Origin of the sequence: Curtobacterium sp. A7_M15, from assembly GCF_030705415.1 — a bacterium.
In the GTDB taxonomy this organism is placed as follows: Bacteria; Actinomycetota; Actinomycetes; order Actinomycetales; family Microbacteriaceae; genus Curtobacterium.
Window position 1 is genome coordinate 1 of record NZ_JAUZED010000018.1, and the last position, 42,383, is coordinate 42,383.

The following is a 42,383-nucleotide window of genomic DNA, read 5'->3' on the forward strand; positions in this document are numbered from 1 at the left end:
GCGGCGGGCAGCCGCCGCGGGGTCAGTCGGCGTCGGGGGCGAGCCAGATCGCGGACGCGGCCGCCGCGGGCAGGTCCACGAGGGACTCCGAACCGTCGGGCGCGCGCCGGGACACCGCGATCACGCCCGCGTAGTCCCGCACCCGCTCGACGCGCAGGTGCGTCCCGAGCCCGACGCCGAGCTCGTCGAAGTACCGCAGGAGCGAGGGGTCGTCGTCGGAGACCCGGTCGACGGTGCCGCACGCCCCGGGGTCGACCGCACCGAGCAGGGTCCCGGGGGAGTCCGGCACCGTGCCGTCCGCGCGCGGGATGGGGTCGCCGTGCGGGTCGTGCGTCGGGTGCCCGAGGTCGGCGTCGACCCGGTCGAGGAAGGTCTCCGACACGGCGTGCTCGAGGGCCTCGGCCTCGGTGTGGACCTCGTCCCAGGAGTACCCCAGCCGCTGCACGAGGAACGTCTCGATCAGCCGGTGCCGCCGGACCATCGCCACGGCGACCTGCTGGCCGAGGGGCGTGAGCACGACGCCGTAGTAGGGGGTGTGCTCGATGAGGCCGTCGCGGTCGAGCTTCCGGAGGTTGCCCGACACCGTCGACGCGGACACCTTGAGCGCCGCGGCGATGTCGCGGGTGGCCAGACCCGCCCCGCCGCGCTCACTCGCCTTCCAGACGAGCTTCACGTAGTCCTCCGCCATCGTGGACAGGGAGGGCAAGCGCATGCGCCAATGGTACAAACGGCAGGTGACCGCCGCTGCCCCCTCCCGTCGTCGCTGGCCCGTGCCGCCGTCGCTGCTCGTCGGCCTGGCGCCGCTCGTGGTGTTCGCGGCCGTCAGTGCCTGGCGGGCCCGGCCGAGCGACGACTACCCGACGCTCGGGCAGACGGTGGACAGCGTCGTCCGGTCGCTCGTCGTCCCGGAGGGCATCGCCGCCGTCGCCCTCTGCCTGGTCGTCACGGGGCTCGGCTGGTGGCGCATCGCCACCGTCGACCCGACCCGCACGCGGCTGCGCTGGACGATGGTGGCGCCGATCCTGATCGCGGTCGTGTGCGTCGCGCGGCTCCCGCTCATGGACTGGTCGGCGCTGCCGGTCCGCTACTTCCTGCTGCTCGCCGTGGGGGTGCTGTTCGTCGGGGTCTTCGAGGAGCTGCTGACCCGCGGCGTCCTGCTCGTCGGCCTGCGACGCCGCCTGCCGGAGTTCGGCGTGTGGATCGCCTCGTGCGTGCTGTTCGGGGCGCTGCACCTGCTCAACGCGCTCGCGGGTGCAGGCCTCGGTGCGACGCTCGTGCAGGTGGTGTTCGCGGCGTCGTTCGGTTCGACGCTCTACGTCGCGCGTCGGCTGACCGGGAACCTGCTCGTGCCGGTGCTCCTGCACGCGTTCTGGGACTTCGGGTCGATCGGTCTCTCGGCGACGACGGACGTGCAGGACCCGACGACGCTCGTCGTCGTCGGCGCCCTCGGTCTGGTGTCGTTCGGGGTCCTCGCGTTCGGCGTCGTGGCCGGTGGGGTGATCGCGTGGCGGGACGACCGGCCGCGCCGCCTGCGGCGCCGGTGGCGGGCGGTGCCGCCCGTGGGCGCGTACGCGGTGCTGGGGGATGAACCGCGCCTCCCGTCCGCCGTGCGGTGACGTCGGTGCACCGGTCTCGTTCCCCGAACCCGGCTCCCACGAACCAGAACGGTCACGGCGCGGACGGAGCCTCGTTCCCACTGTCCGATCGACCGGGGGCGACCGGCCGATCGAGCGTCTGACCGACCGGCGGATCAGGGCTTCCGGCCGACGGCGAAGACCCGGCGGAACGGGTACACCGTGCCGTGGGCTCCGGTCGGGTAGGCCGACCGCAGCGCGGCCGCGTACTCGGCCTCGTACGCCGCGGTCGACGCGCCGGAGGGGTCGGCGGCGTCGAGCGCCTGCAGCGCCGGACGGAGCCCGGTCCCGCGCACCCAGTCCAGCACCGGGTCGTCGCCCCGCAGCACCTGGGCGTAGGTGGTCTCCCACGCACGGGCCTCGAACCCGGCGTCGAGCAGGATGCCGAGGTAGCCGGCCGGATCGAGGACCGGATCCTCGCGGAGGACGCCCGCCAGCGCCGGTGCCCACGGTCCCGATGCCGCGATCGACCGCATGAGCGCGTGCGACGGCGACCCGAAGTTGCCCGGCACCTGCATCGCGAACCACGAGCCGGAGGGCATCGCGTCGAGCCACCGCGGCAGCAGGGACACGTGCGACGGGACCCACTGCAGTGCGGCGTTCGTCACGACGACGTCGTCGGTCGGGCCGGGGGTCCAGTCCTCGATCGACCCCAGCTCGAACGACAACCCGGGGCCGGTCGGCGCCGACGCCAGCATCTGCTCCGAGCTGTCGATGCCGACCACCGATGCGGAAGGCCACCGCGCTGCCAACGTGGCGGTGAGGGTCCCGGGGCCGCAGCCGAGGTCGACGACGCGACGTGGCGCCTCCTGGCCTGCACTTCCCGACCACCTGATCTGCGCGACCAGGTCGTGGAACGGCCGCGCGCGGTCGTCCGCGAAGGCGGCGTAGCGCGACGGGTCCCAGCGCATCGCTACAGCTCGACCTCGAAGGGTTCGGTGCGGACGAGTTCGTGCACGCCGGAGATGACCTCGCTCGGGCGGAAGGGGTAGCGGTCGATCTCGGCCTGGTCGCTGATGCCGGTCATCACGAGCACGGTGTGGAGGCCCGCCTCGATGCCGGCCTGCACGTCGGTGTCCATGCGGTCGCCGATCATGCCGGTGTTCTCGGAGTGTGCGCCGATCCGGTTCATCGCGGATCGGAACATCATCGGGTTCGGCTTGCCCACGACGTAGGGCTGCTTGCCGGTGGCCTTCTCGATCATCGCGGCGATGGCGCCGGTGGCGGGGAGGACCCCCTCGGCCGACGGTCCGGTCGCGTCGGGGTTCGTCACGATGAACCGGGCGCCGTCGCGGATGAGCCGGACCGCCTTGGTGATCGCCTCGAACGAGTAGTTGCGGGTCTCGCCGACGACGACGTAGTCGGGAGCGGTCTCGGTCATGATGAAGCCGGCCTCGTGCAGCGCGGTGGTCATGCCGGCCTCGCCGATCACGAACGCGGAGCCGCCGGGCATCTGGGACTTGCAGAAGTCCGCCGTGGCGAGGGCGCTCGTCCAGATGCGCTCCTCGGGGACGTGGATGCCGGACCAGCGGAGCCGGGCGCTGAGGTCGCGTGGGGTGAAGATCGAGTTGTTCGTGAGGACGAGGAACTCCGTGCCCTCGTCGAGCCACTGCTGGATGAGTTCCGGTGCTCCGGGGAGTGCCTGGTTCTCGTGCACGAGCACGCCGTCCATGTCGGTCAGCCAGCACTCGACCTCGTCGCGGGTTGCCATGCCCCTCACCCTAGTGCGCGCCCGTGACGGCCCGGCTCGACGTCGGCTCCGAGGAGGCCGGGAGGCGCGGATCGGCTCTTGCGCGCTGGTCGCGGAACCGAGATGGTCGAGACACCGAACGCCGGTCGGCTTTGCCCTAGGCTTTTCGGGACACGTACCGAAAGAAGGAGACCCGTCGTGCTCGTCGAACCCGGAACCCCGACCGTCACGCCCCGGCCCGTCCCGGCGCCGGAGCAGGCCGAGGCGACACCGCGACGACGCCGGGGTCGCCCCAACGTCCTCAGCCGCGAGCAGGTCATCGACGCCGCGACCGCCATCGCGAACGAGGACGGTCTCGACCGCCTGTCGTTCCGCGCGCTGGGCGTCCGGCTCGGCGTCGCACCGATGACCGTCCACCGCACGATCGGCGGGCTGGGCGACCTGCACGCCGAACTCGTCCGCCGCACGGTCGACGAGTTCACCGCGACGTTCGTCTGGCCGGACGAGTGGCACGCGGTCGTCCGGACGTTCGCCACGACCTTCCGCGACCTGATGCGGACCCACCCGCTCGTGCTCGAGTCGCACAGTCGCCGCGGCGCCCTGGTCTCGACGGAGTCCGACGCGGTGGTGGCCAGGGTCGTCGGTGCGCTCCGGGCAGCCGGTCTGTCCGACGCCGAGGCGATGTACGCGTTCTTCGTCGTGTACGACTTCGTGGTCGGCCACACGGGCGTGCAGGTCGGCCGCGGTGCGTCGGAGGCCGGGCGCCCGGAGCGACACGCGCTGGTCGGGGAACTCCTCGGGTCGCACTCGTACGACGCACGCTTCGACCTCGGGCTCGACGTGCTCATCGCGGGCATCGAGGCCCGGATCCGCTGACCTGCGCGACCGCCGTACGCTGGGGGCGTGACCGCTGTCCCCGAACCGTCCCACGAGCGGACGACGAACGGGGTCGGGCCGCACCCCGAGCCCTGGCCGGACGACCCGCGGCTCGACCCGGAGCTCCTGGCCACCGGGGACACCCGCAACGTCGTCGACCGCTACCGGTACTGGTCGATGGAGGCCATCGTCGCGGACCTCGACACCCGGCGCCACGCGTTCGACGTCGCGATCGAGAACTGGCAGCACGACCTCAACATCGGGTCGATCGTGCGGAGCGCCAACGCCTTCCTCGCCGGGACGGTGCACATCGTCGGGCGCCGGCGCTGGAACAAGCGCGGCGCGATGGTCACCGACCGGTACCAGCACGTCCGGTACCACCCCGACGTCGCGGCCTTCCTCGAGGCCATGCACGACGAGGGTCGCCCGGTGATCGCGATCGACAACACCCCGGGAGCGTCCCGCATCGAGACGGCGCCGATCCCGGAGCGGTGCGTGTTCCTGTTCGGGCAGGAGGGGCCCGGGCTGACCGACGAGGCCGTCGCCGGCGCGGACGGACACCTCGAGATCACGCAGTTCGGGTCGACGCGGAGCATCAACGCCTCAGCGGCCGCGGCGATCGTCATGCACAGCTGGGTCCTCCAGCACGCTTCCACCGAGCGCGGCGGCGGGACCGACGGCATCGCGCCCTGAACCGCGGGAGCCGTCCGCCGCGACCGGCGGGGCGGGGCCGAGCCGCGCCTCCCGTCCGTCAGCGCGTGCGCTGCGTCAGCGGGACGCCGTGGTGCGCCGCGCGACCAGCCGGGGCTCGACGAGCACCTCGCTCGCCGTCGCGGTCGGGTCCGCGATCCGCGCGAGGAGCCGCTCGCCGGCACCGCGCCCGATCTCGACACTGCGGTCGTCGATGCTCGTCAGCCCCACGTACCGCGTCGCTGCGAGCGGGGTGTCGTCGTAGCCCATGACGGAGACGTCCTCGGGGACGCGCAGGCCGCGCTCGGCGAGCTCGGACAGCGCACCGAGCGCCATCACGTCGTTCGCGGCGAAGACCGCGGTCACGTCGGGGTGCGTGTCGAGGAGCTGCGCGAGGGCGCGGGACCCGGCCTCCTCGGTGGGGTCGCCCGGGAGCACGACCGTCGCCACCGCGGCGTGACCGTCGACACCGGCGGTGAACCCGGCGCGGCGTTCGTCGGACGCGGCCGACGAGGCGCCGACGAACCCGAGGCGCGTGTGGCCCAGGGCGAGCAGGTGCTCGGCGGCCATCGCCCCGCCCGCGCGGTCGTCGTTCGCGACGGTGTCGGCGCGGGGGATGGCGACGCGGCCGCCCGCGATGACGAGCGGCGTCGAGGCGGGGATCGCCAGGTCGGTGTCGGGCTCGCCCGCGATGACGAGCCCCTCGACACGCATGGACAGGAAGCCCTCGACCGGCGACGCGTCGAGCCCGGTGTTGAGGAACCGATCGGCGACGACGAGCCGGTGGCCCTGGTCCTGCAGTGCTTCGCGCAGCCCGGTCAGCAGGTCTACGAACCACTGGTTCCGGAAGTCGTCGAGCACGACGCCGACCGTCCGGGAGCGCGTGCCGGCGAGCGAGACCGCAGCGGTCGAGGGGCGGTAGTCGAGCTCCTGGATCGCCTTCAGCACGGCGTCGCGCCGCTGCTGGCTCACCTTCGGGGACCGCTGCAAGACGAGCGACACGAGGGACTTCGAGACCCCGGCGCGCGCGGCGACGTCGTAGATGGTCGCGGGTTTGCCGGCTCCCATGATCTGCATCGACCTCCGTGGCTCTCCCGTCGATGGTAGCGGGGCGGGGGTGCGGTGCGCTGCGCGGTCGCCGGGCCGCGCGCGCCGCGCTGCGCGGTCGAGTGAGCAGGAATCGTCGAGTCCGGTCCGCTGACCCGACGATTGCTGCTCAGTGGACGAGGGAGTTCCTCCTCCACACGGGAGGCGCGGCGTGGGTCGTCCACGGATCCGTACGTCGGAGAGCGGGTGACGTCGCGATCCGGGAGGCTGCGGGGATGCGACCGAGACCACTCCCACGGGAACTCCGGGCCCGAGCGTTCGACGTCCGGGCAGCCGATCGCGCCGGGGTGTCGCGCGAGCGGCTCCGCCGACGAGACCTCGTCCGGCCCACACGCTCGCTCCGATGGCACCGGGCCCGACCGCCGATCGGCATCGACCGGATCCGTGCGTTCCGACCGGTGCTGCTGCCGAGGCAGTTCATCAGCCACACGAGCGCGGCGGTGCTCTGGGAACTGCCGGTGCCGATCGCCCACCGGGACGGCCCGGTCCACGTCACGAGTCGTCTCCCGGCGGCCCAGCCCCGGCGCACGGGAGTGGTCGGGCACCGCGTCGAGGCGTCCCGGGCCGCCGTCCGTGACCGCTGGGGCCTGCCGGCGAGCGCACTCGCGACGGCGTGGGTCGAGTGCGGGTCGCTGCTCTCCCTCGACGACCTGGTGGTGCTCGGCGACGCGATCGTCACCGCAGCACGGTGCCGCACGACGATCGATGACCTCCGAGCGGCACTCGAGCAGCGCGGGCGGTGTCGCGGTGCGCGCCGTCTCCGTGCCGCGTTGGCGCTCGTCCGAAGCGGGGCCGCCTCGCCGCAGGAGACGCGAGCGCGCCTGGCCGTCCTCCGTGCGGGACTGCCGGAACCCGAGCTGCAGGTCGAGATCCGTGACGACCGGGGCCGGTTCGTCGCTCGGGTGGACATGGCCTTCCCGCGGCAACGCGTCGTGGTCGAGTACGAGGGCGACCACCACCGAACGGACCAGCACCAGTGGGCGACCGACGTCCGACGGCACCGGGAGGTCGGCCGCCTCGGGTGGGTCGTCCTGCGCTGGACGAAGTCCGACCTCGACGACCACCTCGGCGAGACGCTCGCGCAGCTCCGAGACCTCCTCCGGGAGCGCGCGTAACGTCCGCCGCATGGCGACGCTCCTCATCACCGGTGCTGCAGGACGGATCGGCTCTGCGCTCCGACCCCGACTCCTCGACGCCGGCCACGACCTGGTCCTCCTCGACGAGCACGAGCCGGCCGAGGCGGTGTCCGCCCGCGAGCGGCTCGTCATCGGTTCGGTGAACGATCCCGATGCCCTCGACACCGCGATGGTCGGGGTCGACACGGTCGTGCACCTCGCCGGGATTCCGACCGAGGACGACTGGGACGCGCTCGTCGCCGCGAACCTGACCGGAACCAAGAACGTCCTCGAACGAGCCGCTGCCCTTGGCGTGCTGCGGGTCGTGCAGGCGAGCTCGGTGCACGCGGTCGGTCGGGTCCCTGAGCCCGTCGACGCGCCGGGGAGCGTGCCCGGCGACCGCCTCCCACGCCCCGACACGTACTACGGCGTCACCAAGGCCGGGATGGAGCTGTTGGGCAGCCTGTTCGCGGACCGGTACGGGATGTCGATCGTCTCGGCACGGATCGGGGCGTTCGGCGAGGTGCCGTCCTCGCAACGGGCGCTCCTGCTGTGGTCCTCGCCCGACGACCTCGCACGCCTGGTGATCGCCACGACCGAGCTCACCGAGCCCGGTCACCACGTCGTGTGGGCGCTCTCGAGGAACACCGGGTCACCGGCTGACCTGCGCGCCGGTGCAGCGATCGGCTTCGTGCCGCACGACGATGCGTCCCGCGTGCTCGACCCCGACGACCGCGAAGCGTTCGAACCCGAGGACATGCGGTACCTCGGTGGTGGGTTGGCGGACGTCCCGCTCGGGCGCCGCGAGCGCTGACGGCCGCGTCGAGTGAGCACGAATCGTCGAGAGACGATCGGCGAGCCGACGACTCCTGCTCACTCGACGGAGCGCCCGGGCGGCGGCCGCCCGGGCGGCGGCCCCCGCCCCGCCCCCGCTACCCGATCAGGCTCGGGCGCAGGTCGCGCAGCGTGCGGGAACGGGTCTGCCGCGCCGTGACGACGAACGACACGAGGAGCGCCCCGAGCAGCCAGCACGCGAGCACACCCGCGTCCGACCACGCCGCGCCGAGGTCCCCGCCGTACATCGTCTGCCGGATCGCGTCGACCGAGTACGTCATCGGCAACGCGAAGTGCAGCGCCGCCAACGGCCCCGGCAGCGTCTGCCACGGGAACGTCCCGCCGGCGGTCACGAGCTGCACGAGCATGAGCACGAGGCCGAGGAACTGCCCCACCGACCCGAGCAGCACGTTCAGCGCCATGATGATCGCCGCGAAGGTCGCCGAGGCCAGCACCATGACCCCGATCGTCGCCCCGGCGTGCACGACGTTCAGGTCGAGCGCGAACCGGACGATGAAGAACAGCGCCACCATCTGCACGAGCCCGAGCAACGCCGGCGTCAGCCACCCCCCGAACACCACCGCGAGGGGCTTCCGCACCGCGGTGATCGCCCGTTTCGAGATCGGCTTGAGGATGAGGAACAGCGCGTACATGCCGATCCAGGCCGCGAGGGAGATGAAGAACGGCGCGAGACCCGCCCCGTAGTTGTCCGCCGCCGCGACGTTGTCGTCCCCGACCTTGACCGGGTCCGAGATCACCGAGGCCTGGTCCTCACGCTGCGAGGCGTTCGACGCCGGGATCTTCGTGCGGCCCTCGTCGAGCTTCGAGGCGAGCTCGAAGGAGCCGTCCCGCAGTGACACGAGCCCGGACGCCAGCGACTTCGCACCGTCGTCGGCCGAGGCCGCTCCGGACGCCAGCGACGCCGCACCGGACGACAGCGTGGGCGCTGCCGAGGCGAGCTGCGAGGTGCCCGAGGCCACCTGCGACGACCCCGACGCCAACTGGGACGCACCGTCCGCCGCCGAGGAGATCCCGTCCGCGAGCGTCGGAGCCGCCGTCGCCAGGGCGGAGGTACCGGCCGCGACCTGGGCGGACCCGTCGCGCAGCTGGTCGACGCCCTCGAGCGCGGCCTTGGCCTTCGCGAGGTCGGCCTTCGTCGTGTCGTCGCCGAGCTGCGCCTCGACGGTGGAGGTGATGACCGCCTGCACCTCCGGGGTCAGTTCCACGCCACGATCCGCGGCGGCCTTCGTGATCGCCGCCGTCACGGTGTCAGGGGAGAGGCCGTCCAGGGCGTCGAGCGCCGGATCGGTCTGGTCGGCCAGGGCCTTGTTGCCGGCCGCGACCTTCTGTGCGCCCTCGTTCAGTTGCGCGGTCTGCGCCGGCAGCGACGCGGTCTGCTGCTCCGCGGTCTGCAGCCCCGAGGACAGCGTCGCCGCCCCGGAGGCGACCTGCTGGGCACCCTGGTCGAGCGCAGCGGTCTGCGACGGCAGTGCGGCGGTGCCGTCCGCGAGCGTCGCCGCACCGGAAGCGAGCTTGCCGGTGCCGTCCGCGAGCGTGGCCGCGCCCGACGCAGCGGACTTCGCACCGGAGGCGAGCTGCCCCGCACCGTCGACGGCGTCTCCGAGGCTGTCCCGGACGTCGGCGAGCCCGACGAGCAGGGTCTTCGCCGCCTGCTTGCCGACCCGCTCGGCGACGGCGGTGCGCATGGTCTTGCCCGCCTGCTCCGCGATGGTCGAGGCGAGGTACGAGTTCGTGTCCGCCGTCGTCATCACGAGTTCGGCACGCTTCGGGTCGTCGGACTGCGCCGAGACCAGGGACTCCGAGAAGTCGTGCGGGATCGTCACGACGAAGTCGTACGTGCCGTTGCGGACGCCGGAGCGTGCGTCGGCCGCGGTCGTCTCGGTCCACTTGAAGTCGGCGCCGTCGATCGCCTCCTTCGTGACGTCCTTGCCGTAGTCGACGCGGTCGCCGTCGAGCGTGGCGCCGGCGTCCTGGTCGACGATGGCGGCGGGGACCTGGTCGAGTTTGGCGTACGGGTCGCGGTTGGCCCAGAGGTAGGCGCCGCCGTAGAGCAGCGGCACGACCATGAGCGCGATGAACGCGAGTCGTGCGAGCGGGGTCGCGGTGAGTCGCGCCAGTTCGGCGCGGACGAGCGAGGTGGTGGTCACGCGGTCGCCTCCGTGGGCAGGTGGTCGGTGTCGGACGGGAGGCGCGGGTCGTCTCCGTCAGGTCGGGCCACGTCCTCGGGGTCCTGGGTCTGGATGGTGTCGAGCGGCTCGATCGTGTCGAGCAGCGCCTCGACGGTCGCGGCTGCGGCCTTGGAGGTCACGAGTACGACGGTCACACCGCGTCGGGCGACGTCGCGGACGACCGCGAACCACCCCTCGACGGAACCGCCGTGCCGTTCGGGCGAGGTGATGACGAGTCCGGTCACCCCGTCCCGCAGCAGGGCGAGTTCGACGAGGAGCCGGACCCGCACGTCGGTCGGGACCCGCTGCACGTGCGTGTCGGCGAAGTCGCGCAGCCCGAGTTCGTCGAGCACGGTGTCGACGTGCTCGCGGGACGGCCGCTGCCCGGCGAACGCGAGCTCCTCGCGGACGATACGCCGGAGGCTCATGACCGGGAACGGCTCGGCGACCCCCGGCGTGTCGACGAGGGCGAACGTCCGCCGGACGGCCGCGGCGTCGTCGTGGCCGTCGAGGAGCACCCGGCCGGTCTCAGGACGCATGCGACCGCCGGCGACGAGCGATGCGAGCACGGGTGCCTGCTCGGTCTCGACGGCGACGACACCCGGGCGGCCGGGTGCTGCGACGGCGGAGACGACGGGCAGCGCGGCACCGGGCTCGTCACCGATGCCGACGTGGTCGAGTTCGAGGGTCATGCGCGGTCCTTACTGGGGGAGGCCTCGGGGGTGGACGGCGCGACCGGCTCGGAGAGCATCGCGGTGCGCCAGTCGATGCCGGTGACGCCGAGGGCCGACAGGACGACCATGCGGCGGCCCGCGGCGTCGGACGTGCCCGAACGGGTCGCTTCGTCGAGCACTGCGATGCAGGCGTCCTCGACGAGACGGCCGAGGGCGTCGGGATCGACGTCGTCGCGCATCACGCCGTCGGCGATCCCGAGTGCGCACGCTTCCCGCACCTGGGCGCGGACGGGCGCGAACTCGGTCGCGACGGATTCGATGAACGGTTCGCGGACCGCGACGGCGGCCATCGACCTGACGTGGGAGACCTCGGCCCAGAGCGCCACGGCGATCGAGGCGATGCGCGCCGCCGGCGGCAGTTCGACGAGGTCCGAGGTGGTCGGCATGGCCGCCGCGATCCGGGCGGCCCCGGTCGTCACCAGCTCGCGGACCAGGTCGTCGCGGGAGGGGAAGTGTCCGTAGACCGCACGCCTCGAGAGCCCGGCGGCGGACGCGATCGACTCGAGCGACGCGTCCGGGTCGACCTGCAGCACGGTCTTCGCGGCCTCGATCAGGGCGGCCCGGTTCTCCGTCGCGTCCCGGCGGGGAGCGCGTGCGGGCTGGTCAGGAGTGGTCACGAAACCCATCGTAATAACGTGCACACGGGTGTGCAAGTTATCAGTTCCACGACCCTCGACCGAGGGGGTCCCCCAAAGAGCGGACTGTGCTCCCTGAGAGCAAGCGCATAACTTCACAGCAATTCCATGAAGAACACGGACGGAGCCAGGAGTGCGCCTTTTGAACCGTGCAACACCGAACGACAACCCGAACCCGAACCACCACCGCATCGCACGTGTGCTCACCGCCGGCATCGCCGCCGCGGCCCTCGCGTGCGGTGGTCTCGCGGTCGGCGGCGCAGCCTCCGCCGCTCCGTCGCGGCTCTCGGCGGCCGACCTGAAGATCGCCCAGCCGCTGCGTGACGCGAAGCCCCAGAAGACCATCGCGGCGTTCGTGCGCACGACCGGCCAGGGCGCCCTCGAGGTCGACGCGAAGGCCAAGGGCGGCGACCTGACGAAGTCGAAGACGCAGTCCTCGGCGGCGAAGCAGCGCGTCAAGGCGATCGGTTCGACCGTCGACGCGGTCCGCGCTGCCGTCAAGCAGTCGGACGCTGACGCGACCGAGCTCTACTCGACCGAGTACACCGTCCCGGGCATCGCCGTCGTCGCCGACGTCGAGGCGCTCCGGAAGGTCGCGGCGCGTTCCGACGTCGCGAGCATCATCCCGCTCACGCCGAAGAAGGTCGTCGAGCCGACGGTCAACGCTGACGCCTCGGCGGCTCCGTCCGGCGTCGACCCGAGCCTGACGAAGCCGGGCGCCGACGGGGTCTCCCCGAAGAACGCGGCGAGCGACGTGTACACGCGGGCGCTCAACGCCTGGCAGCAGACCGGGCACACCGGCAAGGGCGTCAACGTCGCCGTGCTGGACACCGGCCTCGACTACACCCAGGCGGACTTCGGCGGCCCCGGCACCACGGCCGCCTACGACGCCGCGCTCGCATCGACGAGTGCACCCGCGCAGGGCTCGTACGACCCGCAGAAGTTCCTCGGTGGCTACGACTTCGCCGGCCCCACCTACAACGCGGACCCGACCGACCCCGACACCTACCAGCCGGTGCCCGCGCCGGACGACAACCCGATCGACGGCAAGGGCGGCGACCACGGCACGCACGTGTCCGGCACGATCGCCGGCTACGGCCTCGACGCCGACAAGAAGACCTTCGACGGCGACTACACCAAGCTCACCACGCAGCAGGTGCAGGACATGTGGATCGGTCCGGGCACCGCGCCCGAGGCCGGCCTCTACGCCCTCAAGGTGTTCGGTGACGACGGCGGCTCGACCGACCTCACCGGTGCCGCGCTCGACTGGGTCGGCCAGGCGCTGACCGAGGGCAAGGACATCAACGTCCTCAACCTGTCGCTCGGCTCCGACTACGGCGCGCCGGACGACCCCGACAACGCGAAGATCGACGCGCTCACCGCCCGCGGTGTCCTCCCCGTCATCGCCTCGGGCAACGCCGACGACTTCACCGACATCGGTGGGTCGCCGGGCAACGCCGAGGGCGCCCTCACCGTCGCCGCCAGCGCCACCGGCCAGTCGCTCTACGACGGCGTCCAGGTGACCGCTCCGTCCGCCGTGGCGAAGACCTACCGTTCGCAGTACTCCCAGAACTTCCAGGGGACGCTGCCGGTCGAGGGTGACGTCGTCGTCCCGACCACGAACGTCGACGGCTGCACGCCCTTCACCGGTGCGGACGCCGCGGCCGTCGCGGGCAAGGTCGTCTGGCTGAAGTGGACGGACGCCGCGCTCGAGTGCGGCTCCGGGACGCGCTTCAACAACGTCCAGGCCGCTGGCGGCATCGGCGTGCTCCTCGCGGGCACGATCAACACGTTCAGCTCGGGCATCGCGGGGAACGCGACCATCCCGGGTGCCGAGCTGACCAAGGACAGCGTGACGAGCCTCCTGGCCTCGGCCGAGGCCGGGACCCTGCACGTGCGGTTCGCCGACGAGCTCAAGGGCTTCGAACTCGCCACCGACCCCGAGGCCGTGAACACGCTCGCCTCGTTCACCAGCCGCGGTGTCCACGGTTCGTTCGGCGACATCGTCAAGCCGGACATCGCCGGCCCCGGGGTCAACGTGATCTCGGCGGCCAACGGCACCGGTGACGACCGCATGTCGATGAGCGGCACGTCGATGGCGACGCCGGACGTGGCGGGCATCGCCGCGCTGACGTTCGAGTCGCACCCGACCTGGTCGGCCCCGGACGTCAAGGCCGCGCTCATGAACACGGCCACGCACGACGTGAAGGACGGCTCCGGCACGGCGACCCTGCTGCGCCAGGGCACCGGCCGCGTCGACGCCCTGCAGGCCGTCACCGCCGACACCACCGTGAAGAGCGTCGAGAACGGTCAGCTCGTGACCGCCTCGTTCGGTGTCGTCGAGGTCTCTGGCAAGACCAGCGAGACCCGGTCGCTCCTCATCGAGAACACCGACTCCACGGCTCACACCTACGACGTGGCCTACCAGCCGCAGGTGTCGCAGCCGGGTGTCGCGTTCTCGCTCAGCACCAAGCGCGTCACCGTCGGACCCGGCCGCGGCGCCGTCGTGGACCTCACGTTCACGGTCGCCGACCCCACGAAGCTCCGTCGCGTCATCGACCCCACCCAGGAGTCGGTGCAGCAGGGCTACCAGCGGGAGTTCGTCACCGCCGCGACCGGTCTCGTGACCTTCACCCCGACCGACAAGACGCTCGACCCGCTGCGCCTCGGCACGTACGTCGCGCCGAAGCCGGTCAGCGCCGTGCGCGGCTCGGGTGTGTCGTTCACCGGGTCGCAGAAGACCGCGAACCTCGCGCTGAGCGGCCGTACGGTCGACCAGGGCGGGCTGACCTCGGGCTACCACGCCGCGGTCGCTCCGTTCGTGCTCGGCGGGACGGACGGCGTGGAGTCGTTCCCGGCCGGTTCCGCGTCCCAGTCGCTCAAGGCCGCTGACGTCCGTGCCTACGGTGTCAGCTACGACAAGGCGTCGGACACCCTCGCGTTCGGTGTGCAGACGGCCGGTCCCGACGCCAACCCCGGTGCCGTGACCAACGTCGAGGTGTTCATCGACACGAACGGCGACGGCAAGGACGACTACCTCGTGTACGACGCGAAGTCCTCGGTGGTGGACGCGACGCTCGTCACGACGATCGACCTCGCCAAGGCTGCATCGGACGACCCGGACGTCGACCCGGTCGTCGACGCCTTCCCGCTCAACGGCGGAGCTCCCGGCCAGGACGTCAACACGTTCGACAGCGCCGTGAAGGTCCTGCCGGTGACGGCCTCGGCCATCGGCGCCGCGGGCAAGACCATCTCGTACCGGGTGGAGACCGAGTCGGCGTACGCGCCGGGTGCGGCCACCAGCGGGTCCTCGGTGGTCGACGTGACCTCGACGGCGAAGTTCAACCTCGCCAAGCCGACGCTCACGTTCGCCCAGGGTGGCCAGGGCGGCACGCTGTTCGCCGACAAGGGGTCGCTCCAGGTCACCCGCGGTGCCGGCGTCGCCAGCGCCCGGATCCTGCTGCTGCACCTCGGCAACGCGGTCGGCAGCCAGGCTCAGAGCGCCGCGGCGACCTGGGTCGCCCCGACCCTCACGCTCGCCAAGGGCAGCGGGGTGTCGATCGCCGGCAAGCCGACGGTCGGGACGAAGCTCAAGGCCGGCCACGGCACGTGGAACGGCACCGGTGTGACGTACTCGTACCAGTGGCTCCGTGACGGCAAGGCGGTGAAGAACGCGACGAGCTCGTCCTACAAGCTCGGGACCTCCGACGTCGGCCACACGTTCTCGGTGAAGGTCGTCGCGAAGGCGAAGGGCTACCAGGACGGCACGGCCACGTCGAAGTCGACCGCGAAGGTCACGCGCCGCTAGGAACGGTCACCGCCACTCGGGCCCCGTCGCGTCCCAGCGGCGGGGCCCGCAGTGCGTCTACGGGACATGTAGTTAGACAAACTAGTAATGCGGTGCGAGGCTTGCGACATGCAGACGCAGACCACCCTGAAGCAGCTCCGGGCCAACCCGATGGAGTGGCGTCGCCGTGGGCTCACCCCGCCGGACGTCATCCAGTCGATGATCGAGGAACGCCTCGCCGAGCCGGGCCACTCGGCCCCGGTGGGCGACCCGTCGTACCAGGACTTCTTCCGCAGCTGAGCGCGGTGGGCGCGATCACCTGACGGACGGGAGGCGCGGTGCCAGCCGGCACCGGGGGGGGGGGGGGCCGCCAGCCCGGGGGGGCGGCGGGGCGGGCCCCCCCCCCCCCCCCCCCCTCCAGTCCGCCTCCGGCACCGTCCGACGGCCGTGACATGCGGCATCATGGCGGGCATGGCTCGGATCCTGCTGCGCGCGAGCGTGGTCCTCGTGAGCGCGCTCGCGGCGACCTGGCTGAGCGAGGGCGCGGTCGCGGCCTGCCCTGCCGTGTACCCGGCTCCCGCGTCCTGCTCGGTCGACGCGCGGACCGCTGTCGCTGCCGTCGGGACGTGGACGATCTCGGGACTCTTCGCGCTCGTCGTCGCCGTCGTCGCGCTGCGACCGCCCAGGATCGTCCGCACCTCGGCATCGGCGCTGTTCGTCGCCGCGAGCGCCGTCGTGCCGGTGTGGACGCTGCTCTCCACGGGCTTCGCCGCGGACACCCGGGTGCTCCTCGTCGCGTTGCTGGTGCTCGTCGTCCTCGCGCTCGGGCCGGCGCTCGTCGCCGCCCCGCGCGCGGACGGCCGGCGGGGGACCGGACGGTAGCGGGCAGGTGACCGTCCGATAGACTCGGGTGGACCACCGGCCCGACTGGTCGTGTGAGGTCCTCCGCCAACGTGAGGAGAACCAGATGCCCGCTGCAGTGATCATCGGAGCCCAGTGGGGCGACGAGGGCAAGGGGAAGGCCACCGACCTCCTCGGGTCCCGCATCGACTACGTCGTCAAGTTCAACGGCGGCAACAACGCCGGGCACACGGTCGTCGTCGGCGGCGAGAAGTACGCCCTGCACCTGCTGCCCTCCGGCATCCTCACGCCCGGCGTCACGCCGATCATCGGCAACGGGGTGGTCGTCGACCTCGAGGTCCTCTTCCAGGAGCTCGACGCGCTCAAGGCCCGCGGCGTCGACGTGTCCCGCCTGCTCGTCTCGGCGAACGCCCACGTCATCACGCACTACCACCGCACGATCGACAAGGTGACCGAGCGGTTCCTCGGCAAGCGGCAGATCGGCACCACCGGCCGCGGCATCGGCCCCACCTACGCCGACAAGATCAACCGCGTCGGGATCCGCATCCAGGACATCTTCGACGAGAACATCCTGCGGCAGAAGGTCGAAGCGGCCCTCGACCAGAAGAACCACCTGCTGGTGAAGGTCTTCAACCGTCGCGCCATCGACGCGGACGAGGTCGTCGAGTCGCTGCTGTCCTTCGCGGACCGCCTGCGTCCGATGGTCGCCGACACCGGCCTCGAGATCCACCGTGCACTGGAGCGCGGCGAGACCGTCCTGTTCGAGGCGGGTCAGGCCACCATGCTCGACGTCGACCACGGCACCTACCCGTTCGTGACCTCCTCGTCCGCGACGGCCGGCGGTGCCGCGACCGGTTCGGGCATCGGCCCGGGCAAGCTCGAGCGCATCATCGGCATCGTCAAGGCGTACACGACCCGCGTCGGCGCCGGTCCGTTCCCGACCGAGCTGTTCGACGAGTCGGGGGAGTTCCTGCGCGCGAACGGCTTCGAGTTCGGCACCACCACCGGTCGACCCCGCCGCTGCGGCTGGTACGACGCCCCGATCGCCCGTTACACGGCGCGGGTCAACGGCGTGACGGACTTCGTGCTCACGAAGCTCGACGTCCTCACGGGCCTGGCGACGATCCCCGTGTGCGTGGCGTACGAGGTCGACGGCGTCCGCGTCGACGAGGTCCCCGTGAACCAGTCGGACTTCCACCACGCGAAGCCCGTCTACGAGGAGTTCCCGGGCTGGACCGAGGACATCACGGGCGCCCGCTCCTTCGAGGACCTGCCGAAGAACGCGCAGGACTACGTGCTCGCGGTCGAGGCGATGTCCGGCGCCCGGATCTCCGCGATCGGTGTCGGCCCCGGTCGTGACGCGATCGTCGTGCGGCACGACCTGCTCGGCGCTTCCTGAGCATGCGGGTCCTGTTCGTCTGCAGCGGCAACATCTGCCGTTCGCCGCTCGGCGCACAGGTCCTCACGGCGCGACTCGGCCCGGACGCACCCGCGTTCGTGGTCGAGTCCGCCGGCACCATCGCACAGGACGGCGTCCCGATGGACGACGCCGCGGCTGCACAGTCCGTGCGGCTCGGGGGCACGCCCGACGGGCACCGTTCGCGGTACCTCACCGCGGCGATCGCGGGGGCGGCGGACCTCGTGCTCACCGCCGAGCGATCGCACCGTGCCGCCGTGGTCTCGCTCGCGCCCCGGACGGCGAAGCGGGCGTTCACGCTGAAGCAGTTCGCGCGGGTGCTCGACGGGCTCGAGCCCGGTGACCTCGCAGGTGTGACGTCGCCGTCCGAGCTCGTCGAGCGGGTCGCACGGCTCCGGGGGAGCGTGCCGCCGCCGGCCGATCCTGCGGACGACGACGTCGATGACCCGTACCGCCGGTCGACGGCGACGCACGCGCGGGTGGCGGACGAGATCGCCGCGGCGCTCGTGGTGGTCGCGGACGCGCTGCGCGCCGTGCACTGACGCGCGCTCGCCGCTCACCGCCGCGCCAGCACCTGCCGCTCCCGACTCGCGGCGACACCCGCCACGAGTTGCACCCCCAGCAGCGCCAGCAGGACCACGACCGGCACCGTCCAGCCCCCGGTCGCCGTGTGCAGCAGACCGATCCCGAGCGGCCCGAGCCCCGCGAGCAGGTACCCCGTCCCCTGGGCCATCGTCGAGAGGTGCGCGGTGTGCCGGGCATCGGGCGACCGCCAGACGATGTAGCTCAACGAGAGGCTGATCGCACCACCCTGGCCGAGGCCGAACAGCGTCATCCAGAGCCAGGCCCCGGCGGCCGGCGCCACGAGCAGCCCGACGAACCCGACCGCGCAGAACGCCACCACGACGACGACCGGCACCCACGTCGGTCGGACCCGCCGAGCGATCGCCGGGCCGGTCACACCGGTGACGATCCCGGGCAGGCTCGAGTACGCGAGCATCAGGCCGGCCTCGTGGGCGGTCACCCCGGCGTCCTGCAGGACCGTCGGGACCCAGGTCAGGAACGCGTAGTACGACAGGCTCTGCAACCCCATGAAGCCGGTCACGGCCATCGCCACCGGGTCGCGGAAGAGCCGGGCGAACCGCGGCTCGTCGGGCGCTTCGACCGGAGCGTCGTCCACCGTCCTCGAACGCCCCGCGTGCCCCGGGTTCCGCAGCGCTCGCGGCAGCCACACGAGGAACGCCACGACGGCCGGGACCGCCCAGAACGCCAGTGCCGGTCGCCACGACCCGAAGGCCGCCGCGAGCGGGACCACGGCCGCCGAGGCGACCGCAGCACTGAGGAACAGCGCCGTCGAGTACAGCCCCATCAGGAGCCCGACCCGGTGCGCGAAGTCGCTCTTGATCGCAGCGGGCATGAGGACGTTCGCCACCGCGATCGCGGCGCCGGCCAGTACGGTGCCGCCGTACAGCGCCCAGCCGTGCGGCTCGATCCGCAGCGCGATGCCCACCGCGAGCACGGCCATCGTCAGCCCGAGCAGCCGGTGCAGCCCGATCCGACGCGTCAGCACCGGGGTCAGGAACGCGAACGCCCCGAACGCGAAGACGGGGATGGTGGTGAGGAGACTCGCCGCCGACGGGCTGAGGTGCAGTGATCGTTCGACGTCACCGAGGACCGGACCGACGGACGCGACGCCCATCCGCAGGTTCAGGGCGACGAGCATGAGTCCGGCGCCGACGTACCAGGCGGCCAGGAGTCGCCGCCGGGGGTCCGCGCGGGGCACGGCGAGGGGAGCAGTGGTCATGTCCCGATCCCACCACCCCGATGTCCCGGCCCGGAACACGTAGGCTGCCGATCGATGTCGGTTTCCAGCCAGACGCCCGCCATGATCGTCGATGACCGCTCCGAGGCGGCGATCCACTTCGAGCACGCCGAGACGGTCCCGCCCCACGTGCACACGCGCGGTCACCTCGTCCACGCGGCGACCGGCGTGCTGTCGCTCATCACCGCCGACGGCGCCTGGATCGCGCCGGCCAACCGGGTCGCGTGGGTGCCGGCCGGTGCCGAGCACCGGCACCGGGCCCACGGGGTGACCGACATGCGGATCGTGTACCTGTCCGCAGAAGCCGCCACGCGCCTCCCGTCCGGCCCTGCCGTCCTGTCCGTCTCGCCGCTCGCACGGGAGGCGCTGCTCGCCCTCACCGCGCCGGCGCAGCGCTCCGAGACGGCCAGGTCCCACCTCCGTGCGGTCGTCGTCGACGAGCTCGCGTCCGCACCGGAGCTGCCGCTGCACCTGCCGGAGCCGCGCGACCCCCGGCTGCGCCGGGTGGTGCGCCGCGTGGAGCGCGACCTGTCGACCCCGCTGTCGCTCGCCGAACTCGCGGCCTGGGCCGGGCTCGGGGAACGGACCCTGACCCGGCTGTTCCGACAGGAGACGGGCACGGGGTACCGGCAGTGGCGGCTCCAGCTCCGGGTGCACCGCGCCCTGGTGCTGCTCGCGAGCGGGCGCAGCGTCACCGACGTCGCGGCAGCGTGCGGTTGGGCGACGACGAGCCAGTTCATCGAGCAGTTCACGCCGCTGGCCGGGATGACACCGGGGACGTACCGCCGGGCGGCGGGCCGGACGAGCGCGTGACGGTCCTCCGGCGGAATGGCCGGAGAACGAGTACCCCGATCTGTCCCCTGTACCCCGGAAGTGCGACGTCCGACCCCGGAAACCCGGGCTTCACCGATGGGACGCATTGACGGAACCCGTGAATCGACGGGCATCGCTGGCGTGGGGAGGGCGCGGTCTCGTAGCGTTCTGGTGTCAGCAGATGTACCCCGGATCGCGAAGGAGAGCGACATGAGCACCACCGTCAGCACCGACATCCGAGCTGAGGTCACGCTCGACACCGACACGGTCGACACGATCGCCATCCTCGAGGCCCAGGCCGAACCGCACGCCCGCCCGGCGCGCGCCAAGCTCACCTGGACGCAGGAGGACGACGGCGAGTGGGTCGCGAACTACGGCGGGTACTTCGGCGGATCGGTGGACAAGCGCGAGGGCCGCTACGTCGCCTCGGACACGTTCGGACTCGTCGTCGGCGACTTCGCGTCGCTCGAGCAGGCACAGGCGAAGCTCGCGGACCAGCTGCACGTGATGCTGCCGTCCGTGATCCGCCCGGTCGACTAGGACGTCGACCCGAACCCGACCACGCACCACCGCGTCACCCGTACCACCCGCACCACCGCGTCACCCGCACCACGCACCAGAGGAGCACCACCATGAGCACGCCCGTCGACCACCACCAGGACACCGAGGTGACCGTCGACACCGCCACCATGGTCGCGATCACCGGCATGGACACCCACGTCGACCTCGTCGTCGACGCTGACGTCGAGGAGCCGGCCCACCCGCGCATCCTCTGGTCGCGGCCGGACACGGGGCTCTGGGCGGCGAACTACGGCGGCTACTACGGCGGGACCGTCGACCGTCAGGGCGCGCACTACTTCGTCTCCGACACGTTCGGGCAGTACGTCGGCGACTTCCGGTCGCTCGAGGAAGCCCAGCTGCGGCTCGCCGAGCGACTCCACGTGCTCCTGCCGGACGTGCGTCGCGACGACGCCTGACGACCTGGACTCGAGGCCCGGACCACGTCAGCCGACCGGTTGACGTGATCCGGGCCTCCTGTCTGTCATGCTCTCGTCGTGGGTCGACGCTCGGCCCGGGCCGGGGGACTCATGGAATCGACTGAGCAGACGTCTTCGCGGAAGCGGGTGGCCTCGCCGGCGCGGGCGGTCCTCGCCGTGTGCATCGTCGCGGCGCTCGTCATGCTCGCCGGACTCGCGATCGTCACCGTGTCCGCGACGCCGCTCCGTGCCCTCGGTGCGAACGGCGCGTGCGGCGGATGGTCGGACGACCTGGCTGGTCGTGACGAGACGCGGATCACGGCTGGGTTCGTCCTGCGCAACCCGACCGGTCGACCGGTGACGATCCGGGGTGTCCGTGCGACATGGGACGAGCGTCTCGAGTCCGTGCACATCGTCCTGGCGGAGCAGGTTCGCGGGTCGGGGGACGGCACGCTCATCGGGACCACGCCGTTCGTGCTCGACGGAGCCCGCGTCCTGGACGCGCACGAGACCGTGATCGCGCCCCACGAGAACATCCGTGTCGCGGCCGAGATGCAGGCGAAGAGCCTGGCACACGGCGGGCACCTGACCGGGCTCCGGGTGACGACGGCCGGGCCGCTCGGAACCCTGCGTACCCAGGACCTGACGGACGTGACCGTGGGGATGACCACGCCGGGGTCCGACGCCTGTTGACCGGGGCTAGGCGACCCGCTCGATGAGCTGCGGGCCGTCGTTCTTGACGCTGTTCACGGCGCGCGAGACCTCGTACTGCTCGAGGCCTGCGGCGACCGCGAGGGACTCGTGGTCGAGCAGTGCCAGCAGGTCGTCCTGCCCGAGACCGCCCTGGTCGGTGTCCAACCAGGCGTCGTAGCCGTCAGGGGTGAGGAACGCCGGCATCCGGTCGTGCACCTCGCCCGGGGCCACGTGGGCGTCCCGCGTGATGATCGCCAGGGACAGCCGCCACTTGTCCGGGTCACCGTCGGGCTTCGTGGGGTCGGGCCACGCACTCACGACGCCGGCCATCGCGAGCGCGCCGCCGGGTTCGTGGACGAAGTGCGGTTCCTTGCCGTCCTCGCGCACGACCCACTCGTAGTAACCCTGCGCGGGGACGATGCACCGGTTCGTCGCGAAGGCCCGCTTGAACATGCCGCTCGTCGCGACCGTCTCGATGCGGGCGTTGATCGGCTTCGGGCGCTGCTTCTGGAAGTCCTTCGCCCAGCTGGGCACGAAGCCCCAGCTGATCTGCGGGAGCTCGCGCTGCCCGTGCCGCTGCCGGACCGCGAAGACCGGGTCGGTCGGCGCGACGTTCCAGCTCGGGGCGAGGCCGGTGCCGACGACGCCGGTGTCCTCGTCGACGTGCTCGGTCCGGTCGGCGAGCTCGCCGATCAGTTCCGGCAGCAGATCGGCCGTGGTGTCGGAGACGACGAACCTTCCACACATACGCCCAGTGTGCCCGGTGCCACCGACACGCGTGCGGGCGGTTCCCGCGCGGGTGCGGCGCGCCGCCCGCGCTCGCCGCGTCCGCCGTTGAGTGAGCAGGAATCGTCGGGTCCGCGCCGCGCACTCGACCACTTCTGCTCACTCGACGCGGCGGGCAGGGGGAACGAGACCGTCCTCAGTCGCCGGGGAGCGACAACTTGCTGCCCCTCGGGCTGTCGGGACGTCCTCGGCGCGGTGCGGGCGGGACCGGTGGCAGCGCCTCGGCCTCGATGCGGAGCTGCTCCTGACGCCCGAGGGTCCGGATGCCGATGACCCCGGTACCGGCCGCGAAGACGATGGAGAACAGCCAGACGCCCGGGAACAGGATCACGGTGTCGCCGCCCACCGCGGAAGCCACGTCGAACACCAGGGTCCCGAGGACGATCCCGGCCCAGCCGCCCATGAGGAACAGCGAGCGGTAGGCCGTCCTGACGAGCAGGTCACGGGTCGCTGGCATGCCCTGGAGCACGGCGTCGCGGTGCTCCGGCGTGACCGGCGGCGGGTTGCGCCGGTAGTAGCGGGCGATCGCCTCCTGCGTGCGCCACCCGATGCCGGGCATGGGCGGGAGCGACCATCCTCTGGGGCCGATCGGCGTGAGAGCGGCACCGACGCAGCCGATGCCCGCGGCGACCAGGAGCGCCACGAGGACTCCGGCAGCGACCGGGACGGCTCCGTCGAGGCGCTCGACGAACGCCCCGAGGGCCAGCAGGCCGACCAACGCGATGACCGCGACGACGATCCCGACGCGGACGGCCCGGCGGTGGTGCCGACGGTCGACGAGTTCGGGAAGCCGCCGCCGGTACACCCGCCACCCGGTGCGGAACACGCTCCGGGGAGCCTCGTCGTGCGACTCAGTCATCGGGGAGCCGAACCTTGGAGCCGTCGACCCCGTGCTTCGCCGTGTCGGCGTCCCCGGCCGGTGGGTCGGCCGAGAGCGCTGCGAGCCGCGCCCGTTCCGAACGGCCGAGCCGCACCACGAGTTCGGGCAGCGTGCACACGTACAGTGCCGCCCACAGCAGCCCGATCGGACGGAGGTCGCTCCCCACGAAGGCCGCGACCCCGAGGAGCGCGATCCCGCCGAGGAACGGTGTGAGCCGCGTCAGCCGCCGGATCAGCCCGCGCTGCAGGAGTCGGACGTCGGTGAGCACCGCCTCGCGGTCCTCGGGTGCCACCGGCCGCTGCCGTCGGCCCAGGTAGGGCTGCACCGACCACCGCACGCTCATCTGCCAGTCCGGCCGGACCTGTCGCCCGTTGATGGTCGCTGCCGGGTCGAGCGGGCGGTCGGTCGGGACGCAGGAGAACACGATCGACCCGAGCCCGAGGGACACGAGCACGATGACGACGATCGGTCGGGCCGGCCCCGTACCTGCCCAGCCGAACGCGAGCTGCAGCGCAACGGCGCCGACCAGCACGACCACGGAGCAAGCGACGGCGATCCATGCGGCGCGACGGACACGTGCGGCATCGACCACCGTACCGATGCGCGCCAGCAGCACCCGCCACCCGAGTGTGAACACATGTCATGTCTACGCGCTCGGCGCTCCGCGCGGTGGGGATCGCGACGCTTCGTGAGCAGGAATGGTCGAGTTCTGCTCCGGCACCCGACCGTTTCTGCTCACCGAACCCGGCACGCAGGACACGCCCGACCCCCGGGCGCCGGTGGAGCGGACCCGCGCGCCGTTCCGCGCCGCTCCAGCGGTCACCCAGGAACGCACGGTGCGCTCATCCCATGAGTCTCGACATCGTCTACACCGCCGCAGCCCACGCCACCGGAGGCGGCCGCGACGGGCACGTGCGCAGCGAGGACGACCGCCTCGACCTCGACACCCGTCCCCCGAAGGAGATGGGCGGCAGCGGCGACGGCACGAACCCCGAGCAGCTCTTCGCCGCCGGGTACGCCGCGTGCTTCCTCGGTGCGCTGCACGCCGCCGGCAGGGAGCTCGACGTCGACACCACCGGCGCCGAGGTCTCGGCCGAGGTCGGCATCGGCGGCACCGGCAACGGGGGCTTCGGCCTCGCGGTCGAGCTCGACGTGTACGCACCGGCCGCCCGGCCCGAGCAGCGCCGGCGTCTCGCCGAACGAGCCCACGAGATCTGCCCCTACTCGAACGCCACCCGCGGCAACATCACGGTCGCGCTGTCGATCGTCGACTAACGTGCCGCCCGTGGTCACCGACGCATCGCGCTGCCCCTGCCTGAGCGGCAACCCCTACGGCGAGTGCTGCGGGCCGCTCCACGCGGGGGCTGCGGCCCCGACCGCCGAGCGACTCATGCGGTCGCGGTTCAGCGCCTTCGCGCTCGGCCTGCCCGAGTACCTGCTGCTGACGTGGCACCCGCGCACGCGTCCAGCGACGCTCGAGCTCGACCCGGCGCAGCGTTGGACGCGGTTGGACGTCCTGTCGACGGCGTCCGGCGGCCCGTTCGACACCCGCGGCACCGTCGCCTTCCGCGCGTGGTGGCGCACGGACGACGAGCGGGGCACGCTCGAGGAGACGAGCGAGTTCGTCCGCGAGCGCGGCCGGTGGTACTACGTGGACGGCGTGGTCGCCTGACCAGTGCGCGTCACGCCGCGATGACGGCCGGCAGGCCCACGGAGGCGCGCATCGCCCTCCGCACGTCGGCCTCGTCCGGCAGGAGCTCGTCCTGGTCGCCGCTCAGGAAGAAGCGGATCTGCCCGAGCGCCTGCTCGGCGAGCATGTCCAGCCCGTTCAGCACGCGCCCGCCGGCCTGCTCCCACCGCGTGGCGACGGCGGTCGGCCACGGTTCGTACGCCACGTCGAAGAGGACGGCGTCCGGCCCCGACGGCACGAGGTCGAGCCCGTCCGCCGCACCACCGGGCAGCGTCGAGACGACGAACCCGTGGTGCGTCCCCGGCAGCTCGGTCAGGGGGAGCACCTCGAGCGAGACCCCGAGCCGGACGGCCAGTTCGACGAGGTGTCCGGCCTTCGAGGTGTCGCGGAGGAACACCCGCACGAGCGACGCCCCGAGCCGGACGGCCGCGGTGAGGGCGCTCGCCGCGGTCGCGCCGCCGCCGAGGACGGTGGCCTCTCCGGGCAGGTGTCCGAGCGCCTCGACCGGGCGCACGATCCCCTCGACGTCCGTGTTCGCGCCGAACCGGAGGACGGTGTCGCCGTCCGTCCGGAAAGCGACGGTGTTGGCGACCCCGAGCTCGTCGACGAGCGGTGTCGTCCGGTCGAGCATCGGCAGCACCTCGCGCTTGAGCGGCATCGTGAGGCTCAGGCCGCGCCAGTCCGGACCCAGCCCCGCGACGAACGCGTCCAGTCCGCCGGACGCCACCTCGTGCCTCCCGTACGTGAACGGCACCCCGAGCACGTCGTAGGCCGCTGCGTGCAGCGTGGGGGAGAGGGAGTGGGCGATGGGCGAGCCGAGCACCGCGAGGCGGGTCCGGGTGGGGTCCGAGTACATGGTGCCGTCAGCCTATCCAGGCGTGTCCTCCGGGAAGCGCTTAGGTTAGGCTTACCTTCGTGATTCGAACTCCCTCCCGCTTCCGCCGGGCGCTCGCCGCTGCCGGCGCCGTCGTCGCAGCGTCCCTCGTCCTCGCCGGGTGCGCCTCCGGCTCCGGGTCGTCGTCCGACGACGCGTCGACCTCGTCCTCGGACGGCCAGTTCCCGGTGTCCATCACCACCGCCCTCGGCACCACGAAGATCGACTCGCAGCCGAAGCGCGTCGTCGCCCTCGGGTGGGGCGACGCCGAGACCGCGCTCGAGCTCGGTGTCCAGCCCGTCGGCGCGAGCGACTGGCTCGCGTTCGGCGGCGACGGCGTCGGGCCGTGGCTCAAGGGTGCGTACACGAAGTCGCCGAAGATCATCCAGACGCTCGAGCCGAGCTACGAGGACATCCTCAAGCTCAAGCCCGACGTGATCCTCGACGTGAAGTCGTCGGGTGACAAGGACCGCTACGCGAAGCTCTCGGCGATCGCGCCGACCGTGGCGATCCCGAAGGGTGGCGAGAACTACCTCGCGTCGACCGAGCAGCAGACCACGATGATCGCGAAGGCGCTGGGCAAGGAGGCCGAGGGCAAGAAGCTCCTCTCCGGTCTCGACGACGCCTACGCCGCCGCACGCAAGGCGCACCCGGACTTCGAGGGCAAGACGGCGGTCGTCGGTGCGTACACGTCCGAGGGCTTCGGCGCCTACGCCTCGACGGACAGCCGCTCGACGTTCATGCGGAACCTCGGCTTCACGATCCCGAAGGCCATCGACGAGCAGGCCGGCAAGGCGTTCTCAGTGCACCTCTCGGACGAGAACCTCGACCTGCTGGACGCCGACCTCACGCTGATCCTGCCGATCTACGTCGACGCGTCCAAGGCCGAGTCCGACCCGCTCTTCCAGAAGGTGCCGTCGGTCGAGGCCGGGCACGCCATCGTGTTCGACGACCCGGACGTGTCGTCGGCGTTCTCGATGGGCACGACCGCAGCGATCGAGTGGGCGCTGCAGAAGTTGCCGGACGAGTTCCAGGCGAAGCTCGGCTGACGCCGGGCACGACGGCCGTGACGGGAGGTAGGCCCCACCCGCCGGTACCGGCGTGACGCGCCAGCGGCACGACGGCCGTGACGGGAGGTGGGCCCCACCCGCCGGTACCGGCGTGACGCGCCAGCGGCACGACGGCCGTGACGGGAGGGACGGTGCCAGCTGGCACCGTCCCTCCCGTCGTCCGTGTGGTGGCGTCGCAGGCCGGCGTCCGGCCCGTCGCGACGCTGCGGTCAGGCGTCGAACGTCGAACCGAGGAACGCGAAGAGCAGGGCGATCAGCGGGAACGACCCCTGCACGAACGCGGAGTTCAGGTAGCGACGACCCGTCCCGAGCAGGACCACCGCGGCACCGAGCATCGACGCCGTCGAGAACACCACCAGCGTCCAGCCGGTGGTCGCGTTGCCCGTCACGACGAGCACCACGCCGAGGATCGCCCCGATCGCGAGGAACAGGTTGTAGAAGCCCTGGTTGAACGCCATCGAGCGGGTCGCCTGGACCTCGGTCTCGGACGACAGGCCGAAGATCTTCCGCACGCGAGGACTCGTCCACGCGATCGACTCGAGGAAGAAGATGTACACGTGCACGAGGCCCGCGAGGACCGCGAACACGCACGAGATCACGAGCAGGACCGACATGGTCTCCATTCTCGCAGTTCCGAAGGCGTGCTCAGGTCCCGCCCAGGTTCCGGCCGCCCGGACGGGACGTAACCGACAGTTGCCGCCCGGTCGCGGCCGTTAGGCTCGGGGCATGAGCGACGACGACACCACGCCCGAGTACGACCCGGCGGCCGTCGCCGAGCTGGCCAGCATCCGCCAGAGCATCGACAACATCGACGCGGCGGTCATCCACATGCTCGCCGAGCGCTTCAAGTACACCCAGCGGGTCGGTTACCTCAAGGCTGCGGCGGGGATGCCGGCCGCTGACCCGGGGCGTGAGCAGATCCAGGTCGCACGACTCCGCTCCCTCGCCGCCGAGTCGCACCTCGACCCCGCCTTCGCGGAGAAGTTCCTGAACTTCATCGTGGCCGAGGTCATCCACCACCACGAGCAGATCGCCGGCGGCGACGAGTGAACGACGCGCTCCCCACACTGCTCGTCGGCTCGTACACGGCCACCGGCGGCGGGAACGCGACGGGCATCTCGATCGTGCCCGGCGGACCGGTCGCAGGTGCGGGTGGCAGCACGACGACCGCTCGCACCATCGCCGTCATCGACGACCCGTCCTTCCTCGCCGTCTCCGGTGACCGGGTCTACGCGGTGTCCGAGACGGCCGACGGTGGTGTCTCCGCCTTCCGTCTCGACGGCTCCTCGCTCGAGCACCTCTGGGACGCCCCGGCCGGTGGCGACGCCCCGTGCCACGTGCGGGTCGACCCGTCCGGTGCGCTCGTCGTCACGAACTACGTCTCCGGGACCGTCACCGCGGTCTCGCTCGCCGCGGCGGAGTCGCATGCCGCGTCGGTGCTCGGCAGCGACGGGCTCGTCGGTGCGCACGGCAGCGACGACCGCGTGACGGTGCCCGCGTCGGCGCTCGTCACGGAGGTCCTGCCCGACGTCACCGGCCCGGTCGAGGACCGGCAGGAGGGCCCGCACGCCCACCAGTCGATCGCGACGCCGGAGGGCACCGTGCTGGTGGCGGACCTCGGCGGTGACGCCCTGCACGAGTTCCGGGTCACCGCTTCGCCGAGCATCGAGGAGCTCCGCGTGCACCACATCGCCCCCGGCGTCGGGCCGCGGCACCTCGCGTGGTACGACGGCGACCTCTTCGTCGCGGGCGAGCTCGACGGCCAGGTCCACCGCCTCCGCCGCGACGAGTCGGGGTCGTTCGTCCCGGTGGCCTCGGCCGCGACCTTCACGGGCGAGGTCGGCGAGTCGCTCCTGAGCCACATCGAGGTCGACGACACCGGCCGCGTGTACGTCGCGGTGCGTGGGCGCGACCTCGTGGTGGTGCTCGACGCATCGGACGGCGGGCTGTCGCTGGTCGGGTCGGCGTCGTCGGGCGGCGTGTGGCCTCGACACTTCGCCCGGGTGCCGGGGTACCTGCTCGTGGCGAACCAGATGTCCGACGCGGTCGCGGTCCTGCCGATCGGCGAGGACGGCGTCCCGGGCGAGGCCGTCGCGCAGATCACGGTCGGTACGCCGGCCTGCGTCGTCCCGGTCTGAGCACGGGTCGCCCCGGCTCCGTGCGTTGCGGCACATCCGGCTGGTGCGGGAGGCGCGGTGCGTGTCACCGCCACCGGCCAGACTGAGCAGATGGACGCGTCCTACACCCTCGTCTCCGGCCCGCCTCCCCTCGACGACTACCTCCGGCTGCGCCGGGACTCCGGCCTGACGCCGAAGAACGCCGAGCAGGGAGCAGGAGCGATCGCCGGCAGCTGGTCCGCTTGTCACGTCCTGGGCCCCGACGGGCGTCCCGTCGCGATGGGGCGGACGATCGGCGACGGCGGGTGGTACTTCCACATCGCCGACATCGCGACCGACCCGGCGCACCAGCGCCGAGGCATCGGACGTGCGGTGGTCGCCTGGCTCGTCGCGGACATCCGCTCCCGGGCGCCCCGGGGCGCGTACGTCACCCTCGTCGGCGACCCGCCCGGACAGCGGCTCTACCGGTCGCTCGGCTTCGACGACGTCGCACCGAGCCTCGGGATGGCGTTGCTGACGTCCTGATCGGCCGGGTCCGGGCCGGCGCCCGACCTGCTCCTTCGGGTCGGGTCGGTCAGGGCTCGATGACGTTGTCGAACGGTCGGCCCTCGGCCAGCGCGGTGACCTGACGCCGCATCAGCTCGATCGACCGCGGCACGCTGAGGTCCGTGTTCCCGCCGACGTGCGGCGTGAGCACCGTGTTCGGTGTCGTCCAGAGCGGGTGCCCGTCGGTCAGGGGTTCGGGGTCGGTGACGTCGAGCGCCGCCGACAGCCGGCCGGACTGCAGCTCGGCCACGAGGGCGTCGGTGTCGACGACCTTGCCACGGGCGACGTTCACCACGAGCGCACCGTCGGGCAGCGTCGCCAGCAGGTCCGCGTCCACCAACCCCTCGGTCTCGTCGGTCAGCGGCGTGATCAGGACGAGCACGTCGGTCGTCGCGGCCAGGTCCGGCAGTTCGTCGAACCCGTGGACCTGCCGACCGTCCTGCTCGCGCGCGGTCCGCGCCACCACGGCGACCTGGGTGCGGAACGCCTCGAAGCGCGACGCGATGGCGGACCCGATCGCGCCGTAGCCGACCACCGTGACCCGCCGGTCCGCGAGGGACCGCGTCGTCCGAGCGTCCCAGACACCCCGCGCACGGTCGGCCTGGAACGCGCCGAGCTCGCGCAGGCTCGTCAGGGCGAGACCGACCGCGAGTTCGGCGGTCTCGTCGTCGTGGATGCCACGGCCGTTCGCGAGCAGTGCGTGCCCGGGGACGTGCGGGAGGGCGTGCTCGTAGCCGGCACTCGGCAGCTGCAGCAGCTCGAGGTTCGGCAGGTCGTGCACGAACTGCCACCGGTGCCGTCCGCCGAAGTAGAACGGCAGGAACGCGATGGCGACGTCGTCCGGCCGTTCGAACGGCTGCTCGACGTCCCACACGGCGAGCTCGATGCCCTCCGGCACGGGACCGAAGCGATCGACGAGCTCCTGGAAGGGCAGGGTGACGACGGGCATCAGGCGGTGCCCGTCGTCACGACGCTCTGGTCCGACCCGTTCAGGAGTCGGCCCGCGGCGAGAACGAGCCGTGATCGTCGAGCGGGCCTCGGCCGACGTAGCCCTCGGTGACGTCCTCGGTGATGACGTCACCGAAGCGCGCCGGGAGCGTGGCGGCGTGCGTGCCACGCAGCTCGTCGATCGTGGCCTCGAACGCACCCTGCACCTCGAGCGAGCCGCTCGTCGCGTCCGTGACGCCGATACGGAGCACCGGGAAGCCGCGGCCGTCGCAGAGGCCCTGGAAGCGGACGTCGTCCTCGCGGCGGACGGTCACGATGACGCGACCGGTGGACTCGGAGAACAGCGCGGTGGCGGTGTCGACACCGTCGCGGGCCTCGAGCTCGTCGAGCACGACGCGGGCGCCGAGCCCGAACCGGAGCACCGACTCGGCGAGGGACTGGCCGAGGCCGCCGTCCGCCAGGTCGTGGGCGCTCGTGAGCAGCTGCTCGTTCGCAGCGGCGTGCAGGAGGTCGGCCAGCGCCTTCTCCTGCGCGAGGTCGACCGCCGGCGGACGCCCGCCGAGGTGTCCGTGCACGGTGCCGGCCCACGCCGACCCGTCGAGCTCGAGCGAGGTGGTGCCGAGCAGGTAGATGTTGTGGCCGTCGTCCTGCCAGCCGGACGGGACGCGCAGGGCGACGTCGTCGATCACACCGAGGACACCGACGACGGGGGTTGGGTGGATCGGGGTGGTGCCGGTCTGGTTGTAGAACGACACGTTGCCGCCCGTGACCGGGATGCCCAGCTCCATGCAGCCGTCGGCGAGACCTTCGACCGCCTCGGAGAACTGCCACATGACCTCGGGGTTCTCCGGGGAGCCGAAGTTCAGGCAGTCGGTCACGGCGGCCGGGACGGCTCCGGTGACGGCGACGTTCCGGTACGCCTCGGCGAGGGCCAGTCGAGCGCCCTGCTTCGGGTCGAGCTGGCAGTACCGGCCGTTGGCGTCGGTGGCGATCGTGACGCCGAGGCCGGTCTCCTCGTCGACGCGGATCATGCCGCCGTCGTCGGGGAAGGACAGCGCCGTGTTGCCGAGCACGTAGGTGTCGTACTGGTTCGTCACCCAGTTCTTCGACGCCAGGTTCGGAGAGCCCAGCAGCTGCAGGAACTGCGCCTTGAGTGCGGGTCCGTCCGCCGGACGGTCGAGCGACGCGGCCGAGTCGGCCTGCAGCGCGTCGATCCAGGTCGGGTAGGCGACCGGGCGGTCGTAGACGGGGCCGTCGACCGCGACCGTGCGCGGGTCGACGTTCACGATCTCCTGGCCCTGCCAGTCGATGACGAGGCGGCCGGTGCCGGTGACCTCGCCGAGGACGCTGGTCTCGACCTCCCACTTGCCGACGACGCTCAGGAACTCATCGAGCTTCTCGGGGCGGACGACCGCCATCATGCGCTCCTGGCTCTCCGACATGAGGATCTCCTCTGCCGTGAGCGTGGGGTCGCGCAGCAGGACGTCGTCGAGCGAGATGTGCATGCCGCCGTCGCCGTTGCTCGCGAGCTCGCTCGTCGCGCAGGAGATGCCCGCGGCGCCGAGGTCCTGTATGCCCTCGACGAGCTCCTTCTGGAAGAGCTCGAGGCAGCACTCGATGAGGACCTTCTCGGCGAAGGGGTCACCGACCTGGACGGCCGGGCGCTTCGTCGGGCCGCCCTCGGTGAAGGTGTCGGACGCGAGGATCGAGGCACCACCGATGCCGTCGCCACCGGTGCGGGCACCGAAGAGCACGACCTTATTGCCGGCGCCCGAGGCGTTCGCGAGGTGCAGGTCCTCGTGCCGGAGGACACCGACCGCGAGGGCGTTCACCAGCGGGTTGCCCTGGTACACCGGGTCGAAGTAGGTCTCGCCGCCGATGTTCGGCAGGCCGAGGCAGTTCCCGTAGAACGAGATGCCGCCGACGACGCCGTGGACGACGCGCTGGGTGTCCTCGTGCTCGATGGCGCCGAAGCGGAGCTGGTCCATCACGGCGACCGGACGAGCGCCCATCGAGATGATGTCGCGGACGATGCCGCCGACACCGGTCGCGGCGCCCTGGTACGGCTCGACGTAGGAGGGGTGGTTGTGCGACTCGACCTTGAAGGTGACCGCCCAGCCGTTGCCGACGTCGATGACACCGGCGTTCTCGCCCATGCCGACCATGAGGTTCTTCGTCATCTCCGGCGTGACCTTCTTGCCGAACTGCCGCAGGTAGTTCTTGCTCGACTTGTACGAGCAGTGCTCGGACCACATCACCGAGTACATCGCCAGTTCACCCGAGGTGGGGCGGCGACCGAGGATCTCGCGGATCTTCGCGTACTCGTCGGCCTTCAGCCCGAGCGCCTCGTACGGCTGCTCCTTGTCGGGCGTGGCTGCGGCGTCCTGGACGGTGTCGGGCTTCGGGCGGACGTGTGTCGTCACGGTGGTGTCGTTCCCTGTCACTGAGGTCGTGTTCGTCGGCGTGGTCGTCACTTGACGAGCGTCGACTCGATCACGGAGGTGAAGAAGGTGAGGCCGTCCGTACCGGAGGCCATCGCCGCGGGGGTGTCCGGGCCGAACCCGGGCTCCGTCGCGTGCTCGGGGTGTGGCATCAGGCCGACGACGTTGCCGCGCTCGTTGGAGACGCCCGCGATGTCGTCGATCGATCCGTTCGGGTTCACGCCGAGGTAGCGGAACACGACCTGGCCGTTGTCCTCGATGCGCTTGATCTCATCGGCGTCCGCGACGAAACGGCCGTCGGCGTTCTTCAGCGGGATGGTGATCTCCTGCTGGGCCGTGAAGCCGGACGTCCACGCCGTCGAGGTCGTCTCGACGCGGAGCTTCTGGTCGCGCCGGATGAACTGCTGGTGCGCGTTGCGGGTGTGTGCTCCGGGGACCAGTCGGGCTTCCGCCAGCATCTGGAAGCCGTTGCAGATGCCGAGGACCGGCATCCCCTTGCCGGCGGCGTCGATGACCTCGGCCATGATCGGGGCCTTCGCCGCGATCGCGCCGGCGCGCAGGTAGTCGCCGTAGGAGAACCCGCCGGGGAGGACGATCGCGTCGACACCCTGCAGGTCGTGGTCGCCGTGCCAGAGGGCGACGGGGTCCGCGCCCGCGAGACGGACGGCGCGCTGGGCGTCGCGGTCGTCGAGCGAGCCCGGGAACGTGATGACGCCGATCCGCATCGAGGTCACGCGCCCTCGACCGTCACGGACACGACGTCCTCGATGACGGCGTTGGAGAAGACGTCGGCTGCGATCTCGCGGACCTCGGCCAGCTTGGCGTCGTCGACCGGACCGTCGACGGCCACCTCGAAGCGCTTGCCGATGCGGACGTTGGTCAGGTCGGCCTTGCCGAGACGGGCGAGAGCGTTGCCCACCGCCTTGCCCTGGGGGTCGAGGATCTCGGCCTTCGGCATGACCTCGACGACGATCGTTGGCACGTGTTCACTCCAGCACTTCGGGGATGGGTGGGACGCGAACAGTCTACGGGGCGCACGGCGCGTCGGACGCGCTTGTGGAAAAGTGTTCGAAGGCGTACATTCCATTTGGAATAGTCGGTTCGGATCAGTCCAGGAGGCACGGATGACGTCGCTCACGCCCCTCGCGTTCGCCGCGCTCGGGCTCCTCGCCGAGGCACCCATGCACCCCTACGAGATGTTCCAGACGATGCTGCAGCGTCGCGAGGACCAGAACGTCAAGGTCCGACCGGGCACGCTCTACCACCAGATCGGCCGCCTGGTGGACCTCGGCTACGCCGAGGCGCTCGGCACCGCGCGCGAGGGCAACCGGCCGGAACGCACCACCTACGCGATCACCGACCACGGGCGCGCAGCGCTCGAGGACGGCCTCCGCCGGATGATCGCCGAGCCCGCCGACGAGTACCCCGAGTTCCACCTCGCGGTCTCGCACGTCGACAACCTGAGCGCCGAGGACGCGGCGACCGCGCTGCGCACCCGCGCCCGCGCACTCCGCTCGGAACGCGAGCAGTACGACGAAGCCGCCACGGGCCTCCAGGTCAAGCGTCTCGCAGACCGCTTCTGGCTGGACGTGTCGTACGTCCGTGCCATGCTCTCCGCGCAGATCGAGTGGCTCGACGCCGCTGCCGACCGGATCGCGAGCGGCGACATCCCCTGGGACGGCCCGGCCGTCCCCACCGACACAGGCCCCACCACGAACAGCAAGGAACCCACTCGATGACCTCCGTCTCGACCACCACCGAGAAGAAGCCGTGGCCGGCCCTCTGGGCCCTCGTCGTCGGCTTCTTCATGATCCTCGTCGACTCGACGATCGTGTCCGTCGCGACGCCGACCATCGCGGCGAAGCTCCACGCCGACATCAACTCCGTCATCTGGGTGACGAGCGCGTACCTGCTCGCCTACGCCGTACCGCTGCTCATCACGGGCCGGCTCGGTGACCGCTTCGGCCCGAAGGTCCTGTACCAGACCGGGCTCGTGGTGTTCACGCTCTCGAGCCTCTGGTGCGGGCTCGCCGGCTCGATCGAGGTGCTCATCGTGGCGCGCGTCGTCCAGGGACTCGGCGCCGCGATGATGACGCCGCAGACGATGGCCGTGATCACGCGCATCTTCCCGCCGCAGAACCGCGGTGCGGCCATGGGGCTGTGGGGTGCCGTCGCCGGTGTCGCGTCGCTCGTCGGGCCGATCGTGGGCGGCCTGCTCGTCGACGGCTTCGGCTGGGAGTGGATCTTCTTCGTCAACGTCCCGGTGGGCGTCGTCGCGTTCGTGCTCGCGCAGCGCTTCGTCCCGTCCTTCGACCGTCACGGGCACCGGTTCGACTACCTCGGCATCGTCCTCAGCGCGGTCGGCATGTTCCTGCTCGTCTTCGGCATCCAAGAGGGCGAGACCTACGACTGGGGCACCATCACCGGACCGATCTCGGTGTGGTCGCTCATCGTCGCCGGTGTCGTCGTGCTCGCCGCCTTCGTGGTGTGGCAGGGCGTGCAGAAGGGCGAGCCGCTCCTGCCGCTCGGCCTCTTCAAGGACCGCAACTTCACGCTCGCGAACATCGCCATCACCGCGGTCGGCGTCGCCATCTCGTCGTTCGCCCTGCCGATCATGCTCTGGGCGCAGGACGTGCTGACGTTCAGCCCGACCCAGGCGGCGCTGCTGCTCGTCCCGCAGGCCGTGCTGTCCGCCGGGCTCGCGCCGTTCGTCGGCAAGAACCTCAACCGGTGGAGCCTCCGCTGGGTCGCCGCGTTCGGTCTCGCCTGCTTCTCCGGCGCGCTGTTCTGGTTCGGGTCGCTCCTGGCCTCGGGCGCGGACTGGGGCTGGGTGCTCCTGCCGTCGACGCTCCTCGGCCTCGCGAACGCCTGCATGTGGGGACCGCTCTCGGTCTCCGCGACGCGCAACCTGCCGCCGAAGCTCGCCGGCGCCGGTTCGGGTGTGTACAACACCACGCGGCAGATCGGTGCGGTCCTCGGGTCGGCCGGCATCGCCGCGCTGATCGAGGCGCGGATCACCGCCAACTTCCCGTCCGGTTCGGGTGGGTCGTCCGGCGGCGCCGAGCAGCAGGTCGGGACGCTCCCGGGCTTCCTGCAGCAGCCGTTCGCGACCGCCATGGGGCAGTCGCTCGTGCTGCCGGCCGTGGTGCTCGTCGTCGCGATCGTCGCCGCGCTGTTCCTGGCGAAGCCGAAGCAGACCGTGGCGTGGCAGCAGACCGGTGGCGCGTCCGACGGATCGCGGTCCTCTGCCGCTGCCTCCTCGTCCGCCGACAGTGCTACGGGGACCGAGCAGCGGCACGGAGTCCACGCTGCGGCGCCCGCGCCGGAGACCGCCGAGGCCGAGCTCGCCGCGACCGACCACCACGGGCGGCACGCGGACGCCTAGTCGGTACCGATCCGGTCGGGAGCCCCGTGTCGCACTGTGCGGCGCGGGGCTCTGTCGTGTCCGGGCGTGTGGGCGGTGGGCAGCGGGCGGTGGGCGTGTGGGCGGCCCGGCGGCGGTGTCGTTGCTGCGCGTGTGCAACGGTTGCGGGCGCGGGGGAGCGACGTCGTCGATGTCGTACGACGTCGGCGGTGTCGTTGCTGCGCGTGTGCAACGGTTGCGGGCGCGGGGCAGCGACGTTGTCGATGTCGTACGACGTCGGTCATGTCGTTCCGAGTCGGCAACGCGCCCCACCGCCTCCGCCTGCGCGCCCGGTCACCCCCGGCGCTGCAGGTGCGCCCGGGTGAGTTCCGCCATCTCCTCATCGGTGAGGGCGTCGACGGTGCGGGCCTCGCGACGGTCGGTCCGCTGCCACCGGATGAACAGCGAGATGAGCACGGGGACGTCCGCGACCTCGGCGATGAACCACAGCAGGTCCCCCGCGAGGTGTTGGTCGCGCAGGGGCGACGGGAACCACGGCTGCCCGACCGCCGCCGTGACCGAGCCGTCGAGCACGTGGTTCGTGATCCGCAGCACGATGCCCGGGATCGCGTCCGCCATGAGCTCGACGAACGCGAGCAGGAACTCCACCGTGACGAACGTCGACGAGCGGAGGATCCCCGGCTCGGACAGCGGGGTCAGCAGGGCGAACCCGAGCACCGGCACGAGGACCGTGATCGCCGTCGCCCAGACCGGGGACTCACGGATCGTCGCCGAGAACGGGGTGAGGAGCACGCAGAACAGCGCGAGGGCGATCAACGGGGACACGACCGCGTTGCCGAGGACCCGTGCCGGACGCGATGCGAGCGCTCGGGAGGCTGCGTGCGCGAGGCGAGCCGGGCCTCCTGAACGGAGCAACGAGACGGGCGCAGCGAACGCGGCGAAGGTGGGGACTGCGAAGAAGAGCAGGGCCAACCGCAGCACGAACGCCCACCGGAGGTCCTGGTCGTGGATGCCGACGATCCCGAACTGGAGGATCCCGAACAGGACGAGCGCTCCCACGAAGGCGAGTGTCCGCCACCACGGCCACCGGGTGCCCCGACGGGCGGCACCGACCACCCACGAGCCGTAAATGACCGCGGCGACCGCGATGAGGACGGCGGCGAGCGGGTCGAGGTGCCACGTGCTCCAGAACTCGGGTGTCGACGGCGTGGGGTGCCTCCTCGAGGTTCGTGCGGCCGAGGACAATCCTCCGCCCGCCGCGTGCCCCGGGGCACGTCCGGCCGGTGAGAACCGGTTCAGATCCGCACGGCGCTCCTGGCGGGCACGGTCCTCGTCAGGAGCCGGACCCCCACCGGTACGGCCACCGCGCCGAGCAGGGCGATCCCGAACGACAGGTGCAGCTGCATCACCGCGAAGGCCGGGCCGATCGTGCAGAGCGCCGCGACGGCGAGCAGCGGCCATCCGGGACGCTCGGTGCCGGGGACGAGCCGGGGGAGCGGCCGATCGAAGCGACGAAGCGCCCGGGCGGTCCCGAGGGCGACGGCGAGGAGGACGACGAGGGCCACGCCACGGGTCGCCCACCACGTCGGGGAGCCCGGCGCCGGGAACGGCACGCCGAGGAACAGGGCGACCCCGTTCAGTGCGATGAACAGCGGCAGGTGCCAGAGGTAGATCGTCATCCCGTCGCGGCCGAGCAGGAAGACGGCGCCCTGGGCCGCTCGGGTACGCATCAGCCGGGTGAGCGGGGCGTGCACGAGCTGCACGACGCACGCCTGCGCGATCGCCAGTACGGCGAGCGGGAGCATCGGCGGGTTGAGGTCCTGCAGCATGTCCGGTGCCCAGAGTCCGATCGACGTCAGGGGCACGAGCACGCCGAACCCGGCCGCCGCGACGGCGACGAGCAGCACGCGCGATCGTCGGGCGAACCAGCCGTCGGCCCAGAGGAAGCCGAGCTGCTGCGCGAAGAGCCACACCGGGCCGAGGTTGAGGAGACCGACCTCGGCCGTGCCGGTGGCGAACCGTACGCCGTCGACGGCGGCGGCGAGCACGAGCAGTGCCCCGAGCGTGCTCCACGGAGCGCGTTCGTGGAGTCGCATCATGAACGGCACGCAGCACTGGGTGATCCCGTAGGCGGCGAGGAACCAGAGCGGGGAGCCGATGCCGAACGCGACCTCGGCGAGGAGCGCCGGTGGCGTGCCGAGCAGCCTGGCGACGCCGAGGCCGAGCGCGAGCACGGCGAAGAGCGGGATCGCCGGCCGGAAGAGCCGCACGAGCCGGGTCGCCACGAAGTCCCGCGCGCCGCCGCCCCGCGCGAGCGTGGAGCGCCACCCCACGGCGCTCGCGAAGCCGCCGACCACGAAGAAGAGCGGCATCACCTGGCCGATCCAGGTCGCGGCGACGTACCAGGGGAGTTCCTGGAGCGGGCTGGTCACCGCGATGCCGTCCGTCCCGACGGCGACGCCGACCATCGTGACGTGCACGAACACGACGAGGACGACGCAGGCCGTTCGGATGAGGTCGACGACCAGGTCCCGCTGCGCGATGATCCCCCGGACGTCCTGAGCGCTGTGTGCCTGCTGCGGCAGGCCCTGCTGCGTGGACATGTCGGGACGGTAGCGCGGGTTCCGGCCCTCCCAGCGTCGTTCCAGCCGATCGCGACGGGATCGTGACACATCGTATTCCGCCAGGGGCATGCGTTCAGCCGGTGGCGGCGATGCGGGTGCGAGCCAGGAGGCGCGGGTCGGGCCGGTCGCGCGACCCGCCCGCGCCTCGGGCCGGCTCAGGCCGGTGGTGCGTCGAGCGCCGTCGTGGCGTCGCCCGCGCGCGACCTCCGACCGATCCGACCGGCGGCTCCTGCGACGGCGCCGCCGAGCACGGGGAAGACGAGGAACGCCCACCACTGCGCGAGCCAGTCCGGTCCCGCGAACACCGCGGTGGCGAACGACCGCGCCGGGTTCAGCGACGCGTTCGAGATCGGGATGAGCGTCAGCAGCAGGATCGTGAGGGTCGACCCGATGACCACGGGGGCCGGGACCGCGCTCCCGCGGGGGCCGGTCACGCGCAGGATCACCGTCACGAACACGGCCGTCGCGATCGTCTCGGCGAGGGCGACGGCGAGCAGGGTGGATCCGCCGGGGCTCTGCTCGTCGAAGCCGTTGGACGCGAAGCCGCCGCCGAGCGTGCGCCGCATGGCGTTCGCGGGGCCCACCCCTGCGATCAGGACGAGGACGGCGGCGCCGGCCGTCCCGCCTGTCATCTGGGCGACGACGTACGGGACGACGTCCGACCACCGGAGCCGACCGGCGACCGCGAGGCCGATCGTCACCGCCGGGTTGAAGTGGCCGCCGCTCACGGGTCCGAACGCGCTCGCGCCGATCATCACCACCAGCCCGAGGGTGAGCGCGACCCCGAGCAGCCCGATCCCGAGCGTGTTGCGCTCGTCCGGGAACACGGCAGTGGAGGTCGCGGCGCCGACGAGGGCGAACACGAGCAGGAAGGTCCCCGCGGCCTCGGCGACGAGGCGGGCGGGGAGCGTGGGTGGCACGGGAGCGAGAGGCGGTGCGTCGATCATGACCGACCGTTCGCGCTCGACCACCGGATCGCCTGGTGTACAGTGGCGGTGTTGTCTTGATCTCTGCAAAAGAAAGGCTCAGCATGGACGTCGACGCCGACCTGCTCCGCGCCTCCGGTCTCCGGGTCACGACACCGCGCCTGGCGGTCCTCCGCGCGACGGAGACCATGCCGCACGCGACCGCCGACGACATCGTCACCGCCCTCGCCGCGGAACTCCCGACCACGAGCCACCAGGCCGTGTACGGCGTCCTCGCGGCACTCACCGGCGTCGGCCTGGTGCGGCGCATCGAGCCCGCCGGCAGCCCCGCCCGCTACGAACGGCGCACGGGGGACAACCACCACCACATCGTCTGCACGATGTGCGGCGCGATCGAGGACGTCGACTGCGCCGTGGGTCACGCACCCTGCCTCACCCCGTCCGAGACGCACGGCTTCGCCGTCACCACGGCCGAGGTCACCTACTGGGGCATCTGCGAGCAGTGCGCCGCCGCCGAACGCGACGACACGGTGGCCGTCCCGGCCTGACCGTCGACACCCCGACCCCGGGACGACCGCAGTCGTTCCCGTTCCCGGCCACGAACCGGGACCACGAGCAACCCGAGCACCCCTGACCGAACCAACCGTTCCACCTGAGGAGGAACCGTGTCCGACCAGAACACGACGACCGGCCAGCCGGCCGGCACCCCCAACACCACGACCAACTCCGGGGCGCCCGTCTCCAGCGACCAGCACTCCATGGGTGTCGGCGCCGACGGGCCCCTCGCACTGCACGACCACTACCTGGTCGAGAAGCTCGCGCAGTTCAACCGCGAGCGTGTGCCGGAGCGGGTCGTCCACGCCAAGGGCGGCGGCGCCTTCGGTACCTTCACCGTCACGCAGGACATCAGCAAGTACACTCGTGCCGCCTTCCTGCAGCCGGGCAAGCAGACCGAGATGCTCGCGCGCTTCTCGTCGGTCGCCGGCGAGCAGGGCTCCCCGGACACGTGGCGCGACCCGCGTGGCTTCGCGCTGAAGTTCTACACCGAAGAGGGCAACTACGACCTCGTCGGCAACAACACCCCCGTCTTCTTCATCCGCGACGGCATCAAGTTCCCGGACTTCATCCGTTCGCAGAAGCGCCTGCCGGGTTCGCACCTGCGCGACCACGACATGCAGTGGGACTTCTGGACGCTCTCGCCCGAGTCCGCGCACCAGGTCACGTGGCTCATGGGCGACCGCGGCCTGCCGGCGTCGTGGCGCGAGATGGACGGCTTCGGCTCGCACACCTACCAGTGGATCAACGCCGAGGGCGAGCGCTTCTGGGTCAAGTACCACTTCATCACGCAGCAGGGCCACAAGACCCTGACGCAGGAGGACGCCGACCGCATCGCCGGCGAGGACGCGGACTTCCACATCCGTGACCTGCACGCGGCCATCGAGCGGGGCGACAACCCGCGCTGGACCCTCAAGGTGCAGGTCATGCCCTACGAGGACGCCGCGAGCTACCGCTTCAACCCGTTCGACCTGACGAAGGTGTGGCCGCACGCGGACTACCCGCTCATCGAGGTCGGCACGATGGAGCTCAACCGCAACCCGGAGAACTACTTCGCGCAGATCGAGCAGGCGACCTTCGCCCCCTCGAACTTCGTGCCCGGCATCGCGGCGAGCCCCGACAAGATGCTCCTCGCGCGCATCTTCAGCTACGCGGACGCGCACCGCTACCGCGTCGGCACGAACCACGCGCAGCTGCCGGTGAACGCCCCGAAGAACGAGGTCCACTCGTACTCGAAGGACGGCGCCATGCGCTTCGACTTCCAGAAGTCCGAGGTGCCGGTGTACGCCCCGAACTCGCTCGGCGGTGCGCACGCCGACCCGGCCGCGACCGACGAGACCCCGGGCTGGGAGTCGGACGGCGCGCTGCAGCGCGCGGCCGCGACGCTCCACCCCGAGGACGACGACTTCGGTCAGGCGGGCACGCTCTACCGCGAGGTCCTCGACGACGCCGCCCGTGAGCGCCTGGTCGGCAACATCGCCGGGCACGTCTCGAAGGTGACGCGCGACGACCTGCGCGAGCGGATGTTCGCCTACTGGACGAACGTCGACGCCGACCTCGGCGCGCGCGTGCGCGCGGCGGTCGCGCCGAGCGCGCCCGGGTCGAACGAGGACCCGGAGAAGGTCGCGGTCGAGGCGTAAGCCCCGGCCTCACCAGACGGGAGGCGCGGTGCGGGTCCGACCCGCACC

44 protein-coding genes are annotated in these 42,383 nt (G+C 71.9%); 24 read left to right on the top strand and 20 right to left on the bottom strand.

Translation table 11 applies throughout. The features are described 5' to 3' along the window. Positions 1–22: 22 nt before the first annotated feature. Entirely contained in the window at positions 23–712 is a 690-nt protein-coding gene (locus tag Q7F20_RS05400; RefSeq protein ID WP_305739090.1) for a metal-dependent transcriptional regulator, read from the bottom strand. A gap of 22 nt (positions 713–734) precedes the next feature. Here Q7F20_RS05400 and Q7F20_RS05405 point away from each other — a divergent pair, with 22 nt between their 5' ends. Next, positions 735–1,616: a CPBP family intramembrane glutamic endopeptidase gene (locus Q7F20_RS05405; RefSeq protein ID WP_305739091.1), complete on the top strand. Its 882-nt coding sequence runs from the start codon at positions 735–737 to the stop codon at positions 1,614–1,616. A 134-nt stretch (positions 1,617–1,750) separates the two neighbouring features. On the opposite strand, the gene Q7F20_RS05410 is transcribed toward Q7F20_RS05405, so the two are convergent. After that, positions 1,751–2,545, bottom strand: a complete 795-nt coding sequence (locus Q7F20_RS05410) for a trans-aconitate 2-methyltransferase (protein WP_305739092.1) — start codon at positions 2,543–2,545, stop codon at positions 1,751–1,753. A 2-nt stretch (positions 2,546–2,547) separates the two neighbouring features. Continuing rightward, positions 2,548–3,345: an HAD-IIA family hydrolase gene (locus tag Q7F20_RS05415; RefSeq protein WP_070417042.1), complete on the bottom strand. Its 798-nt coding sequence runs from the start codon at positions 3,343–3,345 to the stop codon at positions 2,548–2,550. A 177-nt stretch (positions 3,346–3,522) separates the two neighbouring features. On the opposite strand from Q7F20_RS05415, the gene Q7F20_RS05420 reads away from it, so the two are divergent. Both Q7F20_RS05420 and Q7F20_RS05425 read left to right on the top strand, forming a co-directional pair. After that, the gene (locus Q7F20_RS05420; RefSeq protein ID WP_305739093.1) at positions 3,523–4,200 is read left to right on the top strand and encodes a TetR/AcrR family transcriptional regulator C-terminal domain-containing protein; all 678 of its coding nucleotides are present in this window, start codon (positions 3,523–3,525) and stop codon (positions 4,198–4,200) included. Positions 4,201–4,227: 27 nt separating this feature from the next. Then, positions 4,228–4,893 carry a TrmH family RNA methyltransferase gene (locus Q7F20_RS05425; protein WP_305739094.1) on the top strand — a complete coding sequence of 222 codons (666 nt, stop codon included), beginning with the start codon at positions 4,228–4,230 and terminating at the stop codon, positions 4,891–4,893. 75 nt (positions 4,894–4,968) lie between these two features. Here the strand turns inward: Q7F20_RS05425 and Q7F20_RS05430 are convergent, their stop codons facing one another. Continuing rightward, entirely contained in the window at positions 4,969–5,967 is a 999-nt protein-coding gene (locus tag Q7F20_RS05430; RefSeq protein WP_305739095.1) for a LacI family DNA-binding transcriptional regulator, read from the bottom strand. A gap of 245 nt (positions 5,968–6,212) precedes the next feature. Between Q7F20_RS05430 and Q7F20_RS05435 the strand changes: the two genes are divergently transcribed. Then, a complete protein-coding gene (locus Q7F20_RS05435) occupies positions 6,213–7,112 on the top strand; it encodes a DUF559 domain-containing protein (RefSeq protein ID WP_305739096.1) in 900 nt (299 codons plus the stop codon). Between the two features lie 10 nt (positions 7,113–7,122). After that, positions 7,123–7,926, top strand: coding sequence for an NAD(P)-dependent oxidoreductase (locus tag Q7F20_RS05440; RefSeq protein WP_305739097.1), 804 nt, complete (start codon positions 7,123–7,125; stop codon positions 7,924–7,926). A gap of 118 nt (positions 7,927–8,044) precedes the next feature. Here Q7F20_RS05440 and Q7F20_RS05445 read toward each other — a convergent pair whose 3' ends face one another. Genes Q7F20_RS05445 through Q7F20_RS05455 form a run of 3 tightly spaced genes read right to left on the bottom strand, consistent with a single transcriptional unit; the run spans position 8,045 to position 11,486 of the window. Then, positions 8,045–10,114: a YhgE/Pip family protein gene (locus tag Q7F20_RS05445; RefSeq protein ID WP_305739098.1), complete on the bottom strand. Its 2,070-nt coding sequence runs from the start codon at positions 10,112–10,114 to the stop codon at positions 8,045–8,047. Next, the gene (locus Q7F20_RS05450) at positions 10,111–10,827 is read right to left on the bottom strand and encodes a hypothetical protein (RefSeq protein ID WP_305739099.1); all 717 of its coding nucleotides are present in this window, start codon (positions 10,825–10,827) and stop codon (positions 10,111–10,113) included. Before Q7F20_RS05450 ends, Q7F20_RS05445 begins: the two co-directional genes overlap by 4 nt. Further along, on the bottom strand, positions 10,824–11,486 hold the full coding sequence (locus Q7F20_RS05455) for a TetR/AcrR family transcriptional regulator (RefSeq protein ID WP_305739100.1): 663 nt from the start codon (positions 11,484–11,486) through the stop codon (positions 10,824–10,826). Before Q7F20_RS05455 ends, Q7F20_RS05450 begins: the two co-directional genes overlap by 4 nt. A 160-nt stretch (positions 11,487–11,646) precedes the next feature. Here Q7F20_RS05455 and Q7F20_RS05460 point away from each other — a divergent pair, with 160 nt between their 5' ends. The 5 genes from Q7F20_RS05460 to Q7F20_RS05480 all read left to right on the top strand — a co-directional run bounded on the left by Q7F20_RS05460 (position 11,647) and on the right by Q7F20_RS05480 (position 18,111). Then, on the top strand, positions 11,647–15,312 hold the full coding sequence (locus tag Q7F20_RS05460) for a S8 family serine peptidase (RefSeq protein ID WP_305739101.1): 3,666 nt from the start codon (positions 11,647–11,649) through the stop codon (positions 15,310–15,312). 108 nt (positions 15,313–15,420) lie between these two features. Then, positions 15,421–15,591, top strand: coding sequence for a hypothetical protein (locus Q7F20_RS05465; protein ID WP_156794772.1), 171 nt, complete (start codon positions 15,421–15,423; stop codon positions 15,589–15,591). A 171-nt stretch (positions 15,592–15,762) separates the two neighbouring features. Continuing rightward, positions 15,763–16,173 carry a hypothetical protein gene (locus Q7F20_RS05470; RefSeq protein WP_305739102.1) on the top strand — a complete coding sequence of 137 codons (411 nt, stop codon included), beginning with the start codon at positions 15,763–15,765 and terminating at the stop codon, positions 16,171–16,173. An 85-nt stretch (positions 16,174–16,258) separates the two neighbouring features. Beyond that, positions 16,259–17,551 carry an adenylosuccinate synthase gene (locus Q7F20_RS05475; protein WP_305739103.1) on the top strand — a complete coding sequence of 431 codons (1,293 nt, stop codon included), beginning with the start codon at positions 16,259–16,261 and terminating at the stop codon, positions 17,549–17,551. A 2-nt stretch (positions 17,552–17,553) separates the two neighbouring features. Further along, entirely contained in the window at positions 17,554–18,111 is a 558-nt protein-coding gene (locus Q7F20_RS05480) for a low molecular weight phosphatase family protein (RefSeq protein ID WP_305739104.1), read from the top strand. Positions 18,112–18,125: 14 nt separating this feature from the next. Here the strand turns inward: Q7F20_RS05480 and Q7F20_RS05485 are convergent, their stop codons facing one another. Further along, positions 18,126–19,373: an MFS transporter gene (locus Q7F20_RS05485; RefSeq protein ID WP_305739105.1), complete on the bottom strand. Its 1,248-nt coding sequence runs from the start codon at positions 19,371–19,373 to the stop codon at positions 18,126–18,128. Between the two features lie 54 nt (positions 19,374–19,427). Between Q7F20_RS05485 and Q7F20_RS05490 the strand changes: the two genes are divergently transcribed. The 4 genes from Q7F20_RS05490 (at position 19,428) to Q7F20_RS05505 (ending at position 21,874) form a co-directional block, all read left to right on the top strand. Beyond that, the gene (locus Q7F20_RS05490; protein ID WP_305739106.1) at positions 19,428–20,204 is read left to right on the top strand and encodes a helix-turn-helix transcriptional regulator; all 777 of its coding nucleotides are present in this window, start codon (positions 19,428–19,430) and stop codon (positions 20,202–20,204) included. Between the two features lie 210 nt (positions 20,205–20,414). Next, positions 20,415–20,744 (top strand): hypothetical protein, encoded by a 330-nt coding sequence (locus Q7F20_RS05495; protein ID WP_305739107.1) that lies wholly within the window; start codon positions 20,415–20,417, stop codon positions 20,742–20,744. A 92-nt stretch (positions 20,745–20,836) separates the two neighbouring features. Further along, positions 20,837–21,181 (top strand): hypothetical protein, encoded by a 345-nt coding sequence (locus Q7F20_RS05500; protein ID WP_305739108.1) that lies wholly within the window; start codon positions 20,837–20,839, stop codon positions 21,179–21,181. A 78-nt stretch (positions 21,182–21,259) separates the two neighbouring features. Then, complete coding sequence (locus tag Q7F20_RS05505) at positions 21,260–21,874, top strand: hypothetical protein (protein WP_305739109.1); 615 nt, start codon at positions 21,260–21,262, stop codon at positions 21,872–21,874. A gap of 6 nt (positions 21,875–21,880) precedes the next feature. On the opposite strand, the gene Q7F20_RS05510 is transcribed toward Q7F20_RS05505, so the two are convergent. From Q7F20_RS05510 to Q7F20_RS05520, 3 genes are all read right to left on the bottom strand, one after another. Then, positions 21,881–22,621: an SOS response-associated peptidase gene (locus Q7F20_RS05510; protein WP_305739110.1), complete on the bottom strand. Its 741-nt coding sequence runs from the start codon at positions 22,619–22,621 to the stop codon at positions 21,881–21,883. A 175-nt stretch (positions 22,622–22,796) separates the two neighbouring features. Then, the gene (locus Q7F20_RS05515; protein WP_305739111.1) at positions 22,797–23,519 is read right to left on the bottom strand and encodes a hypothetical protein; all 723 of its coding nucleotides are present in this window, start codon (positions 23,517–23,519) and stop codon (positions 22,797–22,799) included. After that, positions 23,512–24,177 (bottom strand): hypothetical protein, encoded by a 666-nt coding sequence (locus Q7F20_RS05520; protein ID WP_305739112.1) that lies wholly within the window; start codon positions 24,175–24,177, stop codon positions 23,512–23,514. Before Q7F20_RS05520 ends, Q7F20_RS05515 begins: the two co-directional genes overlap by 8 nt. Positions 24,178–24,389: 212 nt before the next feature. On the opposite strand from Q7F20_RS05520, the gene Q7F20_RS05525 reads away from it, so the two are divergent. Continuing rightward, positions 24,390–24,815, top strand: a complete 426-nt coding sequence (locus tag Q7F20_RS05525; protein WP_305739113.1) for an organic hydroperoxide resistance protein — start codon at positions 24,390–24,392, stop codon at positions 24,813–24,815. Positions 24,816–24,825: 10 nt separating this feature from the next. Next, positions 24,826–25,212, top strand: coding sequence for a YchJ family protein (locus Q7F20_RS05530; RefSeq protein ID WP_305739114.1), 387 nt, complete (start codon positions 24,826–24,828; stop codon positions 25,210–25,212). Positions 25,213–25,222: 10 nt separating this feature from the next. Here Q7F20_RS05530 and Q7F20_RS05535 read toward each other — a convergent pair whose 3' ends face one another. Further along, entirely contained in the window at positions 25,223–26,086 is an 864-nt protein-coding gene (locus Q7F20_RS05535) for a shikimate dehydrogenase (protein WP_305739115.1), read from the bottom strand. Positions 26,087–26,145: 59 nt separating this feature from the next. On the opposite strand from Q7F20_RS05535, the gene Q7F20_RS05540 reads away from it, so the two are divergent. Continuing rightward, positions 26,146–27,153 carry an iron-siderophore ABC transporter substrate-binding protein gene (locus Q7F20_RS05540; RefSeq protein ID WP_305739116.1) on the top strand — a complete coding sequence of 336 codons (1,008 nt, stop codon included), beginning with the start codon at positions 26,146–26,148 and terminating at the stop codon, positions 27,151–27,153. Positions 27,154–27,383: 230 nt separating this feature from the next. On the opposite strand, the gene Q7F20_RS05545 is transcribed toward Q7F20_RS05540, so the two are convergent. After that, positions 27,384–27,788, bottom strand: a complete 405-nt coding sequence (locus Q7F20_RS05545) for a DUF1304 domain-containing protein (protein WP_305739117.1) — start codon at positions 27,786–27,788, stop codon at positions 27,384–27,386. A 112-nt stretch (positions 27,789–27,900) separates the two neighbouring features. On the opposite strand from Q7F20_RS05545, the gene Q7F20_RS05550 reads away from it, so the two are divergent. From Q7F20_RS05550 to Q7F20_RS05560, 3 genes are all read left to right on the top strand, one after another. Then, positions 27,901–28,224 carry a chorismate mutase gene (locus Q7F20_RS05550; protein WP_305739118.1) on the top strand — a complete coding sequence of 108 codons (324 nt, stop codon included), beginning with the start codon at positions 27,901–27,903 and terminating at the stop codon, positions 28,222–28,224. Beyond that, complete coding sequence (locus Q7F20_RS05555; protein ID WP_305739119.1) at positions 28,221–29,312, top strand: beta-propeller fold lactonase family protein; 1,092 nt, start codon at positions 28,221–28,223, stop codon at positions 29,310–29,312. Before Q7F20_RS05550 ends, Q7F20_RS05555 begins: the two co-directional genes overlap by 4 nt. Before the next feature lie 90 nt (positions 29,313–29,402). Beyond that, on the top strand, positions 29,403–29,816 hold the full coding sequence (locus tag Q7F20_RS05560) for a GNAT family N-acetyltransferase (RefSeq protein WP_305739120.1): 414 nt from the start codon (positions 29,403–29,405) through the stop codon (positions 29,814–29,816). 49 nt (positions 29,817–29,865) lie between these two features. On the opposite strand, the gene Q7F20_RS05565 is transcribed toward Q7F20_RS05560, so the two are convergent. Genes Q7F20_RS05565 through purS form a run of 4 tightly spaced genes read right to left on the bottom strand, consistent with a single transcriptional unit; the run spans position 29,866 to position 34,208 of the window. Beyond that, the gene (locus tag Q7F20_RS05565; protein ID WP_305739121.1) at positions 29,866–30,786 is read right to left on the bottom strand and encodes a 2-hydroxyacid dehydrogenase; all 921 of its coding nucleotides are present in this window, start codon (positions 30,784–30,786) and stop codon (positions 29,866–29,868) included. Positions 30,787–30,826: 40 nt separating this feature from the next. Continuing rightward, positions 30,827–33,208 (bottom strand): phosphoribosylformylglycinamidine synthase subunit PurL, encoded by a 2,382-nt coding sequence (gene purL / locus Q7F20_RS05570; RefSeq protein WP_305739122.1) that lies wholly within the window; start codon positions 33,206–33,208, stop codon positions 30,827–30,829. A gap of 47 nt (positions 33,209–33,255) precedes the next feature. Continuing rightward, positions 33,256–33,951 carry a phosphoribosylformylglycinamidine synthase subunit PurQ gene (purQ, locus tag Q7F20_RS05575; protein ID WP_305739130.1) on the bottom strand — a complete coding sequence of 232 codons (696 nt, stop codon included), beginning with the start codon at positions 33,949–33,951 and terminating at the stop codon, positions 33,256–33,258. 5 nt (positions 33,952–33,956) lie between these two features. Further along, positions 33,957–34,208 carry a phosphoribosylformylglycinamidine synthase subunit PurS gene (gene purS, locus Q7F20_RS05580; protein WP_305739123.1) on the bottom strand — a complete coding sequence of 84 codons (252 nt, stop codon included), beginning with the start codon at positions 34,206–34,208 and terminating at the stop codon, positions 33,957–33,959. Between the two features lie 142 nt (positions 34,209–34,350). Between purS and Q7F20_RS05585 the strand changes: the two genes are divergently transcribed. Continuing rightward, complete coding sequence (locus tag Q7F20_RS05585; RefSeq protein ID WP_305739124.1) at positions 34,351–34,965, top strand: PadR family transcriptional regulator; 615 nt, start codon at positions 34,351–34,353, stop codon at positions 34,963–34,965. After that, positions 34,962–36,611 (top strand): DHA2 family efflux MFS transporter permease subunit, encoded by a 1,650-nt coding sequence (locus Q7F20_RS05590; RefSeq protein ID WP_305739125.1) that lies wholly within the window; start codon positions 34,962–34,964, stop codon positions 36,609–36,611. Before Q7F20_RS05585 ends, Q7F20_RS05590 begins: the two co-directional genes overlap by 4 nt. Positions 36,612–36,923: 312 nt before the next feature. Here Q7F20_RS05590 and Q7F20_RS05595 read toward each other — a convergent pair whose 3' ends face one another. From Q7F20_RS05595 to Q7F20_RS05605, 3 genes are all read right to left on the bottom strand, one after another. Then, entirely contained in the window at positions 36,924–37,835 is a 912-nt protein-coding gene (locus tag Q7F20_RS05595; protein ID WP_305739126.1) for a cytochrome c oxidase assembly protein, read from the bottom strand. A 50-nt stretch (positions 37,836–37,885) separates the two neighbouring features. Continuing rightward, complete coding sequence (locus tag Q7F20_RS05600) at positions 37,886–39,193, bottom strand: acyltransferase (protein WP_305739127.1); 1,308 nt, start codon at positions 39,191–39,193, stop codon at positions 37,886–37,888. Between the two features lie 176 nt (positions 39,194–39,369). Continuing rightward, positions 39,370–40,161, bottom strand: coding sequence for an aquaporin (locus tag Q7F20_RS05605; protein WP_305739128.1), 792 nt, complete (start codon positions 40,159–40,161; stop codon positions 39,370–39,372). A gap of 83 nt (positions 40,162–40,244) precedes the next feature. Between Q7F20_RS05605 and Q7F20_RS05610 the strand changes: the two genes are divergently transcribed. Both Q7F20_RS05610 and Q7F20_RS05615 read left to right on the top strand, forming a co-directional pair. Continuing rightward, on the top strand, positions 40,245–40,688 hold the full coding sequence (locus Q7F20_RS05610; RefSeq protein ID WP_070417017.1) for a Fur family transcriptional regulator: 444 nt from the start codon (positions 40,245–40,247) through the stop codon (positions 40,686–40,688). A 117-nt stretch (positions 40,689–40,805) separates the two neighbouring features. Further along, positions 40,806–42,335 (top strand): catalase, encoded by a 1,530-nt coding sequence (locus Q7F20_RS05615; protein ID WP_305739129.1) that lies wholly within the window; start codon positions 40,806–40,808, stop codon positions 42,333–42,335. Positions 42,336–42,383: the final 48 nt, after the last annotated feature.

Bases quoted from the DNA above. Each gene is read 5' to 3' on its own strand.
- Q7F20_RS05400 (WP_305739090.1), bottom strand. From the start codon at position 712: ATGCGCTTGCCCTCCCTGTCCACGATGGCGGAGGACTACGTGAAGCTC.
- Q7F20_RS05410 (WP_305739092.1), bottom strand. From the start codon at position 2,545: ATGCGCTGGGACCCGTCGCGCTACGCCGCCTTCGCGGACGACCGCGCG.
- Q7F20_RS05415 (WP_070417042.1), bottom strand. From the start codon at position 3,345: ATGGCAACCCGCGACGAGGTCGAGTGCTGGCTGACCGACATGGACGGC.
- Q7F20_RS05430 (WP_305739095.1), bottom strand. From the start codon at position 5,967: ATGCAGATCATGGGAGCCGGCAAACCCGCGACCATCTACGACGTCGCC.
- Q7F20_RS05435 (WP_305739096.1), top strand. From the start codon at position 6,213: ATGCGACCGAGACCACTCCCACGGGAACTCCGGGCCCGAGCGTTCGAC.
- Q7F20_RS05440 (WP_305739097.1), top strand. From the start codon at position 7,123: ATGGCGACGCTCCTCATCACCGGTGCTGCAGGACGGATCGGCTCTGCG.
- Q7F20_RS05450 (WP_305739099.1), bottom strand. From the start codon at position 10,827: ATGACCCTCGAACTCGACCACGTCGGCATCGGTGACGAGCCCGGTGCC.
- Q7F20_RS05465 (WP_156794772.1), top strand. From the start codon at position 15,421: ATGCAGACGCAGACCACCCTGAAGCAGCTCCGGGCCAACCCGATGGAG.
- Q7F20_RS05470 (WP_305739102.1), top strand. From the start codon at position 15,763: ATGGCTCGGATCCTGCTGCGCGCGAGCGTGGTCCTCGTGAGCGCGCTC.
- Q7F20_RS05475 (WP_305739103.1), top strand. From the start codon at position 16,259: ATGCCCGCTGCAGTGATCATCGGAGCCCAGTGGGGCGACGAGGGCAAG.
- Q7F20_RS05480 (WP_305739104.1), top strand. From the start codon at position 17,554: ATGCGGGTCCTGTTCGTCTGCAGCGGCAACATCTGCCGTTCGCCGCTC.
- Q7F20_RS05485 (WP_305739105.1), bottom strand. From the start codon at position 19,373: ATGACCACTGCTCCCCTCGCCGTGCCCCGCGCGGACCCCCGGCGGCGA.
- Q7F20_RS05490 (WP_305739106.1), top strand. From the start codon at position 19,428: ATGTCGGTTTCCAGCCAGACGCCCGCCATGATCGTCGATGACCGCTCC.
- Q7F20_RS05495 (WP_305739107.1), top strand. From the start codon at position 20,415: ATGAGCACCACCGTCAGCACCGACATCCGAGCTGAGGTCACGCTCGAC.
- Q7F20_RS05500 (WP_305739108.1), top strand. From the start codon at position 20,837: ATGAGCACGCCCGTCGACCACCACCAGGACACCGAGGTGACCGTCGAC.
- Q7F20_RS05510 (WP_305739110.1), bottom strand. From the start codon at position 22,621: ATGTGTGGAAGGTTCGTCGTCTCCGACACCACGGCCGATCTGCTGCCG.
- Q7F20_RS05515 (WP_305739111.1), bottom strand. From the start codon at position 23,519: ATGACTGAGTCGCACGACGAGGCTCCCCGGAGCGTGTTCCGCACCGGG.
- Q7F20_RS05525 (WP_305739113.1), top strand. From the start codon at position 24,390: ATGAGTCTCGACATCGTCTACACCGCCGCAGCCCACGCCACCGGAGGC.
- Q7F20_RS05535 (WP_305739115.1), bottom strand. From the start codon at position 26,086: ATGTACTCGGACCCCACCCGGACCCGCCTCGCGGTGCTCGGCTCGCCC.
- Q7F20_RS05545 (WP_305739117.1), bottom strand. From the start codon at position 27,788: ATGTCGGTCCTGCTCGTGATCTCGTGCGTGTTCGCGGTCCTCGCGGGC.
- Q7F20_RS05550 (WP_305739118.1), top strand. From the start codon at position 27,901: ATGAGCGACGACGACACCACGCCCGAGTACGACCCGGCGGCCGTCGCC.
- Q7F20_RS05560 (WP_305739120.1), top strand. From the start codon at position 29,403: ATGGACGCGTCCTACACCCTCGTCTCCGGCCCGCCTCCCCTCGACGAC.
- Q7F20_RS05565 (WP_305739121.1), bottom strand. From the start codon at position 30,786: ATGCCCGTCGTCACCCTGCCCTTCCAGGAGCTCGTCGATCGCTTCGGT.
- purQ (WP_305739130.1), bottom strand. From the start codon at position 33,951: ATGCGGATCGGCGTCATCACGTTCCCGGGCTCGCTCGACGACCGCGAC.
- Q7F20_RS05585 (WP_305739124.1), top strand. From the start codon at position 34,351: ATGACGTCGCTCACGCCCCTCGCGTTCGCCGCGCTCGGGCTCCTCGCC.
- Q7F20_RS05590 (WP_305739125.1), top strand. From the start codon at position 34,962: ATGACCTCCGTCTCGACCACCACCGAGAAGAAGCCGTGGCCGGCCCTC.
- Q7F20_RS05600 (WP_305739127.1), bottom strand. From the start codon at position 39,193: ATGTCCACGCAGCAGGGCCTGCCGCAGCAGGCACACAGCGCTCAGGAC.
- Q7F20_RS05605 (WP_305739128.1), bottom strand. From the start codon at position 40,161: ATGATCGACGCACCGCCTCTCGCTCCCGTGCCACCCACGCTCCCCGCC.
- Q7F20_RS05610 (WP_070417017.1), top strand. From the start codon at position 40,245: ATGGACGTCGACGCCGACCTGCTCCGCGCCTCCGGTCTCCGGGTCACG.